General features: G+C 58.2%; 63 protein-coding genes (1 of these 63 only partly in view). 52 read left to right on the top strand and 11 right to left on the bottom strand.

Annotation, left to right across the window (positions count from 1 at the left end; translation table 11 throughout):
• Positions 1-13 precede the first annotated feature (13 nt).
• Genes MWU49_RS16455 through MWU49_RS16410 form a run of 10 tightly spaced genes read left to right on the top strand, consistent with a single transcriptional unit; the run spans position 14 to position 12,313 of the window.
• Positions 14-1,327 carry a UDP-glucose/GDP-mannose dehydrogenase family protein gene (locus tag MWU49_RS16455; RefSeq protein ID WP_246974405.1) on the top strand — a complete coding sequence of 438 codons (1,314 nt, stop codon included), beginning with the start codon at positions 14-16 and terminating at the stop codon, positions 1,325-1,327.
• Between the two features lie 6 nt (positions 1,328-1,333).
• Entirely contained in the window at positions 1,334-2,800 is a 1,467-nt protein-coding gene (locus tag MWU49_RS16450) for a glycosyltransferase (RefSeq protein ID WP_246974403.1), read from the top strand.
• 51 nt (positions 2,801-2,851) lie between these two features.
• Positions 2,852-3,988, top strand: a complete 1,137-nt coding sequence (locus MWU49_RS16445) for a PilZ domain-containing protein (protein WP_246974401.1) — start codon at positions 2,852-2,854, stop codon at positions 3,986-3,988.
• Positions 3,970-5,316 (top strand): sel1 repeat family protein, encoded by a 1,347-nt coding sequence (locus MWU49_RS16440; protein WP_246974399.1) that lies wholly within the window; start codon positions 3,970-3,972, stop codon positions 5,314-5,316. The genes MWU49_RS16445 and MWU49_RS16440 overlap by 19 nt, the downstream gene beginning before the upstream one ends.
• Positions 5,297-6,676 (top strand): alginate export family protein, encoded by a 1,380-nt coding sequence (locus tag MWU49_RS16435; protein ID WP_246974397.1) that lies wholly within the window; start codon positions 5,297-5,299, stop codon positions 6,674-6,676. Before MWU49_RS16440 ends, MWU49_RS16435 begins: the two co-directional genes overlap by 20 nt.
• A 2-nt stretch (positions 6,677-6,678) precedes the next feature.
• Entirely contained in the window at positions 6,679-8,097 is a 1,419-nt protein-coding gene (locus MWU49_RS16430) for an MBOAT family O-acyltransferase (protein ID WP_246974395.1), read from the top strand.
• A gap of 12 nt (positions 8,098-8,109) precedes the next feature.
• On the top strand, positions 8,110-9,249 hold the full coding sequence (locus MWU49_RS16425; RefSeq protein ID WP_246974393.1) for an alginate O-acetyltransferase: 1,140 nt from the start codon (positions 8,110-8,112) through the stop codon (positions 9,247-9,249).
• Positions 9,182-9,811, top strand: a complete 630-nt coding sequence (locus tag MWU49_RS16420; RefSeq protein ID WP_246974391.1) for an alginate O-acetyltransferase AlgF — start codon at positions 9,182-9,184, stop codon at positions 9,809-9,811. The genes MWU49_RS16425 and MWU49_RS16420 overlap by 68 nt, the downstream gene beginning before the upstream one ends.
• Positions 9,789-11,255: an alginate biosynthesis protein AlgX gene (locus MWU49_RS16415; protein WP_246974389.1), complete on the top strand. Its 1,467-nt coding sequence runs from the start codon at positions 9,789-9,791 to the stop codon at positions 11,253-11,255. The genes MWU49_RS16420 and MWU49_RS16415 overlap by 23 nt, the downstream gene beginning before the upstream one ends.
• Positions 11,243-12,313 (top strand): polysaccharide lyase, encoded by a 1,071-nt coding sequence (locus MWU49_RS16410; RefSeq protein WP_246974386.1) that lies wholly within the window; start codon positions 11,243-11,245, stop codon positions 12,311-12,313. Before MWU49_RS16415 ends, MWU49_RS16410 begins: the two co-directional genes overlap by 13 nt.
• On the opposite strand, the gene MWU49_RS16405 is transcribed toward MWU49_RS16410, so the two are convergent.
• The 3 genes from MWU49_RS16405 to MWU49_RS16395 are packed head-to-tail and all read right to left on the bottom strand — an operon-like array spanning position 12,270 to position 16,359.
• A complete protein-coding gene (locus MWU49_RS16405; RefSeq protein WP_246974383.1) occupies positions 12,270-13,565 on the bottom strand; it encodes a right-handed parallel beta-helix repeat-containing protein in 1,296 nt (431 codons plus the stop codon). The two genes, MWU49_RS16410 and MWU49_RS16405, sit on opposite strands and share 44 nt — an antisense overlap.
• A complete protein-coding gene (locus MWU49_RS16400) occupies positions 13,565-14,929 on the bottom strand; it encodes a phosphomannomutase CpsG (RefSeq protein WP_246974381.1) in 1,365 nt (454 codons plus the stop codon). Before MWU49_RS16400 ends, MWU49_RS16405 begins: the two co-directional genes overlap by 1 nt.
• Positions 14,926-16,359: a mannose-1-phosphate guanylyltransferase/mannose-6-phosphate isomerase gene (locus MWU49_RS16395; RefSeq protein ID WP_246974379.1), complete on the bottom strand. Its 1,434-nt coding sequence runs from the start codon at positions 16,357-16,359 to the stop codon at positions 14,926-14,928. The genes MWU49_RS16400 and MWU49_RS16395 overlap by 4 nt, the downstream gene beginning before the upstream one ends.
• A gap of 400 nt (positions 16,360-16,759) precedes the next feature.
• Here MWU49_RS16395 and rpsJ point away from each other — a divergent pair, with 400 nt between their 5' ends.
• The 29 genes from rpsJ to MWU49_RS16250 all read left to right on the top strand — a co-directional run bounded on the left by rpsJ (position 16,760) and on the right by MWU49_RS16250 (position 30,919).
• Positions 16,760-17,071, top strand: coding sequence for a 30S ribosomal protein S10 (rpsJ, locus tag MWU49_RS16390; RefSeq protein WP_022986497.1), 312 nt, complete (start codon positions 16,760-16,762; stop codon positions 17,069-17,071).
• A gap of 45 nt (positions 17,072-17,116) precedes the next feature.
• A complete protein-coding gene (rplC, locus tag MWU49_RS16385; protein WP_246974376.1) occupies positions 17,117-17,752 on the top strand; it encodes a 50S ribosomal protein L3 in 636 nt (211 codons plus the stop codon).
• A gap of 14 nt (positions 17,753-17,766) precedes the next feature.
• The gene (gene rplD, locus MWU49_RS16380; protein WP_035234251.1) at positions 17,767-18,369 is read left to right on the top strand and encodes a 50S ribosomal protein L4; all 603 of its coding nucleotides are present in this window, start codon (positions 17,767-17,769) and stop codon (positions 18,367-18,369) included.
• Positions 18,366-18,662 (top strand): 50S ribosomal protein L23, encoded by a 297-nt coding sequence (gene rplW / locus MWU49_RS16375; protein ID WP_246974375.1) that lies wholly within the window; start codon positions 18,366-18,368, stop codon positions 18,660-18,662. The genes rplD and rplW overlap by 4 nt, the downstream gene beginning before the upstream one ends.
• 18 nt (positions 18,663-18,680) lie before the next feature.
• Entirely contained in the window at positions 18,681-19,505 is an 825-nt protein-coding gene (gene rplB, locus MWU49_RS16370; protein WP_246974373.1) for a 50S ribosomal protein L2, read from the top strand.
• A 22-nt stretch (positions 19,506-19,527) separates the two neighbouring features.
• Positions 19,528-19,803 carry a 30S ribosomal protein S19 gene (gene rpsS, locus MWU49_RS16365; protein WP_246974371.1) on the top strand — a complete coding sequence of 92 codons (276 nt, stop codon included), beginning with the start codon at positions 19,528-19,530 and terminating at the stop codon, positions 19,801-19,803.
• Positions 19,804-19,813: 10 nt separating this feature from the next.
• A complete protein-coding gene (rplV, locus tag MWU49_RS16360; protein WP_153502326.1) occupies positions 19,814-20,158 on the top strand; it encodes a 50S ribosomal protein L22 in 345 nt (114 codons plus the stop codon).
• A gap of 4 nt (positions 20,159-20,162) precedes the next feature.
• On the top strand, positions 20,163-20,861 hold the full coding sequence (gene rpsC / locus MWU49_RS16355; protein WP_246974369.1) for a 30S ribosomal protein S3: 699 nt from the start codon (positions 20,163-20,165) through the stop codon (positions 20,859-20,861).
• A gap of 13 nt (positions 20,862-20,874) precedes the next feature.
• Positions 20,875-21,288: a 50S ribosomal protein L16 gene (gene rplP, locus MWU49_RS16350; RefSeq protein WP_035234261.1), complete on the top strand. Its 414-nt coding sequence runs from the start codon at positions 20,875-20,877 to the stop codon at positions 21,286-21,288.
• A gap of 3 nt (positions 21,289-21,291) precedes the next feature.
• Positions 21,292-21,483, top strand: coding sequence for a 50S ribosomal protein L29 (rpmC, locus tag MWU49_RS16345; protein WP_035234262.1), 192 nt, complete (start codon positions 21,292-21,294; stop codon positions 21,481-21,483).
• A 2-nt stretch (positions 21,484-21,485) separates the two neighbouring features.
• Positions 21,486-21,749, top strand: coding sequence for a 30S ribosomal protein S17 (rpsQ, locus tag MWU49_RS16340; RefSeq protein WP_035234264.1), 264 nt, complete (start codon positions 21,486-21,488; stop codon positions 21,747-21,749).
• A 50-nt stretch (positions 21,750-21,799) separates the two neighbouring features.
• Positions 21,800-22,168: a 50S ribosomal protein L14 gene (gene rplN, locus MWU49_RS16335; protein ID WP_022986486.1), complete on the top strand. Its 369-nt coding sequence runs from the start codon at positions 21,800-21,802 to the stop codon at positions 22,166-22,168.
• Positions 22,169-22,183: 15 nt separating this feature from the next.
• Positions 22,184-22,492, top strand: coding sequence for a 50S ribosomal protein L24 (rplX, locus tag MWU49_RS16330; protein ID WP_153502330.1), 309 nt, complete (start codon positions 22,184-22,186; stop codon positions 22,490-22,492).
• A gap of 12 nt (positions 22,493-22,504) precedes the next feature.
• Entirely contained in the window at positions 22,505-23,044 is a 540-nt protein-coding gene (gene rplE / locus MWU49_RS16325; RefSeq protein ID WP_246974367.1) for a 50S ribosomal protein L5, read from the top strand.
• 11 nt (positions 23,045-23,055) lie between these two features.
• Positions 23,056-23,361, top strand: coding sequence for a 30S ribosomal protein S14 (gene rpsN / locus MWU49_RS16320; RefSeq protein ID WP_035234271.1), 306 nt, complete (start codon positions 23,056-23,058; stop codon positions 23,359-23,361).
• Positions 23,362-23,392: 31 nt separating this feature from the next.
• On the top strand, positions 23,393-23,785 hold the full coding sequence (gene rpsH / locus MWU49_RS16315) for a 30S ribosomal protein S8 (RefSeq protein WP_246974364.1): 393 nt from the start codon (positions 23,393-23,395) through the stop codon (positions 23,783-23,785).
• A gap of 31 nt (positions 23,786-23,816) precedes the next feature.
• Positions 23,817-24,350: a 50S ribosomal protein L6 gene (gene rplF, locus MWU49_RS16310; RefSeq protein ID WP_035234274.1), complete on the top strand. Its 534-nt coding sequence runs from the start codon at positions 23,817-23,819 to the stop codon at positions 24,348-24,350.
• Positions 24,351-24,367: 17 nt separating this feature from the next.
• The gene (rplR, locus tag MWU49_RS16305) at positions 24,368-24,718 is read left to right on the top strand and encodes a 50S ribosomal protein L18 (protein WP_035234276.1); all 351 of its coding nucleotides are present in this window, start codon (positions 24,368-24,370) and stop codon (positions 24,716-24,718) included.
• A 12-nt stretch (positions 24,719-24,730) separates the two neighbouring features.
• Positions 24,731-25,228, top strand: coding sequence for a 30S ribosomal protein S5 (gene rpsE, locus MWU49_RS16300; protein WP_035234278.1), 498 nt, complete (start codon positions 24,731-24,733; stop codon positions 25,226-25,228).
• Positions 25,229-25,251: 23 nt separating this feature from the next.
• Entirely contained in the window at positions 25,252-25,434 is a 183-nt protein-coding gene (gene rpmD / locus MWU49_RS16295) for a 50S ribosomal protein L30 (RefSeq protein ID WP_246974362.1), read from the top strand.
• 3 nt (positions 25,435-25,437) lie between these two features.
• On the top strand, positions 25,438-25,872 hold the full coding sequence (gene rplO / locus MWU49_RS16290) for a 50S ribosomal protein L15 (RefSeq protein ID WP_246974415.1): 435 nt from the start codon (positions 25,438-25,440) through the stop codon (positions 25,870-25,872).
• An 11-nt stretch (positions 25,873-25,883) separates the two neighbouring features.
• Complete coding sequence (gene secY / locus MWU49_RS16285) at positions 25,884-27,266, top strand: preprotein translocase subunit SecY (protein WP_246974360.1); 1,383 nt, start codon at positions 25,884-25,886, stop codon at positions 27,264-27,266.
• Positions 27,267-27,283: 17 nt separating this feature from the next.
• Positions 27,284-27,400: a 50S ribosomal protein L36 gene (rpmJ, locus tag MWU49_RS16280; RefSeq protein WP_008928865.1), complete on the top strand. Its 117-nt coding sequence runs from the start codon at positions 27,284-27,286 to the stop codon at positions 27,398-27,400.
• Between the two features lie 115 nt (positions 27,401-27,515).
• Positions 27,516-27,872, top strand: coding sequence for a 30S ribosomal protein S13 (rpsM, locus tag MWU49_RS16275; RefSeq protein WP_246974358.1), 357 nt, complete (start codon positions 27,516-27,518; stop codon positions 27,870-27,872).
• Between the two features lie 35 nt (positions 27,873-27,907).
• Entirely contained in the window at positions 27,908-28,306 is a 399-nt protein-coding gene (gene rpsK, locus MWU49_RS16270; protein WP_161316869.1) for a 30S ribosomal protein S11, read from the top strand.
• A gap of 16 nt (positions 28,307-28,322) precedes the next feature.
• Entirely contained in the window at positions 28,323-28,949 is a 627-nt protein-coding gene (rpsD, locus tag MWU49_RS16265; RefSeq protein WP_246974355.1) for a 30S ribosomal protein S4, read from the top strand.
• 20 nt (positions 28,950-28,969) lie between these two features.
• A complete protein-coding gene (gene rpoA, locus MWU49_RS16260) occupies positions 28,970-29,977 on the top strand; it encodes a DNA-directed RNA polymerase subunit alpha (protein WP_246974353.1) in 1,008 nt (335 codons plus the stop codon).
• 50 nt (positions 29,978-30,027) lie between these two features.
• Positions 30,028-30,411 carry a 50S ribosomal protein L17 gene (rplQ, locus tag MWU49_RS16255; protein ID WP_246974352.1) on the top strand — a complete coding sequence of 128 codons (384 nt, stop codon included), beginning with the start codon at positions 30,028-30,030 and terminating at the stop codon, positions 30,409-30,411.
• Positions 30,412-30,583: 172 nt separating this feature from the next.
• Positions 30,584-30,919 carry a DOPA 4,5-dioxygenase family protein gene (locus tag MWU49_RS16250; RefSeq protein WP_246974350.1) on the top strand — a complete coding sequence of 112 codons (336 nt, stop codon included), beginning with the start codon at positions 30,584-30,586 and terminating at the stop codon, positions 30,917-30,919.
• A 64-nt stretch (positions 30,920-30,983) separates the two neighbouring features.
• On the opposite strand, the gene MWU49_RS16245 is transcribed toward MWU49_RS16250, so the two are convergent.
• From MWU49_RS16245 to MWU49_RS16225, 5 genes are all read right to left on the bottom strand, one after another.
• The gene (locus MWU49_RS16245) at positions 30,984-31,364 is read right to left on the bottom strand and encodes a hypothetical protein (RefSeq protein WP_246974348.1); all 381 of its coding nucleotides are present in this window, start codon (positions 31,362-31,364) and stop codon (positions 30,984-30,986) included.
• A 139-nt stretch (positions 31,365-31,503) separates the two neighbouring features.
• Positions 31,504-32,787, bottom strand: coding sequence for a glycerophosphodiester phosphodiesterase family protein (locus tag MWU49_RS16240; protein WP_246974346.1), 1,284 nt, complete (start codon positions 32,785-32,787; stop codon positions 31,504-31,506).
• A 128-nt stretch (positions 32,788-32,915) separates the two neighbouring features.
• On the bottom strand, positions 32,916-33,725 hold the full coding sequence (locus MWU49_RS16235) for a hypothetical protein (RefSeq protein ID WP_246974344.1): 810 nt from the start codon (positions 33,723-33,725) through the stop codon (positions 32,916-32,918).
• Positions 33,722-36,544, bottom strand: coding sequence for an excinuclease ABC subunit UvrA (uvrA, locus tag MWU49_RS16230; protein WP_246974341.1), 2,823 nt, complete (start codon positions 36,542-36,544; stop codon positions 33,722-33,724). Before uvrA ends, MWU49_RS16235 begins: the two co-directional genes overlap by 4 nt.
• Positions 36,545-36,663: 119 nt before the next feature.
• Positions 36,664-37,314, bottom strand: a complete 651-nt coding sequence (locus MWU49_RS16225; protein ID WP_246974337.1) for a response regulator transcription factor — start codon at positions 37,312-37,314, stop codon at positions 36,664-36,666.
• A gap of 339 nt (positions 37,315-37,653) precedes the next feature.
• Between MWU49_RS16225 and MWU49_RS16220 the strand changes: the two genes are divergently transcribed.
• The 5 genes from MWU49_RS16220 (at position 37,654) to gspD (ending at position 43,429) form a co-directional block, all read left to right on the top strand.
• A complete protein-coding gene (locus tag MWU49_RS16220) occupies positions 37,654-39,021 on the top strand; it encodes an MFS transporter (RefSeq protein ID WP_246974335.1) in 1,368 nt (455 codons plus the stop codon).
• A gap of 92 nt (positions 39,022-39,113) precedes the next feature.
• The gene (ssb, locus tag MWU49_RS16215) at positions 39,114-39,629 is read left to right on the top strand and encodes a single-stranded DNA-binding protein (protein WP_246974332.1); all 516 of its coding nucleotides are present in this window, start codon (positions 39,114-39,116) and stop codon (positions 39,627-39,629) included.
• Between the two features lie 9 nt (positions 39,630-39,638).
• Entirely contained in the window at positions 39,639-40,370 is a 732-nt protein-coding gene (gene gspN / locus MWU49_RS16210) for a type II secretion system protein N (protein ID WP_246974329.1), read from the top strand.
• Between the two features lie 134 nt (positions 40,371-40,504).
• Complete coding sequence (locus tag MWU49_RS16205) at positions 40,505-41,356, top strand: type II secretion system protein N (RefSeq protein ID WP_246974326.1); 852 nt, start codon at positions 40,505-40,507, stop codon at positions 41,354-41,356.
• 12 nt (positions 41,357-41,368) lie between these two features.
• Complete coding sequence (gene gspD, locus MWU49_RS16200) at positions 41,369-43,429, top strand: type II secretion system secretin GspD (protein ID WP_246974324.1); 2,061 nt, start codon at positions 41,369-41,371, stop codon at positions 43,427-43,429.
• 352 nt (positions 43,430-43,781) lie between these two features.
• Here the strand turns inward: gspD and MWU49_RS16195 are convergent, their stop codons facing one another.
• Entirely contained in the window at positions 43,782-44,798 is a 1,017-nt protein-coding gene (locus tag MWU49_RS16195) for a hypothetical protein (protein ID WP_246974321.1), read from the bottom strand.
• On the bottom strand, positions 44,782-46,275 hold the full coding sequence (locus MWU49_RS16190) for an adenylate/guanylate cyclase domain-containing protein (RefSeq protein ID WP_246974319.1): 1,494 nt from the start codon (positions 46,273-46,275) through the stop codon (positions 44,782-44,784). Before MWU49_RS16190 ends, MWU49_RS16195 begins: the two co-directional genes overlap by 17 nt.
• Before the next feature lie 173 nt (positions 46,276-46,448).
• Between MWU49_RS16190 and MWU49_RS16185 the strand changes: the two genes are divergently transcribed.
• Together MWU49_RS16185 and MWU49_RS16180 are read left to right on the top strand one after the other, a co-directional pair.
• The gene (locus MWU49_RS16185) at positions 46,449-47,414 is read left to right on the top strand and encodes an alpha/beta hydrolase (RefSeq protein ID WP_246974317.1); all 966 of its coding nucleotides are present in this window, start codon (positions 46,449-46,451) and stop codon (positions 47,412-47,414) included.
• On the top strand, positions 47,401-47,895 hold the full coding sequence (locus MWU49_RS16180) for a nucleoside triphosphate pyrophosphohydrolase family protein (RefSeq protein ID WP_246974315.1): 495 nt from the start codon (positions 47,401-47,403) through the stop codon (positions 47,893-47,895). Before MWU49_RS16185 ends, MWU49_RS16180 begins: the two co-directional genes overlap by 14 nt.
• Before the next feature lie 334 nt (positions 47,896-48,229).
• Here MWU49_RS16180 and MWU49_RS16175 read toward each other — a convergent pair whose 3' ends face one another.
• Entirely contained in the window at positions 48,230-50,236 is a 2,007-nt protein-coding gene (locus MWU49_RS16175; protein ID WP_246974313.1) for an SDR family oxidoreductase, read from the bottom strand.
• A gap of 260 nt (positions 50,237-50,496) precedes the next feature.
• Here MWU49_RS16175 and MWU49_RS16170 point away from each other — a divergent pair, with 260 nt between their 5' ends.
• The 6 genes from MWU49_RS16170 to MWU49_RS16145 all read left to right on the top strand — a co-directional run.
• Positions 50,497-51,129, top strand: coding sequence for a TetR family transcriptional regulator (locus MWU49_RS16170; protein ID WP_246974311.1), 633 nt, complete (start codon positions 50,497-50,499; stop codon positions 51,127-51,129).
• Between the two features lie 115 nt (positions 51,130-51,244).
• Entirely contained in the window at positions 51,245-51,562 is a 318-nt protein-coding gene (locus tag MWU49_RS16165; RefSeq protein ID WP_246974308.1) for a hypothetical protein, read from the top strand.
• Between the two features lie 124 nt (positions 51,563-51,686).
• The gene (locus MWU49_RS16160) at positions 51,687-52,364 is read left to right on the top strand and encodes a nitroreductase (protein WP_246974307.1); all 678 of its coding nucleotides are present in this window, start codon (positions 51,687-51,689) and stop codon (positions 52,362-52,364) included.
• Positions 52,365-52,438: 74 nt separating this feature from the next.
• Positions 52,439-52,807: a putative quinol monooxygenase gene (locus tag MWU49_RS16155; protein ID WP_246974306.1), complete on the top strand. Its 369-nt coding sequence runs from the start codon at positions 52,439-52,441 to the stop codon at positions 52,805-52,807.
• 172 nt (positions 52,808-52,979) lie between these two features.
• The gene (locus MWU49_RS16150) at positions 52,980-53,909 is read left to right on the top strand and encodes a MoxR family ATPase (RefSeq protein ID WP_246974305.1); all 930 of its coding nucleotides are present in this window, start codon (positions 52,980-52,982) and stop codon (positions 53,907-53,909) included.
• On the top strand, positions 53,909-54,366 hold the 5' end (the start) of the coding sequence (locus tag MWU49_RS16145) for a VWA domain-containing protein (protein WP_246974304.1). It continues 937 nt past the right edge of the window; only the first 458 of its 1,395 coding nucleotides appear in the window; the start codon lies at positions 53,909-53,911; its stop codon lies beyond the right edge, outside the window. The genes MWU49_RS16150 and MWU49_RS16145 overlap by 1 nt, the downstream gene beginning before the upstream one ends.

Here is a 54,366-nt window from a genome sequence, read left to right as displayed (position 1 = left end):
ATGGGGAAAGGGAATGTCCACTATCTCAATTTTTGGACTGGGCTATGTTGGCGCAGTCTGCACCGCCTGCTTCGCGAAAAAGGGTCATACCGTCATTGGTATGGATGTCAGTGAGGGCAAGGTCGCCCAGGTCCAGCGTGGCGAATCGCCAATCGTGGAAGACCAGCTTGGCGAGCTGTTATCGGAAGGAGTCCAGGCTGGTCGTATTACTGCCACCACCGATGCAAAACAGGCAGTGGCTGACAGTGATGTCTCGTTTGTCTGTGTTGGTACGCCCAGTGATGAAAGCGGATTCCTTAATACCCGTTATCTGAAAGCGGTATGCGAAGACATCGGCCAGGCACTGCGCAACAAGGATGATGTGCATCTGGTAGTAATCCGCAGCACGGTGCTACCGGGGCTGGTCCGCGGAGAGCTGCTGCCGATTCTCGAACAGGCTTCCGGCAAAACTGCCGGGGTCGATTTCCTGCTGGCGGTAAATCCGGAGTTTCTCCGGGAGTCCACCGCGATCTACGATTTTTTCAACCCGCCGATGACTGTGGTGGGCGGTATGAATGAAGATGCGTCGGATGCTCTGGCCGCCCTTTACGAAGGGTTGGATGCGCCGCTGGTAAAAATGGCGCTGGAAGAAGCAGAGCTGGTCAAATACGCCTGTAACTCCTGGCATGCCACCAAGGTGTCGTTTGCCAATGAGATCGGCAATATTGCCAAGCAGGCGGGCGTAGACGGGCGCCGGGTGATGGAAGTGGTCTGCATGGACAACAAGCTGAACCTGTCCAGCTACTACATGAAACCGGGCTTTGCCTACGGTGGCTCATGTTTGCCCAAGGATGTACGCGCGCTGAACGCCTGGTGTGCCAAAGTGTCTCTGCCGTCACCGCTGCTGGCGTCCCTGTCCAGCAGTAACGATAACCAGGTCGAGCGTGCCATGACCATGATCCGTGAATCGGGCATGAAAAAAATCGGCATGCTGGGACTCAGCTTCAAGCCCGGCACGGATGACCTGCGCGAAAGTCCGCTGGTAAGCCTGGCTGCCCGTCTGGTAGCTGAGGGTTATCAGCTGGCCATTTACGACACCAATGTGAGCTATGCCAGCAATCACAGCCCGGTGGCCGAGCAGCTATGGAGCAGCTACGGCGAACTGTTCAAGTGCCTGGTGGACGACATGGATCAGCTGGTGGATGACAGCGAAGTCGTGGTGGTCGGTCATGCCATCCCGACATTCAAAGCGGTTGCCGATACCGTCAACAGTGGTCGTTTGCTGATTGATCTGTGTGGCTATCTGCCCGGTGTTTCCAGCGAAGATCGTCAGGGCATCTGCTGGTAAGCGGCCATGAAAAACCTCGGGGAATGGCTGTTGTGGCTATCCGTGGTGATGGGGTTGGCACTACTGATCGATCCCGCCTATCTGGATAGCGATGACCGCAAATTCATCTTGCTGATTGGCGCGATCGGGCTGTGGCGCTACTCCATTGGCGGCATGCACCTGTTGCGAGGCATCTGGTTTATGCGGGTGCGGTTTCCTGCCATGCGCAGGATCATCGCCCGCAACCCGGAAGCCTATGCGCCGAGTCATGTCTATCTTGTGGTTACCAGCTTCCGCATTCCGGCGGATACCACCTGGAATGTGTATGCCAGTGTGTTTCGTGAAGCGGTGAATTGCGGGACGCCGGCCACGGTGGTGGTGTCCATCGTAGAACGAGCAGATGAAAACCTGATCCGCCAGTGTCATCGGGAGTTCGATCCACAAGGGTGCGTCAAGCTGATCATCTGCCGTGCCCGGGGCACCGGCAAACGCGATGGGTTGGCTCTGGCCTTCCGGGCGGTGAGCCGCACCATGCCAGACCGCAATGCGGTGGTCGGGGTGGTTGATGGCGATACCATGCTGGCGCCGGATTGTGTCCGTGATTCGGTGTGTTTCTTCGGGTTGCTTCCCAATCTGGGCGGGCTGACTACGAATGAGCAGTGCGTGGTACGCGGCAGTCGCATCATGCGCGACTGGCACACCATGCGTTTTGCCCAACGCCACCTGAACATGTGTTCCATGGCGCTGTCGCACAGAGTGCTGACCATGACCGGGCGCATGTCATTTTTCCGTGCCGCGGTACTGACCGCGCCGGAGTTTATTGCCGACGTGGAATCGGATCACCTGGAGCACTGGCGACTGGGCAAATTTCGCTTTCTCACCGGGGATGACAAGTCCAGCTGGAACTCACTGATGACGTTGGGCTGGGATACATTTTACGTGCCCGATGCCCACACCCTGACCGTGGAGCATCCGCCCCATCACCGTTTTGTGCCCGCCACCTTACAGTTGATGTTCCGCTGGTACGGTAATTCACTGCGCCAGAATCTGCGCGCCACGCGCCTGGGTTGGCGGCGTCTGGGGCTGTTCACCACTTTCGTGCTGTATGACCAGCGCATCAGCATGTGGACTTGCCTGATTGGCCTGACCGCGGCGTTGATGATGGCGTCGATGCAGAACTGGCAACTGTTTGTGGTGTACCTGTTCTGGATTTCGCTATCGCGCACCTTTGTCGCGATGCTGCTCAGAGTCACCTGCCATCCAGTAGGTCCCCTGTATCCGGTACTGCTGTATTACAACCAGGTAGTGGGTTCACTGGTGAAGATCTTTGCCCTGTTCCATCTCGACCGGCAAAGCTGGACACGCCAGAAAACCAAGTTGTCCGTTCAGAATGCAGGCTTTGATGCGGCCTTCAATCGCATCAGCTCAAAAACCATGTTGTTTTCGGCTGGGAGCCTGTTTGTGTGTTTGATGATGCTGCTTACCGGCGGCTAAACGCAGTGTCCGACTGATTGGGGAACGGACGCTGCCATGGAGGGAAGGATCATGGAAGAGAAAAAGGTTCGTCAGGTGCATGAGTCTCAGGAAGAGCGCCAACATGTACGAGTGAAGCTGCAGGGGAATCTGCGGCTGAGAATGCAGAGCCCGGTGAAGGGAATCTTTTCCCTGGAGGATGTCTCGCTGGGCGGTCTGTCTTTTATTGCCGGTCAGGTCAACCTGACCCCGGGCACCCTCTGCCACGGGGAAATTGTGTTTCGTCTCGGGCGCGCCAACCTGTCCATGCCGGTGAGCTTCAAGGTCATCTACTTGCAGGACGGAAGTCAGCGTGTGGGCGGTCAGTACACCGTGATTGATCAGCAGAACACCGATCTGCTGCGCTTGTTGATCAGTAACTATCTGGCCGGGGAGCTCACCGAGCTGGATGACGTGATTGATAACATGAAGCGCGAAAACTACGTAGCGACGCGCAAGAACAAGCAGCAGCCGGCGGCGCGCACCCTGTGGGATCGTACCCGTGCCATGTTCGGTAGTGTGTTGTTCTTTATTGCCGGTCTGCTGGCGTTTCTGGTGGTGGCCTGGAAGCTCTACCAGCATGCCTTCATGACCCACGCCGATGATGCCTGGGTTTCGCTGCCGGGCAAGACCGTACTGATGCCGGAAAACGGCTATGTGCAACTATTGCTGCCGGAAGGCACCACTCGGGTAGAGCAGGGTCAGCCGCTGTTGACGGTGTCTTCGCGGCTGGTGACCCGCCTCAACAACGGTGTCCTGCTGGATGATCTGGATCCGGACAAGGTCCGTGCCCTGGTGGATGCGGCGGTGTTCGACGTGACGCTGAACAGTCCTTGTGATTGTGAGATTGCCGAGCTACTGGTCAGGGACGGCGAGTTTGTGCACAAGGAAAGCGTGTTGATGAAGCTGGTGGATCCGCGTGGATCGGCCACCATCACCGCGTTGTTTGATGGCAGGGCCGATGCGCTGGATGCAGCCGTTGGTGATGAGGTGACGGTGCGCTATCTGGATGGGGAGACCGATGCCAGTGCCACCATTACCCAGCTGGTCAGGGATGAAGAAAGTGGTTTGCTGCGTATGCAGATCAGCGGCCAGCGTGAGCTGCCGTCCTCAGCCCAGAACCAGCCTGTCAGTGTTACGGTGCATCCCGCATGGCTTCCCGTCCTCTGATCTTCTGCCTGACTGTCGCGTTGTCAGCATGCCAGATGCCCGCGGATACCAGCACCGCGCGCTATCTGCTTGCCCAGGGCAACACCTCGCAGGCCCGTGAGCAGCTACGGGAACTGGCGGAAGCGGGGGATGCGGCGGCCCAGGTGGAATACGGCAAACTGCTGGCAGGGGATCAGGGCGCAGACCCGGCCGAGGCTCTGCAGTGGTATCAGCGTGCCTGGCGGCAGCATGACTATCGTGCCGGTCCGGCCAGCTTACGCCTCTTCAAGCGCTATCAGGGCAGTCTGGCATTCGGTGAAACCCGGGCCCGTGAACTGTTGGCGCCGCTGCGTCCGCGGGAGAGTCAGGAAGATCTGCAGCTGGCCCTGGATGTTGTCGTGCTGTATCCCGGCGCTGCTTCGGACGAACAGTGGCAGCGCTGGCTGCGACTATATCGCCGCAGTTGTGTGGTGGACTGCTACTTCGATACTTACGCAGGACGTTATGCCCAGCATCGTGGCGCGTTCGGCCAGGCCGAAATGCTCTATGGCAAGGCGCTGCATCGTGATCCACGAGCGGTGGAGTATCTGCAGGACATGCTCTGGAATAACGGCCAGCCGGAGCGCTTTGTCGAGCTGATGCAGAACCTGGAGGGAGATGTGTCGCTGGATGGCGCCTTCTGCCTGAGAGTGGCCACGCTGATCAAGGCCAATGCCACCAGCGCGGAACATGATCCCTCGGTAATGCGCTGGCTGCAACGCGCGGCGGACAATGGTGAGCCCGTCGCCCTGTCCGAGCAGCTTCGCTACATGCTGTCCTGGCCTGACTTTTATTCCCATCAGGAATTTACCGCCAAGCTGGCGGAACTGATGCCCAGGGATCCTGCGGTTGCCAGGTACTACCGGGCCCAGGGGGATCTGCAGTCGTTGTGGTATGCGCTCCGTCCGGAACGTGCCAGGGATGATCTCGAAACGCTGGTTGAACAGGGAATGTCCCAGGCGTTGATGCCGTTGGGGACGCTTTACGAGAGCGGTTTTCTGGGGGAGGCCGATATGGAAAAGGCGGTGATGTACTACACCCGCGCGGCAGAAGCCGGTATTGCCCGGGGGGACGAGGCGTTGTCGAGCCTTTATCTGAGCGGGCGTGGCGTGATGCGTAACCCGATAAAGGCTTACGCCCACAAGGAGGCCAGCAAGGTGCTGTTGCCCAGGACCGCCCGGGAAGAGAGCGATGAACGCCTGGCCCTGCCTGATACTCTCTTGCCTGCCGGCGAACAGGCGGCCCGCAAACTGGTTGAGCAGCGTCGTCGCTGGTTGGAGGAGCAGTTCCATGTCGCGATTACTCACTAGGATTGCGGGGCTGTTACTGGTGGCGCAGTGCCTGCCGGGCATAGCGGCTACGTTGCCCATCCACACCTATGATCAGCGGTTGTACTTCAGTGCCGGCGAGTCACCGGATTACCAGAAGCTGTATCTCGATGACCAGACTGAGCCGAATGGCCTGCTGCGTTACGAGCCACGCTATTACTGGCGCAGTGGCGACACCGAGTGGCACCGCTGGGATGCACAGCTGCGTGCCAAGATGCTGGTGGCAGTGGGTCGCCCCAGCAGCTTACAGGCCGACGAGAATGGTCAGATTCGTGAGGATGAGCATTACGCTGAATTACGCGATGCCTGGATTCGCCGGCGCATGTTGTTCGGCTCGCCATCGTTATCACTGGCCCTTGGCCGGCAGTCCTTCAAGGATGAAGAAGGGGTGATCTGGGACCTGCCTCTGGAAAGTATCAATCTGGATTACCGCTCCAGTCTGTGGCGCGCCCACTTGGTCGCGGGCCAGCAATTCGCCACGTTTCGTTCAGATGGTTCCGAACTGGATCCGCGCGATGAAGATATCTTCCGGGTGCTGGCCGGGGTGGGAAAGCAGTGGATGCCGGGGCACTGGTGGGATCTGCAGCTGCACTATCAGGATGACTACTCTGGCAGACAGGTGGAGACCCTGGAGGATTTGCTGGATGTAAGGGATTTTACCGGGTACTGGGCGGGGGCGAGATTGCATGGCGAAGGGGGCCATGCGCCGGCTCTGGGCTACACCGTCAACGGCCTGTTTCAGGAAGGGGATCTGACCCGCTACGTCATTGATGAGGTCGAAGGCCTGGTCACCAGCGAAGACAAGGTGCAGGGCTATTTCCTCCAGGGGGAGGTATACGGTCGTGTCGACAGCTGGGGCTGGCGCCCCGCGCTGGGGCTCCGTGCCGCCACCACGGATGAGCCTGATTACCTGGTCAATGATGGTTATTTCCAGACCAGGGTGCAGAGTAATCGCCGTCCCGGGGTAGCGGACCTGTCTACGGGCGTGCTGGGTGACCTGCTCGATTTCGAAATGAAAAATCTGGCTTATGCGGCGGCCTGGTATCGGCAGCAGCTTTGGCCTCGTGCGGATCTGGAAGTGCTTGCTGGATCCGTGCAGCGGCTCAATACCTCGGTACGGGTGAACAGCCTGATCAGCAATCCGCAGGTAGAGGGTGAGGCGCATTTGGGGGATGTGGTGAATGTGGCGCTGGGCTGGCGTTCATTCCCGCTTGCCGTGTCCGAGCGACGGCAGATGCAGTTGTCTGCCCGGCTCAGCTTTTCGGTGTTTGACATGGGGGATGCCTATCAAAGGCCGGAACAGATTCATCAGATCCTGTTTGTTATCGCAGGGAGGTGGTAACGATGGTCTTTTCATCCAATTTGTTCGTCTTTCTTTTCCTGCCGTTATTTCTGGCGGCATATTATCTGACGCCGGGACGCTGGCGGAACTGGACTATTCTGCTGGGCAGCTATCTGTTCTATGCGTGGTGGCGGCCTGACTTTCTGTTGTTGTTTGTGGCGATCACGCTGTGGAACTACGTTTTTGCCCTGGCGATACAGAAATATCGTGAGCATCCACGTTGCTTCTACTGGTTGGTGGTCGGGGTGGCAGGGGATCTGGCTGCACTTGGCTATTTCAAGTACACCAACTTCGGCGTGGACAGTATCAGTGCCCTGATGGTGTCTGTGGGGCTCAATCCCTTCTATCTGGAAACCATCATCCTGCCGTTGGGGATCTCCTTCTATACCTTCCAGGCGCTGGCCTACCTGGTGGATGTGTATCGGGGCGATGCCAAGCCCACGCGCAGCTTTATCAACTTTGCCGCGTTCATTTCCTTTTTCCCGCAGTTGATCGCCGGTCCGATTCTGCGTTACCGGAATCTGGAGAGACAGTTCGAGAAACGTACCCATTCCATGGAGCTGTTCTCGCTGGGTGCCAGCCGTTTCCTGCTGGGCTTTATCAAGAAGGTATTGATCGCCGACAGCATTGCTCCGGTGGCCGCCTACCTGATGGCTGCACCGGAGCCGGGCTTTGTGGACAGTGTCTTCGCCGTGGTGCTGTCTACCCTGCAACTGTATTTCGATTTCTCCGGCTACTCTGACATGGCCATTGGGCTGGGCATGATGATGGGCTTCAAGTTCCAGGAGAACTTCAACCAGCCTTTTGTCTGCCAGAGTGTCACCGAGTTCTGGCAGCGCTGGCATATCACCCTGTCCCAGTGGCTGCGTGACTATCTGTACCGTCCTCTGAAGAAAACCCTGAACTGGCCCATGGCCGCGGCCACCTTTTCCACCCTGACCCTGGCCGGGCTCTGGCACGGTGCGGATCTGGCCTTCGTGCTATGGGGGGCTGCCATTGGCGGGATGATGGTGCTGGAGCGGCGGCTTGGCTGGGTAACCACCATGTCCACGCCGTATTCCCTGTTCCGCAACTACCGGGCCCAGGCGTTCCTGTGGTTTATCTGGCCTTTGTTCCTGGCCGGCAATATTCCCGATGCATGGCGAATGATGTCCGGGCTACTGGGGCTCAATGGCCTTGGCAGTCTGAATAATCTTGCTCTCTATGTGTCGCCGATGACGCTGTTCTTTTGCCTGGTGGCATTTGTCTGGGAGCGCTCTGCGGCTTTTTACAACAAGCGATTTTATCTGGGGCTCGACGAAAGCAATGTGTTCCAGGATGTCAGCAGCTGGCGGGTACCGATTTTGTGGTGCGGTTTTGCGCTGGCGGTGACTCGTTTGTCTGCCGAGTCGTTCTCTCCCTTTTTGTATTTCCAGTTCTGACAGGAGGTCGCCATGATTGCCATGAAAAAAGCGTCCCTGATCAATGGCTGGCTGTTTCTGGTCGCCATTTTCTCCGGGCTGTTATCGTTGCTTTATCCGGTCGGGCACTTCTTTGTCACCGAGCCGGCTGCCTGGGAGCAATTCCGCAAGGGGGAGTTGGTTCGCAAGCTGGAAAGGCATGTGGATGAGGAATTCGTGCTCCGTGAGCCCTCCATCTCCCTGTGGGCGGATGCCAGCTTCCTGTTGTTCCATGCCGGTCGCCCGGGCGTGCTGGTTGGAGAGGAGGACTGGCTGTTCACTCGCGAGGAGTATTATTTCGACCGCAACAGCGAGCAGCGTCTGGCCAGCAATCTGAATCAGCTGGTGATGACCGTCTGTGCGCTTGAGGAGCTGGGCAAGCAGGTGCTGCTGGTGCCGGTTCCGGCCAAGCGTCGTCTCTATTCCCAGTGGAGTCAGCGGCCTGTGTCCACAGCCATGGACTCGCTGTACCAGCAAATTACAGCGTCCTTGAGTGCAGCCCGCATTCCCTGGCTGGATACTCTGCCGCTAATGCAGCGTGCCGCCAATGAGGATGCGGTGTTCATGCGTACTGATACGCACTGGAGTCCCCGCGGGGCTGAGGTGGTGGCGCAGGGGGTGGCCTCGACTCTGGCGATCCCTGCTACACATCAATACCAGACCCGGGAAGTGGCGGTGGAGTCCTGGGAAGGGGATCTGTTGCGTTACCTGCCAACCAGTGACGGCATAGGCCCTGAGCGTCATGAGCCCTTGCCCCGCTACGAGACGGCGGCCATTGACCAGGCCCAGGATGCTGCCGCCCTGCTGGGCGATGACATGCCGCCGGTGGCATTGGTGGGAACCAGCTACAGCGCCATGGATGAGTGGCATTTCCCCGGTTTTCTGCGTCAGCAGCTGGGCGAGGACGTCCTGGTCTACGCACTGGAAGCCGAGGGACCTTTTGCAGCCATGCGAGAGTTTATCAACGGGCCCGCCGCCAGGGATGAGCGGGTGAAATATGTGCTCTGGGAAGTGCCGGAGCGGGCACTGATTCAATCAATGGATCCGATTGTGGAAGGGGAACATCATGCGTGTATGGCTCATGCTTCTCACCATGCTGGCGAGTTTGCCGGTGTGGGCAGCGCAGGACGGTAACGAAGGCCTCTATGAAATGGCGGCACCGCCGGACTCGGCTTTTGTCCGGGTGGTGAACGTCACCGAAGGTCAGGCGGCCATTGCCATGGATGACTGGCGTCAGTCGCTGTCACCGGGGCAGGCGGGCGATTATCTTTATCGCCCGGCGGGCGCGGTTCAGTTGCAGGTCAATGGCAAGCCGTTCAGCTTCGATTTTGGCAAGCGCTCGGTGCAGACCCTGGTGTTTGACGGCACATCACTGGTGCCCCATCAGGACACCTATTTCAACAGTCGCCTCAAGGCCTTGCTGGTGATGTATAACCTGAGTGCCCAGCCTGCCACCCTGCAGACCAGTAATGGTGCGGTGAATGTGATTGGGCCGTTGCTGGCGGGAAGTAGCAGCGAGCGCGAAATCAACGGCGTCAAGGTGTCCCTGCGTGTGGCACTGGACAGTGGCGCCGAGCTTCCCCTGGAGGAAGTCGTGCTGCAGCGCGGACGGGTCTACACCGTGCTGGTGACCCCGGGCAACGGCGGGATAGAGGCCCGCCTGGAGGAAACCCATGTGGCTACGACGACTCCCTGACATTGCCCGCTGGGCGCTGCTATGCCTGTGTCTTTGCTGGCAGGGCAGTGCCTGGGCTGCACAAGCGGAACCGCGGCAGAATGACGCGGGAGGAGACGCGACTCAACAACGTGACATCATGCGCGGAGCCTTCCTGCAGCCGCCATTTACCTGTGAGGCGCTGTCCGATCCGGCGACTTATGCCGAAGGCACCATGAAAACCATGAGTCAGCTGATCGCCGGCGAGCCCTACTGGTTCTTTCGAAGCGATGTGGATCTGCAGCAGTCGTTTCCCCTCGATGCGGCAAGCCAGAAAGCCTTTGCCGAATTGGTGGACCGGCTGGCCCAGCGTGGAGTCAAGCTGGTGGTGATGCTGCAGCCCACCCGCGGCCTGATGCATGCGGATGCGCTGGTATCTCCCTGGAAAGAGCAATATTCACTGGCGGCGGCGCGACAGTCGTTCCTGGAAAAGGCACAGACACTGCGTGCGTTGGGCGCCGTGGTGGCCGATATGGAGCCGGTGCTCACCGCTGATCATGAGCAGGAATATTTCTTCCGCCGTGATCACCACTGGACGCCCTATGGTGCAGATGTCAGCGCCCGGCAGGTGGCCGAAGCGATGCAGGCGGAACCTGGTATCAACGACTTGCCTGAAGTCGCCTTTGAAACCCGGCCGGATATTCTGCTGCGCAAGATGGGAACCATGAATGTGGCGGTGGGAATCGTCTGTGGCAATACCTACAGTTTTCAGTGGGTGCGAAGCAGTCTCACTGTGCCGAAGGATGACACGGCCAGCGCCGACGCCCTGTTTGGAGATGTAGCCGCACCCGCCATTGCCCTGGTTGGGACCAGTAACTCCGACAACCGGGAAGACCGCTACAAGAACTACAATTTCCAGGGCTTTCTGCAGCAGTACCTGAGCCGGGACGTGGTCAACTTCGCCATGACCGGTGGCGGTGCCACCGGTTCACTGGAGGATCTGTTGCTGTCCGATGCTTACCAGAGTGGTCAGTTCCGTTATCTGATCTGGGAGCTGCCGGTGAGTTATGCGCTGGAAGAGCAGGAAGTGTGGCGGCAGTTGCTGCCGGAGGCCTCTGGCGGCTGTACCGACCAGTCCCTGCTGGCCAGTGCCAAGGTCACCGTGCCCATCTCTAAAGTGGATGAGCGTGTCGAGGTGTTGGCCAACGCAGGACAATACCGAAGGCTGACGGCGGGGCGTCAACATCTGTTGCTGGACATGAACTTTTCGGATAGCAACTTCAAGGAATTCTATGTGCTGGCTTATTACGATGACGGCCAGCGCGAGAAGGTGCGAATTCGACGTCCTGCCCGACTGGATAACGGTCGCTTTATGCTGCGGCTGGATCCGCCAGGGCGGCAAAGCAATCTGCTGTCAGTGCTGCTGGAGTTTGAACAGCCGGTGCCAGCGGCCATGGAAGTGGAGACCTCCCTGTGCGACTACTGACGGGTGTGATGTTGGGAATCATCAGCGGCTGCTCACAGGCATCGCTGGTGCCACTGTTTGATAGTCAGCACTTGGCTGAGGCCAGCCCGGATTCCCGGGCGCTGGCGCGCTGCGAGGCAGAGGCCAGGGGATATCCGCCCTATGCGGGGCCCCTGAAGATGGGTAGCAAATATGACCAGAGTCGGTCCAGCAAGGATACGTTGGACAGGCAGGCCGCCCGTGAGTATCAGCAGCAGGTGGAAGAGATATACGGCTATCTGAGTTTTCTCGGACAAATCACCGAATACATGCGCAAGCCCAGTCCGGCGATCCGGGCGGCTGCGCAGCAGTGTTTTGATCTGGCACTGGAGCCCTGGGCGAAGGCGCAGGCTCTCGGCCAGCGGCAGGCCAGCAAACAGGGTGAAGCGGTACGTAAGTGGTTCCTGTCCTCACTGGCTATCAGCATGATGAAGGCTGAGGCGTTGACAGACTGGCAGCCCAGTGCCGCCCAGCGTGATTGGCTGACGGTGCTGGCGGAGCGGGTTCAGATCCATGCCTCGCCGCGTCGTCAGCGCATGGATCTGTACAACAATCATGATTACTGGTCGTCCTGGGCAGTGATGGCCGCAGCCCTGGTGCTGGATGATCCGCAACGGTTGGCGTGGGCAGAAAAAGGGTATTGGCTGGCGATCCAGCAGATTACGCCGCGCCAGGGGGGTGTGGTGCTGCCGCTGGAGGCGGCCCGGGGTAAACGGGCTGCAGAGTACCATGCCTTCGCCATTACCCCGTTGATTCTGATGGCTGAGGCGGGAACCCGTAACGGGCTGCCTTTATATGAAGGTCAGGGCAAACGGCTGCATGCCCTGGCGAAAGAGGTGGTTCACTTCTGGGCGGAGGACGGAGAGGGTGTTCAGTTTGCCCAGAAGCAAGTGGCCATCGATGATCACAAGATGGCCTGGTGGCCGGTATATGCCCATCGTTTTCCGGATCGCCTGCCGCTGCCGGCAGGCAAGGGGGAGCGCTTTGGCTCCCGCTTTACCGGAGGCTCGCTAGCGGGATTGTGGCAGGCGTCTCGGTAAACGAGATCGCCACTTCCTGATCTCGCAACAGCTTCGGCAACAGGTCGGCTTCCTCGTCGGCCAGGTTGCCAGCCAGATACTTGCCGCGATTACTGCCGTGTCGCAGGCTGATTCCCTTCAGGGCCAGATTCCCCTCGCCACCGGTGTGCAATGCTGCCAGGCGGTTCAGGTGCAGCTCCAGGTTGCTCATGGCGCCGGTGATTTCTTGTCCCTGCGCCGCCTGTACTGAAATGGCATAGCGTTGGTTGTGACTGATGTCGGCATCCTTCACCGTAATCGTCATGCTGCCATCCAGGCGCAAGCCGTCGCTGCCATTGCTGTTCAGGCGCATTGCTTCAAGCAGGGTGGGCGTCTGCTGACGCTGGCTCTTGATCTGGGCACCGTATTCCCGGTTGTTGTGGCTGTTGATTCGGGTCAGGTGGATTGCGCCGCTATGCTCTTCCAGCAGGATGCCGCTGCCGTTGTTGTCCTCCAGTTCGCTGTCCGTCAGGGTGAAGCTGCCGTAGCCGCCCACTCGCAGGCCATGCCCTGCTGAGCGGCTGACCTGAAGTCGTTCGATGCTGGCGGGACTGTTCTGCAGTACCAGGCCCTGCTCGCGGCTGTTATTCACAGTCAGCCCGGAGATGGTGATGCGGCTGCCGGCTTCTGCATCCACGGCGCGATAGAGATTGCTGAACTGGGAGTCGACAATCTGCAGCTGTGCCGGTGCGCCGCGCCCCTGATAGCGGTGGCGGGCCACGCTGACACCGTTGGCGCGATAGTCGGCTCGGCCCAGATCCATTAGTGCGCTGTTGACAATACGGGTAGTCGATCCGCCCCAGCCATGAATAAAACCGCTGTTCTGATTACCATTACTGGAAATGGTGCTGTGCTCGATGACCAGCTCTCCCCGGTTGATCAGGCAGCCGCCGTGAAGGCCTTCAATGAACAGGGTGTTACCGGACAGGGTGAGCCGGGCGCCGGGGCCGATGACCAGCGGGTAATGCAGGGTCCAGCCGGATTCCGTTCGGCTCAGGACTCGTGAACCCAGTTGGCTGGCCAGTTCGGTCAGGGTGTAGGCGCCGCTATTGATGACGATGGCCTGCGGGTGCCCCTGCTGGTAGCGGGCGATCTGCCGGAACAGGCCGTTGGCCGCAAAGGTCTCCAGCGGCCAGTTGCTGGCTTCGTTAGCGTAGATGGGGCTGTGGCGGACGGCCGCCAGAGCGGGCTGCAGCGTCAGGGTCAATAACAGGGTAACCAACAGTATTTTCATCATGCACTCCGCAACAGGGAGCTCAGCTCCCGGGTCTTGCTGGCCAGCAGTTCCGGGTTGGAGCGGGTTTCCACATTGAGCCGTACCAGGGGTTCGGTATTGGAGGCGCGCACATTGAAGCGCCAGTCACTGAACTCCAGGCTGACGCCGTCGGTATTGTCCTGGTTGAGAGCAATGTGGCCGTACTGATCCAGGATCTTGCGCAGGGCTTGAGCGCTGTCCGGTACGGAAAAATTGATCTCTCCGGACACCGGGTAGCGGTTGGCCCGATCTCGCACCAGTGCCGACAGCGTCTGGCCCGAATCGGCCAGCAGCCTGGAGAGGTGCAGCCAGGGCAGGATGCCGGAATCACAATAGTGGAAGTCGCGGAAGTAATGGTGGCCGCTCATTTCGCCGCCATACAGGGCATTATCCTTGCGCATGCGTTCCTTGATGAAGGCATGCCCGGTCTTGCTTTGCATGGGTTGGCCGCCGGCTTCCAGCACCGTATCGATGGTGCTCCAGGTCAGGCGCGGATCGTGAATGATGGTGCTGCCGGGCTGACGGGAGAGCAGGGCATTGGCCAGCAGGCCAATAATGTAATAGCTCTCGACAAAGTCGCCGTGTTCATCAAAGAAAAAGCAGCGGTCAAAGTCGCCATCGAATGCGACTCCGAGTTGCGCACCGTGGTTGATGACTGCCTGGCTGGTCTCAGCCCGGTTTTCCGGTAGCAGCGGGTTGGGTACTCCATTGGGAAAGGTGCCGTCGGGAGTGTCGTGATAGCGGTGCAGTAACGGCTGAATACCTCGTCCCGCCAGGGTATCCATCAGGACATCAAGAGCAGGGCCGATGGCGCCATTGCCGGCATTGCTTACCATGCAGAAGCCATCCAGAGGCTGACAATCCACCAGGTGCAGAAGGTGTTCGATATAAGGCCGTTTGTCGGTTCGGCGCAGGCGGCTGCCGCGCACGCCCAGATCAGGGAAACGGTTCTCGAGCACCCGGTCACGGATTTCGAACAGCCCGGTGTCGCCACTGATGGGGCTGGCTCCACGGCGTACCAGTTTCATGCCGTTGTAGTCAGCCGGGTTGTGGCTGGCAGTAATTTGCACGCCGCCATCAGCTTGATGGTAAACGGTGCCGAAATAGACTTCTTCGGTGCCGCTCAGGCCGATATCCACCACATCGGCGCCTGTGCTCATGATGCCCTCGCAGAGGGCATTGCTCAGGGCGGGAGAGCTGAGGCGCATGTCAGCACCCACTACGATGCGGCTGGCCTTGAGCCAGTCAGCCATGGCCCGGCCGATACGCCAGGCCATGTCTTCATCGAGTTCGTCGCCGATTCTGCCGCGGATGTCGTAGGCCTTGAAGCAGGCCGCGCTCATGGCAGTTGCGCCACTTTTTCGGTGGCGTCCTCACGGTGATAGCGATCGCTGATGCGAATGATGTCGTCCTCACCCAGATAGGTGCCCGACTGGACTTCAATCAGCTCCAGTGGAATACGTCCGGGGTTCTCCAGGGAGTGGACTTCACCAATGGGAATAAAGGTGGACTGGTTTTCGGCTACCAGGAAAGTGCTCTGTCCACAGGTCACCTTGGCGGTACCGGACACCACGATCCAGTGCTCGGCGCGGTGATGGTGCATCTGCACGGACAGCTGCTCCCCGGGTTTCACGGTAATATGCTTGACCTGATAGCGGTTGCCCTTGTCCACCGAGTCGTACTTGCCCCAGGGGCGGTGTACCAGCCGGTGATCCTCGGTTTCGGGACGCTTGCGGGCCTTCAGCGTATCGGTGATGCGCTTGACCTCCTGAGCCTGGCTCTTGTGGGCCACCAGAATGGCATCCGGAGTGTCGACCACCACCAGGTCTTCCACGCCGAGCAGGGCTACCAGACGCTCGTCGCTCATGGCCAGATTATTACTGCTGCCATGGGCGATGATGTCACCACGCAGGTGGTTGCCGTCGCCGTCCTTGTCCAGGTGGTCCCAGAGGGATTGCCAGGAACCAAGATCGTTCCAGAACAGTTCTACCGGTACCACAGCACCGTCACGGGTGTGTTCCATGATGGCGTAATCGATTGACAGGTCCTCGCAGCGGGCAAAGCTGGCTTCATCCAGGCGAACGAAGTCCAGATCGGCCTTGCCCTGTAGCAGGGAGTGGGTGCAGTGAGCGAGCATCTGCGGGTGATGTTCACGCAGTTCCTGCAGGTAGCGCTCGGCGCGGAACAGGAACATACCGCTGTTCCAGAGATAGCCCCCGTCATCCAGGAACTGTTGGGCGGTGGCGGCATCGGGTTTTTCCACAAAGCGCTCAATCAGATGGTGGTCTTCACGGGCTTCACCCATACATATATAGCCATAACCGGTTTCGGCGCGGTCGGGCTGGATGCCGAAGGTGACAAGGAGGCCTTTCTCGGCCGCCTGATAGGCTGCATTGATGGCTGTTTCAAGCGCTTCCGGATTGCGGATGGCGTGATCCGCCGGGCAGACAAAAATTTTGGCATTGGTGTCGCGCTGGCGGGCTTGCAGGGCAGCCAGTGCCACCGCTGGAGCCGTGTTGCGTCCGCAGGGCTCTAGCAGGATATCGGCTTCGATGCCGATGTCATTCAATTGCTCGGCCACCAGGAAGCGGTGCTCCTGGTTGCAAACCACGATGGGGCGGACAGCGCGAAGGTCAGCGGGCATGCGTATTAATGTCGCCTGCAGCATGCTGTACTCACCATTCAGGCGCAGCAATTGTTTCGGGTAGTGCGAACGAGACAGCGGCCAAAGGCGCGAGCCATTGCCGCCAGCAATAATGACTGGAATCAGCATCAGAAATCCCTTCCTTCCTTTTCCAATGAGCCCACAAGCCGGTGAGCGCGGTATACAAGCGTTCCTCACGATCAAACATGCGCTGTGGCTGGCGATTCAGGGAAGGGCAAAGGGGCAGGTTTTACGAAATTCCGCTCCGATGGGTAGTTTGGTAACAACACGAAAGGAGTAATTTTGCGCTATACTCGCCCCTCGCGCGGCTAATTTGCAGTTTGATTGAAATTACCCCTTGCAAAGAGTGGGTGGGCTGTCTATTATTCGCGCCCTGCCTTCGGGCAGTAACCAACCGGGGCATTGTTCCCGGGCTTGTTTTGACACCACGTACCTATCCATGGAGATCAGGTGGGTGGGCTTTTTGCCATATAAATTATGGTTCGAAACAGTCTGGAGTTTGTTAGCTATGGCTAACCAAAGAATCCGCATCCGACTCAAGGCATTTGATCATCGTCTGATCGATCAGTCTGCTCAAGAGATCGTGGATACGGCCAAACGGACAGGCGCGCAGGTAACGGGTCCGATCCCGCTGCCCACGCGTAAAGAGCGTTTTACTGTGCTGATCTCTCCGCACGTAAACAAAGATGCGCGAGATCAGTATGAGATCCGCACTCACAAGCGACTGGTCGACATTGTCGAGCCGACGGATAAAACCGTGGATGCTCTGATGAAGCTTGATCTGGCTGCTGGTGTGGATGTGCAGATCAGCCTGGGTTAACAACGGGCGGGTTAATAACCGCGACAGGTTGTGAAGAGGTAAACAATGGCGATTGGTGTGATCGGTCGAAAATGTGGCATGACTCGCGTGTTCACTGAAGAAGGTGTCAGTGTTCCTGTGACCGTCATCGAGGTGACCCCGAACCGGGTTGCTCAGGTTAAGACCGAAGAATCAGATGGCTATCAGGCCGTGCAGGTAACGGTGGGTGAGCGCCGTGCCAGCCGTGTGACCAAGGCTCAGGCCGGTCACTTTTCCAAGGCTGGTGTCGAAGCAGGTCGTGGCGTTTGGGAATTCCGTGCTGAAGCCGGTGAGCTGCAGGCGGGTTCCGAAGTAACCGTTGAAGGTTTTGAAGCGGGTCAGATGGTTGACGTGACCGGCACCTCCAAGGGTAAGGGTTTTGCTGGCGGCGTTAAGCGCTGGAACTTCAGCACCCAGGACATGACCCACGGTAACTCCTTGTCTCACCGTGCTCCGGGTTCCATTGGTCAGAACCAGACCCCGGGCCGTGTATTCAAAGGCAAGAAGATGGCTGGCCACATGGGTGCTGAGCGCGTGACTACCCAGAATCTGGAAGTGGTGCGTGTGGACGCTGAGAAGAATCTGTTGCTGGTTAAAGGTGCGGTCCCCGGTGCTACCGGTGGTGATGTGATCGTGCGTCTGGCAGTGAAGGCGAAGGCCTGAAAGAGGAATAGAGGATGAATCTCAATACTGCCTCTGGAGGTACCGTTAGCGTTTCCGAAGTCGCCTTCGGCAAGGACTTTAACGAGCCTCTGGTTCATCAGGTTGTAACTGCGTTTCTGGCTGGCGCCCGTCAGGGTTCCAAGGCCCAGAAAAACCGTTCCGATGTGAGTGGTGGTGGTCGCAAGCCGTGGCGTCAGAAGGGCACCGGTCGTGCTCGTGCTGGCACCATCCGCAGCCCGATCTGGCGTGGCGGCGGCAAGACTTTTGCTGCGACCAACCGTGACTTCTCTCAGAAGGTGAACCGCAAGATGTATCGTGGCGCGCTGCAGTGCATCGTGTCCGAGCTGGTTCGCCAGGAGCGTCTGGTTGTTGTTGACGAGTTCACCGTTGACGCGCCCAAGACCAAAGCCGTTGCGGCCAAGCTGAAAGATCTGCAGCTGAGCAATGTGCTGATCGTGACTGATAACGTGGATGAGAACCTGTTCTTGGGTTCCCGCAATCTGCCGAAGGTAGATGTGCGCGACGCTCAAGGCGTTGATCCGGTCAGCCTGATCGCTTTTGAAAAGGTGCTGATCACCGTGCCGGCTCTGAAGAAACTTGAGGAGGCACTGGCATGAATCAAGAGCGTATCCTGACTGTGCTGCGTGCTCCGCACGTTTCTGAAAAAGCGACAGTTAATGCTGACGAAAACGGCACCTTCGTATTCAAGGTTGCCAAAGATGCGAACAAGCTGGAAATCAAGAAGGCTGTCGAAGCCCTTTTTGAAGTGAAGGTTAAGTCTGTTCGTACCGCCAATGTGAAAGGCAAGTCCAAGTTCTTTGGTCGCGTTGCTGGCAAGCGCGCTGACTGGAAGAAGGCCTATGTTTCCCTTGAGGAAGGCCAGGACATTGACTTCCTGGGCGCAGAGTAAGGAAGGGAGTAAGGAATAATGGCGATTGTAAAGTGCAAGCCGACTTCTCCGGGCCGCCGCTTTGTAGTCAAGGTGGTCAACGAAGATCTGCACAAAGGTGCTCCCTACGCGCCTCTGGTAGAAGCCAAGAGCAAGAACGGCGGTCGTAACAACAATGGTCGTATCACTACCCGTCACAAGGGTGGTGGTCACAAGCAGAAGTACCGTGTTATCGACTTCCGTCGTAACAAGGACGGTATCGTAGGCGTGATTGAGCGTCTGGAATATGATCCGAACCGTTCTGCGCACATTGCCCTGGTCAAGTACCTGGATGGTGAGCGTCGCTACATTCTGGCCCCCAAGGGCCTGAAGGCAGAAGACCGTATCCAGTCCGGCGAAGATGCGCCGATCAAGACTGGTAACGCGCTGCCGCTGCGTAACATTCCGCTGGGTTCCACGGTTCATAACGTGGAAATGAAGCCTGGCAAGGGTGGTCAGATCGCACGTTCCGCCGGCACGTCCGCGCAGGTTCTGGCGAAAGATGGTCAGTATGTAACCCTGCGTCTTCGCTCTGGCGAGATGCGCAAGGTTCACACCGACTGCAAGGCGACCCTGGGTGAAGTATCCAACAGTGAGCACAGCTTGCGCTCACTGGGTAAAGCGGGCGCCACGCGCTGGCGGGGTGTTCGTCCCACCGTGCGTGGTGTGGCGATGAACCCGGTAGACCATCCGCATGGTGGTGGTGAAGGGCGTACTTCTGGTGGTCGTCATCCGGTTACCCCCTGGGGTGTACCGACCAAGGGCCACAAGACCCGTACAAACAAGCGCACCTCCAAGATGATTGTGCGCGACCGTCGTAAGTAAGGGATAAAGAGAGGTTCAGGCTGTGCCACGTTCACTCAAAAAAGGTCCTTTTGTGGATCACCACCTGCTGAGCAAGGTGGAAGATGCGGTGGAAGCCGGCTCCCGTAAGCCGATTAAAACCTGGTCCCGTCGCTCCATGATTATTCCGGAGATGGTGGGTCTGACTATTGCTGTTCACAATGGCAAACAGCATGTGCCGGTTATGGTTTCCGAGCACATGGTGGGCCACAAGCTGGGCGAATTCGCCCTGACCCGCACTTACCGCGGGCATGTCGTGGACAAAAAGGCTAAGCGATAAGGTGACAGCCATGGCTACTGAAGTTGCAGCCCGTCTGCGCGGTGCAAGAATTTCGGCTCAGAAAGCACGCCTCGTAGCGGACCAGGTCCGAGGCCTGGAAGTCGAGAAGGCGCTGAATCTTCTGGAATTCAGCCCGAAGAAGGCGGCAAAAATCGTTAAGAAAGTGCTGGAGTCCGCAATTGCAAACGCGGAAAACAACGACGGCGCTGACGTTGACGAGCTGAAGGTATCCACAATCTTTGTGGACGAAGGCATGAGCATGAAGCGTATCCGTCCGCGCGCCAAAGGCCGCGCAGACCGGATCATCAAGCGTACTTGCCACATTACTGTGAAAGTCTCGGAAGGTCAGGAGTAACCAGATGGGTCAGAAAGTTCATCCGGTCGGTATTCGCCTTGGCATCGTTAAAGAGCATAACTCGCTCTGGTATGCCGGACCGAAGTCTTATTCAGACTGCCTGGTTACCGACCTGCAGGTACGTGAGTTCCTGTTCAAGCGTCTGAAGAATGCCTCTGTGAGCCGTATCAAGATCGAGCGTCCGTCCGAAAACGTACGCATCACGATCGCTACCGCTCGCCCGGGCATCGTAATCGGCAAGAAAGGCGAAGATGTCGAGCGCCTGCGTCGCGATGTGGCAGCCAAGATGGGTGTGCCGGTTCATATCAACATCGAGGAAGTGCGCAAGCCCGACCTGGATGCGCGTCTGGTAGGCGACAACGTTGCCGGTCAGCTGGAGCGTCGTGTGATGTTCCGTCGTGCCATGAAGCGTGCCGTGCAGAACGCCATGAAGTCTGGCGCTGAAGGTATCAAGATTCAGCTGTCCGGTCGTCTGGGTGGTGCAGAGATTGCGCGTACCGAATGGTACCGCGAAGGCCGAGTGCCGCTGCACACCTTGCGTGCTGACATCGACTACGCAAGCGTACGTGCTGAGACCACTTACGGCACCATCGGTATCAAGGTGTGGATCTTCCGTGGCGAAGTGCTTGGTGGCATGGAGCAGGTTCAGCAGGAAGAGCAGCAGAAGCAGTCCAAGGGCGCGAAGAAGCGCGGCCGCGGTTAAAGGGTAACGAACGATGTTGCAGCCGAAGCGTACCAAATTCCGGAAAGTTCATAAGGGCCGCAACCGTGGCCTGGCAGAGCGGGGCAGCAAGGTGTCTTTCGGCACCATTGGCCTGCAGGCAACTGGTCGCGGTCGTATCACCGCACGCCAGATCGAAGCCGCCCGTCGTGCCATGACTCGTCACATCAAGCGTGGCGGGAAGATTTGGATCCGGGTATTCCCGGACAAGCCGATCACCCAGAAGCCGCTGGAAGTGCGGATGGGTAAAGGTAAAGGTTCTGTAGAGTATTGGGTTGCCCAGATTCAGCCGGGCAAGATGCTTTACGAAATGGAAGGTGTTTCTGAAGACGTGGCGCGTGAAGCGTTCCGTCTGGCCGCTGCCAAGCTGCCGGTAAGCACCCGTGTCGTAACTCGGACGGTGATGTAAGCCATGAAAGCGAGCGAGCTGAGAGAGAAAAGCGTTGAAGAGCTGCAACAGGAGCAAATCAACCTGCTTGAGCAACAGTTCAAGCTGCGTATGAAGTCTGCTTCCGGCCAGCTTTCTAAAACCCACGAGCTTGGGACGGTCCGCCGTAACATTGCGCGCGTTAAAACCATTCTGAGACAGAAGCAGGGTAACTAGTCATGGCAGAGGCAAAAATGCGCCGGACCGCTACCGGCAAAGTGATCTCTAACAAGGGTGATAAAAGCATCACCGTATTGGTAGAGCGCCGTGTTCAGCACCCGATCTACGGCAAGATCATCAAGCGTTCCACCAAGTTGATGGCGCACGATGAGCAGAACCAGTGCCAAGAAGGCGACCTGGTTACCGTGGAAGAGTGCCGTCCGTTGTCCAAGCGCAAGACCTGGACACTGGTAAATGTTGTCGAACAGGCCAACAAGGCTTAACGGACCGTTGCTGTGGCTGCCTGTAGAGGCAGAGTTGGAGAGATTTAGCGATGATTCAGACTGAAAGCATGCTCGAAGTCGCCGATAATAGCGGCGCCCGTCGAGTACAGTGCATCAAGGTACTGGGTGGTTCTCACCGCCGCTATGCAGGCATTGGTGACATCATCAAGGTCACAGTGAAGGAAGCAATTCCGCGCGGCCGTGTAAAGAAAGGTGATGTAATGACCGCCGTGGTGGTGCGTACCCGTAAAGGTGTGCGTCGCCCCGATGGTTCTTTGATTCGTTTCGACGAAAATGCCGCGGTGTTGTTGAACAACAACAAAGCACCGATCGGTACCCGGATCTTCGGCCCGGTAACGCGCGAGCTGCGCACCGAGCAGTTTATGAAGATCATCTCCCTGGCACCTGAAGTTCTGTAAAGGCGGGTGAAGGTAATGCTTAAGATCAAGCGTGATGACGAAGTCATCGTAATCGCGGGCAAGGACAAAGGTAAGCGTGGCACTGTTCAGCAGGTTCTGGACAACGGTCGCGTCATCGTTGGCGGCGTTAACATGGTGAAAAAGCATGTTAAGGCCAATCCTAACCGCGGTACTCAAGGCGGCATCGTAGAACAGGAAGCGGCTCTGCATGCTTCTAACGTTGCCATCTGGAACCCCAAGTCGCAGAAAGCGGATCGTGTGGGCTTCCGTTTTGAAGACGGCAAAAAAGTGCGTTTCTTCAAGTCCAACGGCGAAACGCTGTAGGTTAGGTGACCCATGAGTGATCTGAAAAAGATTTATCAAGACGAAATCGTGCCCAAGCTGAAAGAAGAGCTGGGTCTCGGTAACATCATGGAAGTGCCGAAGATCACCAAGATCACCCTGAACATGGGTGTTGGTGAAGCTTCTGCCGACCGTAAGGCAATGGACGGTGCTCTCGCCGACATGACTGCCATTTCCGGTCAGAAGCCCCTGGTAACCAAGGCTCGTAAGTCTGTTGCCGGCTTCAAGATCCGTGAAGGTTGGCCGATCGGCTGCAAGGTAACCCTGCGCAACGATCGTATGTACGAATTCCTGGAGCGCCTGGTTTCCATCGCGATTCCGCGTATTCGTGACTTCCGTGGTTTGAATGCGAAATCCTTCGATGGCCGTGGTAACTACTCCATGGGTCTTCGTGAGCAGATCGTGTTCCCGGAAATCGATTTCGACAAGGTCGACAAGCTGCGTGGTCTGGATATCACTATCACCACCAATGCTAAGACTGACGACCAGGCACGGGCGCTGCTGCGCGCCTTCAACTTCCCGCTGAAGGGCTAAGAGGATTTATCATGGCTAAAGAATCCATGAAAAACCGGGAAGCAAAACGCGCCAAACTGGCTAAACGTTTTGCCGCCAAGCGTGCAGCGCTTAAGGCGATCATCCAGGATCCGAATGCAGAACCTGAAGCGAAGTGGGATGCCCAGCTTCAGCTGCAAAAATTGCCGCGCGATTCTTCCCCGGTGCGTCAGCGTAACCGCTGTCGCCTGACCGGTCGTCCGCACGGTTACTACCGCAAGTTCGGCCTGAGCCGGATCATGCTGCGTGAAGCAGCTATGCGCGGTGATGTTCCCGGTCTGGTAAAAGCCAGCTGGTAAGCCAAGAGTTAGGTAGCGGAGCGATTGCGGCATGAGCATGCAAGATACCCTGGCGGATATGTTTACCCGTATCCGTAACGCCCAAATGGCCAAGAAAGTACAGGTCGAGATTCCTGCCTCCAAGGCAAAGGAAGCCATCGCCAAGGTACTTCTGTCTGAGGGTTACATTGCTGGTTACAAGATCAGCGAAGAAAAGAAACCGGTAATGACGGTTGATCTGAAGTATTTTGAAGGTAAGCCGGTGATCGAGAAGATCGCTCGCGTTAGCCGTCCTGGTTTGCGTGTTTACAAGAACGCAAACGAGATCCCGAAGGTGAAGGGCGGCCTGGGCGTGATGATCGTATCCACCAACCAGGGCATTATTTCTGACCGCGCAGCACGCAAAGCCAATGTTGGTGGCGAGCTGATCTGCGAAGTGTCCTAACAGAAGCGGCGTAGACGGGTTAGGTGCAGCAATGTCTAGAGTAGCAAAAAGTCCGGTAAATCTGCCGAAAGGCGTCGAAATCAAAGTCGACGGCCAGAAAGTTGCCCTGAAGGGCAGCAAAGGCAGCCTGGAGCACGAAGTACACGAGCTGGTTGCCGTGTCTGTAGAGGACGGTGTGGTTTCTGTGAAGCCGCACGAAGAATCTCAGAAAGCATGGGCCCTGGCCGGTACCACCCGTGCTCTGTTGAACAACATGGTGACTGGTGTTGCCGAAGGCTTCGAGCGCAAGCTCCAGCTTCTCGGTGTAGGTTACCGTGCACAGGCTCAGGGTAAGGTACTTAACCTGACTCTCGGTTTCTCCCACCCGGTAGCTTACGAGCTGCCTGAAGGGATCACTGCAGAAACCCCGAGCCAGACAGAGATCGTTATCAAGGGCATTGACAAGCAGCTGGTAGGTCAGGTTGCAGCCAATGTTCGGGCCTTCCGTCCGCCTGAGCCCTACAAGGGTAAAGGGGTGCGCTATGCTGATGAGCAAGTGCGCCGTAAGGAAGCCAAGAAGAAATAATCGTCGAGATTAATGCCATGAAAGACAAAAAAGTTGCACGTCTGCGCAGGGCAAAACGTACTCGCCTGAAGATCCGTGAACTGGGCGAAGTTCGTCTCTGCGTAAACCGTACTCCGCGTCATATCTATGCGCAGGTAATCTCTGCGAACGGTGGCCAGGTACTGGCTTCCGCTAGCACTGTAGAGAAAGATCTGCGTGCTGAAGCTACCGGTAACACTGACGCAGCGGCCAAGGTTGGTCAGCTGATCGCTCAGCGTGCCAAAGAAGCGGGCGTAGAGCGCGTTGCCTTTGACCGTTCCGGTTTTAAATATCACGGTCGCGTAAAGGCTCTGGCTGACGCTGCGCGTGAAAACGGGCTTGAATTCTAAGGGTGCTTGGTTATGTCGAAAGTTGATCCCAACGAAGGTCTCCAGGAAAAGCTGGTTCAGGTAAACCGGGTTGCTAAAGTTGTTAAAGGCGGCCGTATCTTCGGTTTCACCGCGCTGACTGTAGTGGGTGACGGCAAGGGCAAGGTTGGCTTCGGTCGTGGCAAGGCGCGTGAAGTGCCTGCCGCCATCCAGAAAGCCCTGGAAGCTGCCCGCCGCAACATGATTCAGGTGGAGCTGAACGGCACCACCATCCAGCACCCGATGAAGGCCCGTCACGGCGCCTCCAAGGTGTACATGCAGCCGGCCGATGAAGGTACCGGTGTGATTGCCGGCGGTGCGATGCGCGCCGTGCTGGAAGTCGCAGGCGTTCAGAACGTACTGGCCAAGTGCTATGGCTCCACCAACCCGGTTAACGTGGTTCGGGCTACTTTCAACGGCCTGAAGTCCATGGCTTCTCCGGAGTCTGTGGCTGCCAAGCGTGGCAAGTCTGTCGAAGACATTCTGAACTAAGCGCAGATAACGGAATCGTTACGATGGCTGATAAGATCAAGGTAAAGCTGGTTAAGAGCACCAACGGCCGGCTGGAAAAGCATAAGGCCTGTGTGCGTGGTCTCGGTCTGCGCCGCATTGGTCACACCGTAGAAGTTGAAGATACCCCATCTGTACGCGGCATGATCAACAAGGTCTCGTACATGGTGCAGGTAGAGGGAGAATAAGTGATGCGTCTGAATGATCTGCATCCTGCTGAAGGTTCCCGCCCGAGCGCCAAGCGCGTCGGTCGTGGTATCGGTTCCGGCCTGGGCAAGACTGGTGGCCGTGGCCACAAAGGTCAGAAGTCCCGTTCCGGCGGTACTGTGAAGCCTGGTTTCGAAGGTGGTCAAATGCCGCTGCAGCGTCGTGTGCCGAAGTTCGGCTTCACGTCCAAGCTGGCAATGGGCACTGCTGAAGTTCGCCTGGCTGAGCTGGCCAAGGTGGAAGGCGATGTGATCGACCTGGCTTCCCTCAAGGCAGCCAACGTGGTTCGTCGTGATATGAAGCGCGCCAAGATTGTTCTGCAGGGTGAAATCAACCGTGCTGTGACCATCCGTGGCGTGGGTATCACCAAAGGTGCCCGCGAAGCGGTTGAGAAGGCCGGCGGTAAAGTCGAAGAATAAGGCGACGCTTTATGGCGAAGAATCGCGCTCAGACATTGAATGGTGGCGCGCCGAAAGTAGACAGCAACGCGATGCGTGAGCTGTGGCGGCGAATCGGTTTTCTGTTGGGCGCCCTGGTGGTGTTCCGGATCGGGGCACACATCCCGGTCCCGGGCATGAACCCGGAAGCGTTGCAACAGATGTTCAACAACAACCGGGACACCATTCTTGGCCTGTTTAACATGTTCTCCGGGGGTTCCCTGGAGCGCATGAGTATTTTTGCGCTGGGCATCATGCCCTACATCACTGCCAGCATCATCATTCAGCTGATGACGGCAGTGGTACCGACCCTGGAGCAGCTCCGCAAGGAAGGTGAACAGGGCCGGCGCAAGATCACCCAGTACACCCGGTATCTGACCGTGGCGCTGGGTGCAGTTCAGTCCTTCGGTGTTTGCGCAGGTCTGAAGAGCCAGGGGATTACCCTGCTGCCCGAAGCGGCAACCTCCATGCAGGTGGCCAGTTTCTACTTCGTGGCGGTAACGAGCCTTCTGACCGGTACTGTATTCCTGATGTGGCTGGGCGAACAGATTACCGAGCGAGGCATCGGCAACGGTATTTCCATGCTGATCTTTGCTTCCATCGTGGCAGGCCTGCCTGGCGCCGTGGCCCAGACTTTCGAGTCTGCCCGTACCGGTGACCTGAGCCTGATCATGATGCTGTTTGTGTTCCTGGTGGCACTGGCCGTGATTTTCGGTGTGGTGTTTGTGGAACGCGGGCAACGCCGTATTACGGTGAACTATGCACGTCGTCAGCAAGGTCGTCGTGTGTATGCAGCGCAGCAGAGTCATCTGCCGCTGAAAGTGAACATGGCAGGTGTTATTCCGGCTATCTTCGCCAGCTCCATTCTGCTGTTTCCGGCTTCACTGACCCAGTGGTTCAGTGATTCCAATCCGGATTCCTGGTGGGGCCAGACGTTGCGTAGCGTGAGTGATGCACTGTTGCCGGGTACGCCGCTGTATGTACTGCTGTTTACCCTGTCTATCGTGTTCTTTTGCTACTTTTATACAGCGCTGGTGTTCAATCCGAAGGATGTCGCTGACAACCTGAAGAAATCCGGCGCTTATATACCGGGTATCCGCCCGGGCGAGCAGTCCGCTCGCTATATCGACACCGTGATGGGCCGTCTGACCCTGATCGGCGCGGTATACATGACGCTGGTGTGTCTGTTGCCACTGGGTCTGCAAGCTGTTGCCAACGTGCCCTTCTACCTGGGCGGCACCTCTCTGCTGATCGTTGTGGTAGTAGTCATGGACTTCTGGTCGCAGGTTAATTCGCACCTGACGTCCACCCAGTACGAGAAGTTGATGAAGAAAGCCAACCTGAAAGGGTATGGTGGCACCGGACTGGTGCGTTAACGAACGAGGCGAGTGCGATGAAAGTTCAGGCTTCTGTGAAGAAGATCTGCCGTAACTGCAAAGTGATCCGTCGTAAGGGTCGCGTCATGGTGATCTGCAGTGCCGAACCCCGGCACAAGCAGCGCCAGGGTTAAGGTTCAGTCTTCTTTTAAGTGTTTGGTTGAAATTCAGTCGGCGTAGCGCTAGACTCTGCCGCCTTTCGGCGCCATAGAGCCTGGCGCACCCGTTTTGTGAATCGGAGATATTCGGATGGCCCGTATTGCAGGCGTTAACATCCCGGAAAATAAGCACACGGTGATTTCTCTCACCTACATCTTCGGGATCGGTCGTACCCGTGCACAGGAAATCTGTGCCGCGGCCGGTATTGAGGAAACCGCCAAGGTTCGTGACCTGAGCGGTGAGCAGCTTGACGTCATTCGTGGCGAGGTTGCCAAATTCTCAACCGAGGGTGACCTGCGCCGGGAAATCAACATGAACATCAAGCGTCTGATGGACCTCGGTTGTTACCGTGGTATTCGCCATCGTCGCGGCCTGCCGCTTCGCGGTCAGCGCACCAAAACCAATGCTCGGACCCGTAAAGGTCCGCGTAAACCGATTCGCAAGTAAGCTGATACGTCAGCGGCTGGATTTGGATAGGCATTATGGCTAAGTCAAAGAAAGATAGTGGCGCACGTCGCAAGAAGGTAACGCGCAGCGTAGCGGACGGCATCGCTCACGTGCACGCTTCCTTCAACAACACCATCATCACCATTACCGACCGTCAGGGCAACGCACTGTCCTGGGCGACCTCCGGTGGTGCTGGTTTCCGTGGTTCCCGTAAGAGCACCCCGTTCGCTGCCCAGGTGGCTGCCGAGAACGCGGGCAACGCTGCCAAGGACTACGGTCTGAAGAATCTTGAAGTTCGCGTCAAGGGCCCCGGTCCTGGTCGTGAGTCCTCCATTCGTGCCCTGAATGGCTGTGGCTACAAGATTACCCATATTGAGGACGTTACGCCGATTCCGCACAACGGTTGCCGTCCGCCTAAAAAGCGTCGCGTGTAACGGGAGTTAGAGCAAGATGGCAAGATACATCGGTCCCAAGTGCAAGCTTTCCCGTCGTGAAGGCACTGATCTGTACCTGAAGAGCGGTATTCGTCCGCTGGATTCCAAGTGTAAGGCTGAGCAGGCGCCTGGTCAGGCTGCCGGCGGTCGTCGTCCGGGTCGTCTGTCCGACTACGGCGTACAGCTGCGCGAGAAGCAGAAAGTTCGTCGTACCTACGGTGTACTGGAAAAGCAGTTCCGTAGCTATTACAAGAAGGCAGCTTCCTCCAAGGGTGCAACTGGCGAAGTCCTGCTGCAGCTTCTGGAAGGTCGTCTGGATAACGTGGTATACCGCATGGGCTTCGGCTCTACCCGCTCTGAAGCGCGTCAGCTGGTATCCCACCGTGCCATCCTGGTTAACGGTCAGTCTGTTAACGTGGCCTCTTACCAGGTGAAGCCGGGTGACGTGATCAACGTTCGCGAGAAGTCCAAGAACCAGCTGCGCGTGAAAAACGCCATGGAACTGGCTCAGCAGCGTGGTTTCGTGCCGTGGGTCGAGGTGGACGAGAAGAAACTGGAAGGGACTTTCAAGTCCAAGCCAGAGCGTATCGACCTGCCTGCCGAGATCAACGAAAACCTGATCGTCGAGCTGTACTCCAAGTAAGGACTGCCTGAGGGATCTCTATGACCGCCGTGAACGAGTTTCTCACGCCCCGCTCGATCGCCGTAAACGCGATCAACCAGACCCACGCCAAAGTGGTTCTGGAGCCGCTGGAGCGTGGTTTTGGCCACACCCTGGGGACTGCGCTGCGTCGCATCCTGATCTCCAGCATGCCCGGCTGCGCGATCACCGAAGTGGAGATCGAGGGCGTACAACACGAATACTCTTCCATCGAGGGTGTTCAGGAAGATGTGATCAACATCCTGCTGAACCTGAAGGGCGTCGCCCTGAAGATGGAAGACCGCGAAGAAGCTACCCTGGAACTGGTCAAGAAAGGCCCCGGGGCAGTGACTGCGGATGACATTCAGCGTGATCACAGTGTTGAGATCGTCAACCCGGATCACCTGATCTGCACCATTACCGGCGACACTGAACTGCGTGTGAAGCTGAAAGTGCAGAAAGGTCGTGGCTACGAAGCTGCTGATTCCCGTCAGACTGATGAAGACGAGACTCGCGGTATTGGCCGTCTGCAGCTGGATGCCAGCTACAGCCCGGTTCGTCGCGTAGCTTACGTGGTGGAAGCTGCCCGTGTTGAGCAGCGCACCGACCTGGACAAGCTGGTTATCGATCTGGAAACCGACGGTACCATCGATCCGGAAGAAGCGATTCGTCGTGCTGCCACTATCCTGCAGCAGCAGATCGCGGTATTCGTGGATCTGGAACAGGACGCCAAGCCTGAGCCGAAGCAAGAGCGCGAAGAGATCGATCCGATCCTGCTGCGCCCGGTAGATGACCTGGAACTGACCGTTCGTTCTGCCAACTGTCTCAAGGCAGAGAACATCTACTACATCGGCGATCTGGTTCAGCGTACCGAGGTAGAGCTTCTCAAGACCCCGAACCTGGGCAAGAAGTCTCTCACCGAGATCAAGGACGTGCTGGCCTCCAAGGGCTTGTCGCTGGGTATGCGTCTGGAGAACTGGCCGCCGGTCAGCCTTCGTGACGACGACCGGCTGAACACCAAATTGCGCTAAGTTAGTTGTTGTGGACGCTGTGAAGCGCCCCTGAACATAGGAACAGAATCATGCGTCATCGCAAAAGCGGCAGAAAACTGAATCGGAACAGCTCTCATCGTCAGGCGATGTTCCGTAACATGGCCGTGTCTCTGCTGGAGCACGGGGCGATCAAGACCACTCTGCCCAAGGCTAAAGAGCTGCGTCGTGTGGCTGAGCCGCTGATCACCTTGGCCAAGGAAGATTCCGTAGCCAACCGTCGTCTGGCTTTCAACCGCACCCGTTCCAAGGAAGTGGTTGGCAAGCTGTTCAACGAGCTGGGTCCGCGCTACAAGAGCCGTCCTGGTGGTTACGTGCGTATCCTCAAAATGGGCTTCCGTGCTGGTGATAACGCACCGATGGCCTATGTTGAGCTGGTAGACCGTCCTGAGGTTACTGAAGCCGACGCCGAATAAGCGCCGAGTTGCAGTGATCAAAAAAACCGGGCCAAAGGCCCGGTTTTTTTATGTCTGTTGCATGCCGGCCAAGCTGTACTATGCTGATTGACAGGGTTTGACTGGCGCTTGCTCCTTCTAAAGGGGCTGGGTGCCGGTGACAGTTCAGGTATAGCGGTTACGGGTAGCAGCCATGGCGATCAAGGGATTTCACGCGCACGTCTATTACGATGAGACCACCTTCTCTCAGGCCGCGGCACTGTGTCAGGCGGCTCATGTGAATTTCGATTTGCCCATGGGGCAATTGCATCGCAAACCGGTAGGGCCTCATCTGAACTGGAGTTGCCAGCTAACGATTCCCCGCCGGCTGGCCGGTGAAGTGATTCCGTGGTTGATGGCAAGTCGTAACGGCTTGACCATCTTTGTGCATGGCCTCAGCGGAGATGAGCTGAGGGATCATACCGAACTGGTCATGTGGCTGGGCGAGAGTCAGCCATTGGACCTGAGTATGTTTCAGTATTCTGCGTAACCAGACGCAGGACTTGCCTGGTTGGTGTGGGCAGGTATTCAGGCGATACCTGCCCACTCTCCAGTCAATTTTGCGCGACTACCCGACCCCGGTACATCAGTGGCTTGCCGGCTTTGCTGGGTTCTTTCTTTTCATTCTTGCTGGCGCGATGTTCGGAAAGATCCACCGGTTGACCGCGATAGTAGCGGGTGGGTTGGACTTCTTCTGGTGTCACCAGCTCGTCAGGCCCTTCCAGTTCGATCAAGGCGAGCTGAATCTCACCATAAAGCCGTTGCATGCCCTGGGATCGGGTGCGTCCGGCAAAGTGTGCGAGCTTGTGCCGCAGTTCGGGATCGGTGAGCGACAGGTTGGCATCAAATTCCGCGCGGATAAGTCGGCGGCACTGATTGACCAGATTGACGATGTTGTACTGCATTAACCAGCGGTGATCGGTAACGTTGCTCATCACATACTCCCTCAGACCCAGTCTGTGTATTGCGAATAACAGGGTTAAAGCAGAAACCGTGCCAATACGAAAGTCGTCGTATTGTTTAGCCTGTGCCGCCCCGGCGGGTAGGGGGCGGCCAGTTTGGTGCGCCTATGCGTTATTTTGAGCCGCGTTCATGGCTGGAGCGAATGCGGTCGAGGCAGTTGGCGTAGAAGGTGGTGGTTGCGGGCCAGTCGGAGAAGACGCCGATAACGCCGATCTGTCGTGCAAGCACGTCCAGCAGGGTCAAGGTGTCGCCGTCATTGTTGATGGCCGGGGTGACGCTCTGGAAGTACCAGCCGCCACCATTTTGCAGAGGGCCGGAGCGTTCCAGTGACCAGGCGATCACGTCCATGCCCGCCTGCCGGGCAGCGATGGCGTAGGGGCTGGGTACGATGTGGTTATTCGCATCAGTCGTTACCAGCATCCACAGGGGTGGGGCGATGATGTTGACGCCATAGCCCGCCAGGGTGGCCATGTCGGGCTGCCAGGTTCCCGGGTTCTGAGGATTCAGCCCGGCGCTATCGCGACCGTCCAGAAAGACCGCTTGCTGGCCGTAGCGGCCTTCATGGTCTATCCAGTAGCGAACATCTTCCAGCAGGAAGGATTGTGGGAACACCCGCTCCGCGGGAACGCCAGCCTGACGGTATTCCTCGATCATCTGGTGAGCATAGTCCTGCTGGGTATAGATACCCTGCCAGGGCATGGAGACTGAAGGGGTTTTCAGTTCCGGTGTCATTTTGACACCCAGCTCCTGAAACAGGGCGATGCTCTCCTCATGGCTGAGCAGGGTGCCATTACTGCTGTACAGGTCGGTACGGAATCCCGGCGTGCCCTGCAGGTACTCCTGGACGGTGGTGGCACGAGGGTTGGCGCCGTCCATCTTTCCTTTCAGCGTCTTGAACTGCGCCAGGGTGATGTCGCTGGTGCAGCATTGGGCGCTGGCCGGGTTACTGCCGTCGAAGGGAGTGAAGGGCTGGCTGCACTGGCTGGCCAGCGCGGTGTCGAGAATATTGGTGGTAGTGTGCAGGTCACACTGGGAGTGACGACATACCAGCTCCTGATCCTTGGTGAAGGCGACATCGCACTCCAGGATGCCAGCGCCCATGCTGGCGGCGGCCCGATAGGACTCCTCGGTATGCTCGGGAAACTGCAGTGGCGCACCACGATGGCCAATGGAAAAGTCGCTTGCTTTCATGGGGCGGGGCTGGCTGGCGCATTCCTGCAGGGCCTGCTTTACCGGGCCGTCATCCATGTCGGCGAGCAGATAATAGGGGCGGGGCCCCAGTTCAATGTTGCGGTTGGGTGGGGGCTGGTGGCTGCCTGGTGTAGCGCAGGCCACGGTGGCGGCGGCCAGGGATGTGGCGACAAGGATGCCTCGTAAAGCCCAGATTCGTTTCATGATTAACCTCCACTGGTTTGCTGGAGGTTGAGTATTTGTTACGCCAATGAAGTAAATCTTGAGGAATCGAGACCGCAATATTACCAGGCGAAGAAATGCGAACTGATTCATTTTTCAACTCTTGCGAATTACATTTGGTTCGCAATTTTGGATTCATACACCTGCAGGTAATAATCTCGAGCAGTGGTGCGAAGTTGGCTGATGTGTCCGGTGCTAAGCATCCGCCCACTCCAAAGTATAGCTCCATCATCAATGCGGATTACCGCCATGTCACTAATGGCTTGCCCAAGAGTTATTGATGCTCCTACTCCGCCTGTTAGCGCTGCAAAGAAGGAGTTGACAGCGATTTTTGTGCCAACGGCTGAATTTGTGTGTTGCCAGCCACTAAGGCGGGTAACCAAAAGGCAGCATGTATTGTTCGGTGCTGCTTTGCTTATCTCGGCAGGGATTTCGACTGGCCCGTCCAGTGTAGGGTTGGAAAGCCTTGGCTTACCATATCTGTCTTTGCTACTTAGGATGGATTCAATTGTAGGGCTGTCGGCCCAAATAGTTTGCTCAAACTGAAGAACTAGTTGTGGATCTATTTCGTCTGTTTGTGCGGGAATATTGGTGACTTGATAAGAGTTGGAAAATGAATCCAATTGTTCGATCAGGGCTGTTTGGCCTTCATCATTAATATATAACTCTTGGTTGACTTCCCCGTTCAGGTCTCTTTCGTCCAGTGCAATGCTTGGCGGCAAAACTGCCAGGGAATCAAATCGCCAAAAGTCATCCTGGGGAATGATGTCTGATTGAAAGGTTTCGAGGCAGTGAGTTGTTGTGCAGGAATTTAGATTCAAAGGTACTCGGCCGGTGTTTTGGCAGCCGTGCAAAAATGCAAGGGAGAAGAAAGCAATTAATGGGAAATGAAAGTTTGTTTTCATTGTCTTCAAGTTCATAGCATTGGTTTCAGGAAGCGGCCGGTATGGCTGCCTTTCACCTTGGCCACCTCTTCCGGGGTGCCTTCGGCGATGATCTCGCCGCCACCGTCACCGCCCTCGGGGCCCAGATCCACGATCCAGTCCGCGGTCTTGATCACGTCCAGGTTGTGTTCGATCACGGCCACAGTATTGCCGTGGTCGGCGAGGCGATTGAGCACGTCCAGCAGCAGCTGAATATCGTGGAAGTGTAGGCCGGTGGTGGGTTCGTCGAGGATATAGAGGGTGTTGCCGGTATCACGGCGGGACAGTTCCTTGGCCAGCTTCACCCGCTGGGCTTCCCCGCCGGACAGGGTGGTGGCCGCCTGGCCCAGCTTGATGTAGCTGAGTCCCACATCCATCAGGGTCTGCAGTTTGCGCGCCAGTGCTGGCACTGCATCGAAGAATTCGCGGCCTTCCTCGATGGTCAGGTCCAGTACCTCGAAGATGTTCTTGCCCTTGTAGAGGATTTCCAGGGTTTCGCGGTTGTAGCGTTTGCCTTCGCACACTTCACAGGGCACGTAGATATCCGGCAGGAAGTGCATTTCCACCTTGATCACGCCGTCGCCCTGACAGGCCTCACAGCGGCCGCCCTTGACGTTGAAGCTGAAGCGGCCGGGCTTGTAGCCCCGGGCGCGGGCTTCCTGGGTGCCAGCAAACAATTCGCGTACCGGGGTGAAGATGCCGGTATAGGTGGCCGGGTTGGAGCGCGGGGTGCGGCCGATGGGGCTCTGGTCGATATCCACCACCTTGTCGAAATGTTCCAGCCCTTCGATGGCTTCGTGTTGCGCGGCCTTCAGGGTGGTGGCCTTGTTCAGTTTGGTGGCCGCCAGCGGGTAGAGGGTGCTGTTGATCAGGGTGGATTTACCGGATCCGGACACCCCGGTGATACAGGTCAGCAGGCCTACCGGGATATTTAGCGGATGTCCCTTGAGGTTGTTGCCGGTAGCACCCAGCAGGGTCAGCCACTTGTCGTCCTTGTTCTGGCGACGCTTTTTCGGCACGGCAATCTGCTTGCGGCCGGAAAGGTAGTCGCCAGTAAGGGAGTCCGGGTTGTCTGCCACTTCCTTTGCGCTACCCTGGGCGACGACGGTGCCACCATGAACCCCGGCGCCGGGACCAATATCGATCACGTGGTCGGCCAGCCGAATGGCGTCTTCGTCGTGCTCAACCACCAGCACGGTATTGCCGAGATCACGCAGGCGAGTGAGGGTGTTGAGCAGGCGCTCGTTGTCACGCTGGTGCAGGCCAATGGAGGGTTCGTCGAGCACGTACATGACGCCCACCAGCCCGGCACCGATCTGGCTGGCCAGACGAATCCTCTGGGCCTCACCGCCGGACAGGGTTTCTGCGCTGCGCTCCAGGGTCAGGTATTCCAGCCCCACATTGACCAGGAACTGCAGACGATCACGGATCTCCTTGAGGATCTTGTCGGCGATTTCGCCCTTGCTGCCGGGCAGGTTCAGCTCGCTGAAATAGTTGTGGGCCTTGCCCACCGCCAGACGCACCACGTCGGGCAGGGTGGTCTGCTCGATGAACACATGGCGGGCGGCTTCACGCAGACGGGAGCCGTTACAGCTGGGGCAGCTGGAGGTAGACATGTAGTTGAGCAGATCTTCGCGCACCGCATCGGATTCGGTTTCCCGGTAGCGGCGTTCCATGTTGGGGATGATCCCCTCGAAGGGATGGTTGCGCTTGATGATGTCGCCGCGATCATTCAGGTAGCGGAACTCGATGCTTTCCTTGCCGGTGCCGTAGAGGATCTTCTTGCGGGTGGCCTTGTCCAGTTCCTGGAATGCGATGTCCATGTCGAAGCCAATGCTCTGGGACAGGGAATTGAGCATCTGGAAATAATAGACGTTGCGGCGATCCCAGCCGCGGATGGCGCCCTCAGACAGGGACAGTTCTTCGGAATTGATCACCTTGTCTTCGTCGAAGAACTGCTTCATACCCAGGCCGTCGCAGCTGGGGCAGGCGCCGGCCGGGTTGTTGAAGGAAAACAGGCGCGGCTCCAGTTCCGGAATGGAATAGCCGCAGTGGGAGCAGGCGAATTTGGCGGAGAAGGTGGTTTCCTCCCCGTCTTCGCCTTCCATGGGTGCAATGATGGCAATGTCATCGGCCAGGTTGAGGGCGGTCTCGAAGGATTCCGCCAGCCGGTTCTGTAGATCGCCGCGGACCTTGAAGCGGTCCACCACCACTTCAATGGTGTGCTTCTTGTTCTTTTCCAGCGCCGGCGTGTCATCCATGTCGTAGATACGGCCATCGATACGCACGCGGATAAAGCCCTGGGCGCGCAGCTCTTCAAACAGGTGCAGGTGCTCGCCTTTCTTTTCGCGGATCACCGGCGCCAGCAGCATCAGCTTGCTGCCTTCTTCCATGGCCAGCACCTGATCCACCATCTGGCTGATGGTCTGGGCGGCCAGCGGGGCATCATGCTCCGGGCAGCGCGGTTCGCCGACGCGGGCAAACAGCAGGCGCAGGTAGTCGTAGATTTCGGTGATGGTGCCCACGGTGGAGCGCGGGTTATGGCTGGTGGACTTCTGCTCGATGGAGATGGCCGGACTGAGGCCTTCGATGTGATCCACATCGGGCTTTTCCATCATCGACAGGAACTGGCGGGCGTAGGTGGAGAGGGATTCCACGTAGCGGCGCTGGCCTTCGGCGTACAGGGTGTCGAAGGCGAGAGAGGATTTTCCGGAGCCGGACAGACCGGTGATCACCACCAGTTTGTCCCGGGGAATATCCAGGTCCACGTTCTTCAGGTTATGGGTGCGCGCCCCGCGAACCAGAATGGTATCCATCTACTGCCCCTGAGTACTGTCAAAATGAACAGGGCAGTATAAGGGACGCTGGACGCTTGACGCCAGATGCAGGACGCGAAAACCCCGCGTCTGGCCTCAGGCGTCGTGCATCAGGCGTTTTACAGGTTCTCTTGCGCCCAGTTCACCGCCTGCAGGCGGTTGGAGGCGTTGATCTTCTTGAAGATGTTGTAGATGTGGGTCTTGATGGTGTGCGGGCTCAGGTTGAGGCTGCTGGCGATTTCAGAGTTCTTGGCGCCGGTGGCCATGACCTTGAGTACTTCCACTTCCCGGTCGGTCAGATTGACCTCGCTACGGGAGAAGGTCTTGTTGAAGGTGCGGCTCTTCATCAGGTAGGTCTGCAGCACCGAACGAGGGAACCAGAGTTCACCGTCGAAAATCGCCTTGATGCCCTTGCTGAGCAGTGCCTGGGGGCAGTCGAACTGAAAGCCGCCATTGACCATGGGCAGGCCGGCCAGCTTGGACAGGGACTCTTCGTCATCCACATTGAACACGGCGATGAGTACATCATTTTCCACTTCCTGGTCTGCTTCCAGCAGGTGGGCGATGACTTCATTCACGTCCACACTGTGGTAATCCACCAGAAACAGGTTCTGCTCATTGCTGCGCAGGGTCTCCACCGTGATATCAACCACGGAGGGGATGGAATTCGTTGTGACGTCTTCCTTGACCAGGAACTCGGTGAGCAGTGCGTTCTGCAGTTGCTGGCCACCGACTACGTAGACCTGCTGGCTTTGTTGTTGGGTATTCATTGTCCTGTCCATGACTGCGTAGGCGCCAAAGGCTTGAGCCGACCCAAGTGCATTGGGAGCGGCGTGAGCCATTTTAGAGCGCCCTAGGCGTTAGCCTAAGAAAAAAAACTTATCAGCATGTGAATCTATCACCGCTTTGACGGGGGTTCAATTTGCCAAACGGCTGTTTTCGCGAAGTTTGACAATTTTCTTCTCCTGTTTGTGACCGGATGCCCGCTGTGCCGGTTTGAGAGGGCGCCTTCAGTAATGTCCCGCCTGAACGGGAATCTGCTACACTGCCCGCCCCCAAAGACGGCGACTGGCCCGATAGCCAGAACGGTGAGGAGCATCCAGGTTTCAATGACAGCACCATCTTCCAAAGCGCTGCAGCGTACCGAGCTGAAAACCACCGGTTACATGGCCACCATTTTTGCCCTGCGGATGTTTGGCCTGTTCATGATCCTGCCGATCTTTGCCGTCTACGGACAGGAATTGCAGGGGGCGTCTCCATTGCTGATTGGTACCGCCATTGGTGCCTATGGCCTGATGCAGGCAATCCTGCAGATCCCTTTCGGAATGATGTCCGATCGTTTCGGGCGGCGGCCGTTGTTGTTGATCGGCCTGCTGTTGTTTATTGCCGGTGGGGCGGTGGCGGCCATGAGTGACCACATCTATGGCGTCATCGCAGGGCGTGCCTTGCAGGGGGCGGGGGCCATCGCCAGTGTGATCATGGCGCTGATCGGTGATGTGGTCAGTGAAAAGAACCGTACCCGGGCCATGGCGCTGATCGGTATGTCGGTGGGGGGCTCCTTTATTCTGGCGCTGATCCTGGGGCCGCTGTTGGCGGCCTGGCTGGGCCTGTCCGGCCTGTTCTGGGCCACCTCGGTGCTCGGCGCTCTGGCACTGGTGGTGGCGTTTGTGGTGCCTTCGCCCAAGGCTCATCAGGGTGAACTGCTGCCTGCAGGACAGCGTTTCCGACGCGTGCTGAGCAACAAGACGCTGCTGCGTTTCGACGTGGGGATCTTCACCCTACACGTGATCATGACTGCATCCTTTGTGGTGGTTCCGGCCCTGTTGAGCGAACGTCTGGGCTTGAGTCTGCAGAGTCACAGTCTGTTGTATCTGGCGGTGTTGGTGGCCGGCTTTATTGCCATGGTGCCGCTGGTGATCCGTGCCGAACGACGCGGGGCGGTGCCGGTCAAACGGCTTGCCATTGTGCTGCTGGGCGTGTCCCAGTTGCTGTTGGCTCTGGCTGGTGCGGCGCTGTGGCACTTCGTGCTGGCGCTACTGGTGTTTTTTGCCGCCTTTAATCTGCTTGAGGCGCTGCTGCCTTCGTTAGTGGGGCGGGCAGCGCCGGCCGGTACCCGGGGTACCGCCATGGGGGTGTATTCCAGTTCCCAGTTCATGGGGGTGTTTGTCGGCGGTCAGCTGGGAGGGGCCCTGTATCAGTGGCTGGGTCCGGAAGCGGTATTTTACGGTTGTCTGGTGCTGGCGGCGGTCTGGTTGCTGGTATTGGCCGGGATGCAGGAATTGCCGCGACTGGAAAACCGCGTACTGCAATTGCAGCCCGGGCAGGACTGGCTGGCACTGAGTCGTCAGCTGCACCAGGTACCCGGGGTGGAAGAAGTGGTGGTGGTGGAAGAGCAGGCCATGGTACTGCTGAAAGTAGAAACCGGCTCTCTGGACGAGAGCCAGCTGCAGGGGCTCGCCGCCGTAGCGCAAAGCTGACACAATGGCGGACTTGCCCTGCTTCGATGAAGAAGCCGGGGCCCTGATGTGGGCCCCCTGAACACTGACCATGAGAGTCACGGAGAGAAACAATGGCGCGCGGCGTTAACAAGGTAATTCTGATTGGTAATCTGGGTGCGGATCCGGAAACCCGTTTCATGCCCAGCGGTGGTGCGGTCACCAATGTGCGTCTGGCCACCAGTGAATCCTGGAAGGATCGTCAGAGCGGCCAGATGCAGGAACGCACGGAATGGCACCGGGTGGTGTTCTTCAACAAGCTCGGTGAAATTGCCGGTGAGTATCTGAAGAAAGGTTCCAAGGTGTATATCGAAGGCTCTATCCGTACCCGCAAGTGGCAGGGGCAGGATGGCCAGGATCGTTACACCACCGAAATCGTTGCCAACGAGATGCAGATGCTGGATGGCCGCGGTGAAGGCGGTGGTCAGGGCGGTGGTTTTGCTCCCCAGGGAAATCAGGGTGGCGGTAACCAGGGCGGTTACGGCAACGATAACTTTGGCGGTGGCGGCAATGCGCCCCAGTCCAACCAGAATCAGGGTGGCGGTTTCAGCGGCCCGGCAGACGACTTCGACGACGATATCCCGTTCTAAGGCGGTCTGATGCCTCGCAAGTGGATTCTGGCCCTGTTGTTTGTGGTCAGCCTGATAGTGTTTCTGGTGGTGTTGATGCCGGCGGCGGTGCTGGTTGAGCGCGTTCCGGCATTGCGTCCCGGTGGGGCGCCGCTGGTGCTACAGTCAGCCCGTGGTCCCTGGTGGCAGGGACAGGTGGACTGGCGCTGGCAGCAGCTGCAGGGGGTGCTGGACTGGCAACTGGACTGGCATGGTCTGACGCCGGGCCTGAACATCAGTGCCCGTACCCGTAGTGGCGAGGATGCCCGCATCAGTGGATGGCTGGGTGGGACCGGTCAGCAGGACTGGTCCGTGGAGCAGCTGCGGGTGGCTTTGCCGGTGGCGCTGGTGGCAGCACGCATCCCCCAGGGCAATGCGGACGGTCGTGTGGATGCCACTATCATGTCGCTGGCAGTGTCATCCGGACAGATTGAAGACGCCCGGGCCACGCTGCAATACAGCGGTGGTACTGTGACCTGGGGCCGCAATGGCTCGTCCTCCGTACCGGTGCTGCAGGGCAAGGTTTCCATGGAGGGGGCGGTGCCCTCGCTGCTGGTAACCGACCCGCAAGGTCAGCCCCTGATGAATGCCAGCCTGGCAGAAGGACGCTTTCAGGTCGCTGTGTTGCGCGCCTGGCCGCAATTGTTGGGGGTCAGTCAGGGTGGCAGCGCTGATGATGTGGTGTTCCAGATGTCGCAGCCTTTTGCGCTGGGTGGCGGCTGAGCCAGTAAAGAAAAGCCTGCTATTGGTAACACGACAGAGCAATAAATTGCTTTTATGATCCGGTATCTTGTAAATCATCGGATCCTTGGGCGGCACCGCCCTCGATATAACGATAAAGGAAGAGCGGGACAGAGATGTCGCAGTTTGCTGAAATGGCCAAGTGGGGTAAACCGGTGCGCGGGCTGATCGCCGTGTTGCTGGTGGTGGCGCTGGCCTGGCTGCTGGCGCAGACTGTGTGGCTGATGATCTACGGCCCCAATCAGCCGATTCCCGAATCCGACCGTACCCGCCTGCAAGTGTCTGGCGCCAGCCAGAGCAAAACCCTTTCCCAGAACCAGGTCGATGGCTGGCAGCTGTTTGGTGAATACCAGGCTGTGGCCGCGCCCAGGGATGATACCCCCACGGATGCACCGGAAACCCGGTTGCGGCTTGAGTTGCTGGGGGTTTTCCAGAACCCGGTGCTGGAATTGTCCAGCGCCATCATTGCCGAGAAGGGTAAGGAGGGAGAGCTGTACCACATCGGTGACAGCATTCCCGGCAACGCCAGTCTTGAAGAAGTGTACCCGGACAGGGTGATCCTGCGCCGCGCAGGTCGCCTGGAGGCGCTGCGCTGGTCGGATACCGCTCTGGGTGGGGTCAGCGAAGTGAGCCGCCCCGCGCCGGCGCCGTCCCGACAGCAAGCGGTGACGCAGCCCGGTGGCCCGGATGATATGAACCAGCAGCGCCGTACCATTATCAGTCAGCTGGCCCTGCGGCCGGTGTCCCAGGGGACTAACCAGGGATACAAGCTGGGCAAGCGTGCCCCCAAGCAGCTGTTAAGCCAGGTGGGGCTGCAGGCCGATGATGTGATCCTTTCCGTGAACGGCCACGGTCTGGGCACCGAAGAAGGCGACATCGCTGCGCTGGAGTCCTACAAGCAGACCCAGCAGGCCAGTATCGTGGTGCAGCGTGGTGACCAGCAATTTACCGTGAATTATCCGCCCTAGATGGTGTTAATAATGTCCATTTTCAGAGCCTCAGTGCTTAAAATCCTGCTCGCGGCCTGTCTGTCAGTGACCGTGCTGTCAGCCCAGGCCCAGGTGAAGGCCAGCGATGATGGCAAGAGCTGGACGGTGAATATTCGCAATGCGGACATTCAGGCGTTCATCAGCCAGATTGCAGACATGACCGGCAAGAACTTCGTGGTCGATCCGCGGGTGCGGGCCAGGGATGTGACGGTTGTGTCCACCAAGGCGCTGTCTGCCGAGGAAGTCTACGAGTTGTTCCTGTCTGTGCTGCAGGTGCATGGCTATGCCGCAGTGCCAGCGGGCGACATTATCAAGATCGTTCCCAATACCACTGCAAAACAAAGCAATCTGCCGCTGGTAGAGAAGGGGCAGGGTACCGGTGAAGAACTGGTGACCCGGGTGATTGCGGTGGAAAACTCACCGGTGGAAGAATTGGTGCCGGTACTGCGTCCGCTGGTGCCGCAGTACGGTCACCTGGCGGCGGTGGGCTCGGCCAATGCGCTGATCATCAGTGACCATCTGGACAATATTCGCCGTATGGAAGCGATTATCGCCAACCTGGACAATGCCGAGTCTGAGGACGTGATGGTGATCAAGCTCGAGCATGCCTTCGCCGGTGACATGGTGAAAATGCTGGAATCCCTGACTCCACAAACCGCTTCCCGCCGCAGCAAGGCCAAGGAAGGGGCGGTGACCGTGGTTGCGGATGAGCGCACCAACCGTTTGATCATCAAGGGTGACCGCATCACCCGTGAGCGCATGGCACGCATGGTGCGTAGCCTGGATACCCCGGATAGCGCCAGCAGCGGGGTTAATGTGGTACGCCTGACCCATGGCGATGCCAAGACTCTGGCCGACATTCTGAAGAACTATGCGGACGGTGCCTCTGCCTCCAAGCCCGGCGGCGAAGCCAAGACGGCGGCGTCCTCCTCATCCAGCAAGGTCTCCATTCAGGCGGATGAATCTCTTAATGCGCTGGTGATCCGGGCGGAGCCTGGCATGATGAAAGAGCTGCAGTCGATTATCAGCCAGCTCGATGTGCGCCGCGCCCAGATCCTTATCGAAGCTGCTATCGTGGAAGTGACCGGTGAGAATGCCAAGTCGCTGGGCTTCCAGTATGTAGGTGGCAGTGATGAATCCGGTGTCGGCGCGGTGAATTTCAATAACGCTGGACTGAGTGTCAATTCCATCCTGCAGGCGCTGGCGACGGATGATCCCTCCGGCCTGTCGCTGGGAGATGGGCTGGCGTTTGGTGTCGGTGAAACCGATGCCGACGGTGACCTGAAGTGGGGCGCGTTGATGCAGGCGCTGGCTTCATCTACCGACGTGAATCTGCTCTCTACCCCCAGCATTCTGACCCTGGATAACGAAGAAGCGTCGATCATCGTCGGTGAGAATGTGCCGTTCGTGACCGGTCAGAGCACCAGTACCGGTTCGGGGGTGTCCAACCCGTTTACTACCATCCAGCGTGAAGATGTGGGTCTGACCCTGAAAGTCACTCCCCACGTGGCCGGCTTGTCTACCATCCGCCTGGAATTGGAGCAGGAAAATTCCGCGGTGAAGGAGTCTTCCGGGGAGGCGGTGGATATCGTCACCACTACGCGCAAGTTGCAGAGCACGGTGTTGGCGGACGATGGTGAAACCATCGCACTGGGGGGGCTGATCAAGGATGATATCCGCAAGGTGGTGCGCAAGGTGCCCCTACTGGGTGACATCCCGCTGTTGGGCTTCCTGTTCCGCTCTACCTCCAACTCCCGTCAGAAGAGCAACCTGATGGTATTCCTGCGGCCCACCATTCTGGCGGATAACGATCGCCTGGTGCAGATGAGTCGCGAGAAGTACATGGGCATTACCGCATTGCAGTTCGAAGTGAATGGCGATGGTGAGCTTGAACAGGTGGTCAAGCATCCGCTGCCGACCCAGGTGGAGAAAGTTTTCGAAGGCCGCATGCCGGTCAGTCAGGAGTTCCGGGATGCCTACGATGCAGACCAGAATGGCGATGACGCTGAGCAAGCAGAAGAGGCTGTGGAAGAGGCGGAAAGCGAAGAGTAGGCAGCCGCCCACCCATCAAAAAACGCGCCCTTGTGGCGCGTTTTTTGATGGGGCTGAGCTACGAGCTACGCTTGATTCCCGGCTTTCTACGGAGCCGCTGCAGGAAAGTAGCGAAGCGGAGTAACGCACGCAGTGCGGCCCGAAGGGTGAGCGTAGCGAATAACGGTCGTTCTACCGCGATCCGAGCGGCAGCGAGGTAAGGATTCCAGAAGCGAGTTACAAGTTCCGAGTTTCGAAAATCAAGAAGCAACAACCAAGCGCGAGGTTTGAGGTTTTGCCTTTCGAAACTCGGTACTCGCAACTCGAATCTTTTTGCGTCAGGCGTGCAGCATGATGCGTGAAGCGTCTCTCCTTAAGACTGCTGCAGGCTCTTCAAATTGGAAAGCACCCGACGGCTTCGCTCCAGTTTCTTGTTGAGCTCTTCGTCGTTGGGGTAGAGCGGCGCCAGTTGTTTCCAGATCCGGTAGGCTTCCTTGTACTGGCCCCGGGCGTAGAGTGCTTCGCCGGTATTCATCTCTTCGTTGAAGCGACGGCGGGACCACTGTTCGAGGCGCTCGCGATGTTTGTCCAGCACGTTGTTGTTGCTGTGCCTATTGAGGAAGCGGCGGGCGGCCAGCAGGGAGTCCATGCTGCCATCACGCTGGTAACGTGCCATCAGTTGCTCGGCTTCGGCCTGGAGTCCCTGATTGCGTTTGGCGCGGGCTCGCTGGTCGGCGTTGTTCAGCACCTGCTGGGCTTTGGCCAGTTGCGGAGAGGGATCCTGATCCGGTGCCAGCTGATGGGCATAGCGCAGCAGATCCCTGGCCTGCATCCATTTTTGCTGCTCAGCGAAATATTCACCCAGCCGTTTCAGATCGGCCACCAGAAGCTCGCGTTCTTCGTCCAGTCGCTGCTTTTCGGCCACCGCGCGGCTGTCACGGAACTTGGCCAGGGTTTCGGAAAGCTGGGTGCTTTCCAGCATGGCTTCGGCCTGTTCAGCACGGCGTTCGGCCAACAGCTCATTGAGCTGGCGGCCTTCCAGAATGGCCAGGGTCGCGGTCAGTTCATCAATGGCGTAGGGCGCGACCACCTTGTCACGGTTGCTCTCCAGCAGTTCGAAGGCGCTGGCCCATTCCTGATGGCGACCATAGGCTTCCGCCTCCTGAACCAGGTGCTGGCGATACTCGTCGCTGGCCTGAAGGATGCCGGCATACTGTTCCTGCAGCAATGCGTACTGCTTGTGCGACTCCGGTGTGTCGTCGATGACTTCGATGGCGCGGGCGTAATTCTGATCTTCCAGGGCCGCAATGACTTTCTGTTCCGGGTTGCCGAGGCTGGCACAGCCGCCAAGGACGGAGGCGGCCAGCAGCAGGCTACTCGCCTTGTGCACGTTGTTGCTCCGTATTCAGATTGGCCAGGAACTGGGCGATACGCTGTTCCATCAGGGTTTCGGACAGTGCATGCACACCATCAATTCGGAAAGTGCCCACCGGTTCGGACTTGCCGCGGATGCGCATGGCGCCGTATTCCGTGGCGCGAACCCGGGAGCCAATATTGGGATTGCCGAGCAGGGGGGCTGCGGCAATGATTTCGTTGCCGGCGGCCATGTTGGAAAGCCGTGAGGCCAGGTTAACGGCATCGCCCACCACGGTGTATTGCATGCGATCCCGTGACCCCAGGTTACCGGCCAGCATGGCGCCGGAGTTGATGCCGATGCGGAACTCCACGGTGGTCTGGTTATGGGCGCGGCGGTATTCGTTAAGCCGTTCCACCAGGCGCTGGATCATCACCGCGCAGCACAGGCCATGGAACAGGTGCTCGTCGTCCTTCTCCGGGACGCCAAACACGATCATGGCGCAGTCACCCATGTATTTGTCGATGGTGCCGCGATAGAAGCTGGTAGCGGTGGTAATGGCATCGAAATAGACATTGAGCATGTCAGCGATGGCTTCGGGCTCCAGGGTCTCCGACAGTCGTGTGAAGCCGACGATATCGGCAAACACCACCGTGGCCTGAACATCGCGGCCCCCCAGCTGCACCTGATCCAGGTCGGCCATCATGTTGCGGGCCACGGAGGGGCTGACAAAACGCTGCAACACCTTTTCCACCTGATCCTTTTCGAGCATGCCATGGGCCATGGTGTTGTAGGCCTCGATCAGGCCGCCGATTTCATCGTTGCGGCGGTCCTGGATGCGATAGTTGAGATCCCCCCTGCGCATGGCGCTGGTGGCGGCGAGCAGATCCTGGATTGGCTGGGCCAGACGACGGCTGATCAGGAAGGCGACAATGATGGCGATCACGCTCATGATCAGCGTTGCGGTGATCATGGTTTCCTGAACCGCTTCCCGGGCGGCCATGATGGGGCGGTCTGACAGGGAAATGGCGGCATAACCGGCGGCAGATTCGCCTACCTTGATAGTGGAATAGTAGGTGGTAACGGGCTCGCTTTGCAGTTCCCAGCGCTTGACCTGCTCGTTCAGCGGGCTGGCTGCCACCGGCAGGATGCCAGCCTTGTCGATAAGGTTGCCTTCACGGTCGAACAGGGCGGCACCGCGCACACTTTCACTGCGGGTCAGATTGTTGAGCTGTACCTTGAGCAGGAAGGTGTCATCCGCCAGCATGGGTTCGCGGGCGGTGTTGGACAGTTGCTGGGCAATGGCCACGCCAAAGGTATCGGCCTGGTCGCGCATGCGGCTAAGCTGATTATTGAGCAACAGGGTGCCCAGTACTGTCATGCCACAGAGGATCAGCAGGGAAATCGACAGGCCCAACTTCCATGCTACCGGGAAGTAATCCGGAACATAGGGAGCCAGCCACTCGCCGAGGCGGGTGCGGGCAGGTTGCTTTGGTTCGGCCGGGTCAGTCACGGTCCATCCCTGTTCTTGCCGTAACGTGATTGACGCAGACTTGCCTGTGGCAGGCCTTGCTGTCAAATTCATGTTAATTAAGTCATGTTTCGTATCCTAACAATAGCATTTTCGTCGTGCAGGGTAAGTAGCCGTAAATTGGTTTTTACTCCTGCCCAAACCGGGAAATGAGTATGGCGTTTATAAGAGAACGCAAGGTAACCGCCAATGGACTGGAAATGTTCGTTGCAGAGGCCGGAGAGTCGGGGAAACCGCTGGTTTTGTGTCTGCACGGGTTCCCGGAATGCTGGGCCTCCTGGCGCTACCAGTTGCCCATGCTGGCGCAGTCCGGTTATTACGCTGTGGCTCCCGACCTGCGGGGTTTTGGGCAGACGGGCGGTCCAGAGGCGGTGGACGCATACCGGATGTCGATGCTGGTGGAGGATGTGCGATCGCTGGTTGAGGCGCTGGGTTACCAGAAGGTGATTCTGGTCGGCCATGACTGGGGCTGTGCGTTGGCCTGGCAAGTGGCACGGCAATACCCTCAGACTGTCGCGGCCGTGGTTGGCATGTCTATTCCCTATGGTGGCCCCGCCCCGGAGGCGCCCACCGAGGCCATGAAACGCCTGTTCGGTGAGCATTTCTTCTACATGCTGTACTTCCAGCAGCCGGGCGTGCCCGAGCAGGAGCTTGAACAGGATGTGCGTGGTTCCCTGAGCCGAATCTTCCACAGCCTGTCTGCCGATGGCATCGCTGAATACCGGGTGGGTGAGAATGACACCGGTCTGCTGGATTCCATGAGCGCCCCGGAACAGCCGCCGCGCTGGATGCGTGACGAAGATCTGGATTATTACACCGAGCGCTATGCAGCGAGCGGTTTCACCGGGCCGGTCAACTGGTACCGGGCCATGGATTTGTCCTGGCAAGAGAGCCGGGATGACGACAACTGGCAGCTGACCATGCCGGTACTGTTTATCGGCGGGTTGCAGGACCCGGTGCTGATGTTCAACCAGAAAGCCCTGCAGCGGATGCCGGATTATGTGCCGGATCTGCGCACTGTGCTGCTTGATCAGTGCGGTCACTGGATCCAGATGGAGCAGGCATCGGAGGTGAATCGTGAAATTGTGGCGTTTCTGGAGGAAGTGAATGGCCCGGTCTGAACGCAGTAATTTTCAACGTGTTGGCGAGTTTCATCGCGCTTTTTCCCTGCCAGTAGAGCCGTTGCCGTTAGTGCCGGACGATCGCACGGTGCGGTTGCGTCTGGCTCTGTTGCTGGAGGAGTTTCATGAGCTGGCGGAAGCCACCTGCCAGTCTCCGGATGTGGATCAGCAGGCTTTTCTCGACACGCTGGTCCTGGCCCGGCAGCAGCTGGAGGGGCTCAAGGGGTTTGACGTGGATCTGGTGGAAGTGGCCGATGCGCTGACCGATATCAACTATGTGACCTACGGTGCTGGCCATACCTTCGGCATTGATCTGGATGCCACCTGTGAGGAAGTGCACCGCAGTAACATGAGCAAGTTGGGGGCGGACGGCAAACCTGTTAAGGATGAGCGTGGCAAGGTACTCAAGGGGCCGGACTATTCTCCGCCGTCGCTGGAGGGCGTGTTGGCAGCGCAGGGCAGCAAGAGCCGTTGCGAGTGAAGAGTTACGAAAGGCAAAACCGTTGCAGTGTTCGAAGCCTGTTTTTGGATCCTCGAAACTCGTTCCTGCACCAGTCATTTCATCCCCGCAGGAAACAGGCCGGCAAGTCTCTCGACGGTGAATGGACAAAAAACTGATATGTATCAAGGCGGGGGAGTGGTGGTCGCGAGACTATAGCTGCGGGACATGGTCCCGCTGCGTATGCTTCCGGTAGTCTCCGGAACATTTTAAGGCCCCGCTTGCGGGGCCTTTTCTTTTGGCTGCTCCGCAGCAGCAACACGCAACACGCGCGTGTTGCGTGTTGCGTGTTGCATGATGCGTGCAGCGTTTCTTCTTACCAATGAATCCCCTTGAACAGCCGGGAGAAGGCAGCCTGTTCGCGGCTGATCTTCTTCGGGGTGTTTTCCTTGCCGCCCAGGGCTGCGGCGGAATCCGAGAACAGTTTGTAACCCGTGTTCATGATGGTTTCCGTGACCTTGGGGGTGAGGAAGTGCATTACCTGGCCCATGATCCCCAGGTTGGTGGCGATGCGCTTGGGCTGGCGCACGATGGCATCGCAGATCATGTCCGCCGCCTGAGTGGGGCTGATGGTCGGCACATGGTTGTACATCTTGGTGGGCGCGATCATCGGGGTGCGCACCAGCGGCATATTGATGGTGGTGAAGCGAATCCCTTCGTGGGCCAGCTCACTGGCGGCGCAACGGGTGAATGCATCCAGTGCCGCCTTGGAAGCCACATAGGCAGAGAAGCGCGGCGCATTGGTGAGTACCCCGATGCTGGAGATGTTGATCACGTGGCCACCGCCGCGCTCGATCATGCCAGGCATCAGCTGCATGATCAGTCGCAGGGCACCGAAGTAGTTCAGCTGCATGGTGCGCTCGTAATCGTGGAAGCGGTCGAAGGAATGCACCACGGAACGGCGAATGGAGCGACCGGCATTGTTGACCAGCACATCCACGTGGCCGTGATCGGCGATAACCTTCTGAACCAGTTGATCCACGCTGTTGAGATCGGAGACGTCACAACTGTAGGCCTGGGCGGTTCCGCCCAGCTGGTCGATCTCGTGCAGGGTTTCGTCGAGTTTCTCCGCGGTTCTTGCCACTACCAGTACGGTGGCGCCGGCTCGGGCCAGCTTGAGAGCGGTGGCCTTGCCGATGCCGGAGGTGGCGCCGGTGACCATGACGACCTTGCCTTCTACTCGCTCGGGAAGAGTAGGCAGGGGCTGCAGTTCATCCTTGCGCTCGCCGCGGTCCGGGTCCAGATGGTTTTCCCAGAAGTCCCACAGTTGCTGGATGTAGCCTTGCAGTTCCGGTGCCTCGATACCGCTGTCTGACAGTGCTGCCCTGGCGCGACGATTGTCGTATTCGGTGGGGAACGTCAGGAACTGCATGGCAGAAGGCGGAATATCCAGGTTTTCCAGCGCGGCATTGAGCACCATCTTCGGGGTCATGGCGCTGACGCCTTTCTTGACGATGCCGGGCACGGAATTGAACAGGCTGTTATCCAGCTTCACCGGCCAGCGCGGCGCCTGGGCGGCCCCGGCAATCACGTCCATCATCTCGCCCAGACTGTATGAGCGGTCGGCGGTGAGATGGAAGCACTGGCCATTGCCTTCTTCCTGATGGGCGATGTGATCCAGGGCATCGGCCACGAAGTCCACCGGCACGATGTTGAACTTGCCACCTTCCACGCCCACCAGCGGCATCCAGTTGGGCAGCACATCTTTCAGTTTCTGGATGAACTTGAACAGGTAGTAAGGGCCGTCCACCTTGTCCATTTCGCCGGTTTCGGAGTGGCCCACCACCATGGATGGGCGGTAGATGCGCCACGGAATGCTGCTTTCCTGGCGTACCAGTGCTTCGGATTCATGCTTGGTGAGCAGGTAGGGGTCATCCAGACCGGTGGCCTCATCGAACATGTCTTCGCTGAATACGCCGTCATATAGGCCGGCGGCGGCAATGGAGGAAACGTGGTGGAAGCAGCCTGCCTGGAGTTTCTCGGCCAGCTTCAGGGTTTCCCGGGTGCCTTCGATATTGGTGTAACGCTGGCTGTTCTCGTCAGCGGTCAGGTCATAGATGGCTGCCAGATGGAAAAAGTGATCGATCTGGCCGGTCAGATCATCCAGATCCCGCTTGCTGACACCCAGTACCTTCTCATTGATGTCGCCATGAATGGCCACCAGCTGATCTGCATCCACCCCCAGACGGCGGCGCAGCGCATCCAGTTTGTATTCCGAGCCGGCGCGCACCAACGCAAAAACGCGGGCATCCTCACGCTTGAGGAGACGAGCAACCAGAAAACGGCCGATGAAACCTGTGGCACCGGTAACGAAGTAATTCATGTTAAGCCCCTTGTAGCTTCCCTGCTGCCAGCTTGATCCGGCAGTCATGTGTTGTAGCGCCTCGAGGAGTCACTCATAGGCTCCTCAGATAATGCGCCGCCAATGCTGCGGGTGACAAATTATCCCGCCTTACATTTGTTAGGCGAATTCTCGTTCAGCTAACACTTGTTTGTCAAAGGTTGTTTTGTAACCGGCTTGTAGTTGCCATATGAACCTATTTCATGGGATTATTAAACCTAACAGTTGTTAGTGGTACGGTTATGGCAGAGACAGTGCGGCAACGCCAGAAGCGGCAAACCCGGGAGCGAATCCTGGCGGCGGCGCGCACCCTGATGGAGGGTGGGCGCGGCCTGGACAGCCTGGGCCTGAGGGAAGTGGCGCGGGAATGCGGGCTGGCGGCCACTTCCATTTATAACCACTTCCCTGACATGGATGCACTGGGTCTGGCATTGATTGACTCGTGCTGTTTCCGGCTTCGTTCGGCCATGGAGTACGAGCGTCGCAGCATGATCGAAATCGGCCCCGCCCAGGCGGTGGATGAACTCGTGTCTCGCTTTGTGCGCTACCTCAATGAGCATGGCAACGACTTTCGTCTATTGGTGCAGCAGCGTCTGGGCAGCCATGATCGTTATCGGTTGCGTATCCAGCGTGAGTTGCAGCTGCTGGTGGATGAGCTGGCCGAGGATGTGCGTCAGGCGGTAGCGGCCCGGGGCGGTGTCGGGGTGCCGGCAGAGCAGGAAGCAGAGGCGGCCATTGCGATCATGTTTGGTTCCGGGATTTCCATGCTCGACAGCAGTGCCGCTGCCCGCAGGGTGCTGGCGGAGCATGCTCGGCTGCAGCTTCAGATGCTGGTATTGGGTGGCCGGGCCATGGCTTCAGGCGAACGGCTATAAGCTGCTATAGTGTGACTGGAGTCACGGGTTTTGCCCCGTGAATGCCCTATAAGAGGGCAGTCTAAAGAGTGCGCCCTCGCATGGAAGAAGGCGAGCCACAAGTCAGGAGGTGGCAATGGCATTCGATTCAAGGGATCCCTACGACGCTGCGGCGTTGTACGACATGTGGCTCAATTGCAGCCGCTGCCCCACCACGTTCGATTTTGAGCCGGGCGGGCAGATTAACCTCGATTATTACCACCGGATCGGCCAGCGTGCCCGCCAGGAGCAGTGGGCGGTGTTGCCGGCACCCAGCCAGGGTGGTGAACTGGTGTTTACCATTCTCTGTCCGGATTGTGCCACCCGCCTGGGGGTGCAGGGCTTTGAGGGGCGTCTGGATGGTGCCGAGCCGATCATCGACCAGATCTGTGAGGCCATGCTCAAGGCTTCCTGAGCGGTTTTTCCAAAGTCCATGGGGGTGAGCGTTCCTGTCATCGCCCGGTGGCTCCTGTCTCGCTAGACTGCAGCACTGGCATGATTTGCCAGTCCGTTCGTTGCCATGCAGTCAGGAGCCTTTCATGAACGCCGATTCCATTACCCTTGCCGATGCCCTCAAGCAGCGCCGTTCAGTGCGCGGTTTTCTCGACAAGCCCGTGCCGCAGGCTGTACTGGAAGAGGTGTTTTCCCTGGCGCAACATGCGCCCTCCAATTGCAATATCCAGCCCTGGCAGGTGTGGGTAGCCAGCGGTCAGTCCCGTGACGTCCTGCGCGAGCGCATGGTGGATAAGGTCAGCCGTGGGGTGCCCTTCGAGCCTGACTATGACAGCCTGCCGCGCTTTGAAGGCGTCTACCGGGATCGCCAGGTAGATTGCGCCATGGCGCTTTACGGCAGCATGGGCATCGCCCGGGAAGATCGCGAAGGGCGTCGCCGTGCCGAGCTGCGCAACTTCCAGCTGTTTGATGCCCCTCATGTGGCCTTTATTGGCATGGACAAGGCGTTCGGGGTGACTGTGGCCCTTGATGTGGGTATGTACATCCAGTCACTGCTGCTGACCATGAGTGCCTATGGCCTCGGAGCCTGCGCCCAGGGCAGCATGCGCTACTATCCTGCGGATGTGCGTGAGATTCTGGGTATTCCGGACAGTACCGCCATCGTGCTGGGGATCAGTTTCGGCTACGAGGATCCTGAAATCGAGGCCAACAACACCCGGGTGGGCCGGGCGCCACTGCAGGAGTCGGTACGCTTCTGCGACTGAGGCAGACCGTGGGGCCGGCAGGAGGATGAAAAATATGCTACAATGGTCGTTTTCCTGCAGCGGTTCCCCTTTTCATGTCCATGATCATTGTCAAAGGCTCGTTTCCCATCAAGGCAGACCAGCAGCCAGTTGCGCTGGATCTGGTGCAGGCGCTGGCCAGTGCCTCCCGCAAAGAGCCGGGCTGTCTGTCCTATGAGGTGTATGTGCAGGCAGACGAGCCGCGGGTGATCATGGTGTGGCAGCAGTGGAGCAGCCTGGATGCGCTGGAAGTCCACTTTGGCTCCGAACATGTGGATGCCTTCCTGGATGCCATTCCTGATCTGATTGACGGTGAAGTGCACTCTGCGCGCTATGATGTGAGCAGCGTGGATGGCGAGCCGGTACTGGAAGAGGTTCAGGATATTGCCCCGCTGGTGCTGGCGGACAATATCACTCTGCATTGATATTCTGCCCGGCGTCCTTCCCGCTGGCGTTTACATGCCCTTTCATTCCTTTTTTCATCTCTGGTCATTTCTTTTTATGTCCGGGCAGGTGCCGACATGCCGTTGTCGCTTCAGCCCGTGTCTGTCGGGCTGCGACTCAGGTAGTCTTTAAGGTTCCAGTGCAGGAGCCTTCATGAAGACTCGTATTGATTCCGTAGAAGACATTACCCGCAATTTTGCCGAGCAGGGTTATATCTGTAGTGACCAGATTGCCCTGGCGATCTATCTGGCGGCCCAGTTGCACAAGCCGGTGCTGGTGGAAGGGCCGCCCGGGGTCGGCAAGACCGAGTTGGCCAAGGCCGCGGCGGCCTTTCTGGAGGCGCCGCTGATTCGTCTGCAGTGCTACGAAGGGCTGGATGAAAGTCGCGCGCTGTATGAATGGAAATACGGCAAGCAGCTGCTCTATACCCAGCTGCTGCGAGACAAGTTAGGCGGCATGCTGGCGGATACCGATAGCCTTGAGGCCAGCATGTCCAGGCTGGGCGATCTGGGCGAGGCTTTCTACAGTGAGACCTTTCTGGAGCCGCGCCCGTTGCTGCAGGCCCTGCGCAGCGAGGAGCCCGCGGTATTGCTAATCGACGAAATCGACAAGGCGGATCAGGAGTTCGAGGCCTTCCTGCTCGAGCTGCTGTCCGATTTCCAGATTTCCATACCCGAGATGGGAACGGTCAAGGCTCGCCATCAACCCTTGGTGTTGCTTACCAGTAACGACCAGCGTGAGCTTTCTGATGCGCTCAAGCGGCGTTGTCTGCATCTCTATATCCCCTACCCGGAAGCGAGCCATGAGGCAGCAATTGTGGCGGCCCGGGTGCCGGAGCTTGAGGCCGAACTGCGTGAGCAGCTGGTGGCCTTTATCCAATACCTGCGCGAGCAGGAAATGAAAAAGCTGCCGGCGATTTCCGAGACCCTGGACTGGGCCCGGGCGCTGGTGTTGCTGCATGCGGACAGTCTTGATCAGGCCATGGTGGCGGACACGCTCAACCTGGTGTTGAAAACCGAGCAGGATGTGACCCTGGCCCGGGAGTTGTTGCCTGCCTGGTTGCGCAAGTTCGGGAAGCGCTGATGCTGTCCCGCCGACTGTCGGAATTTGTTCAGGCGCTGCGTGGGGCGGGATTGCGAGTTTCCCCGGATGAGGCGGCCATCGCCATGCAGGCGGTGGCGCTGGTGGGGTATGACTCACGGCAGCGGTTTCATGATGCGTTGGCGGTCAGCCTGGTCAAGGAAGAGCAGCACCGGGCCGCTTTTGAGACCACCTTTGAGCGTTATTTCGAGGGGCATCCTCAGGGGCAACAGGAGCAGGAGGGTGACGCTGCGGGAGCGGAGGCCGGGTCTTCAGGAATGCCCCCGGCACTGGATTCCGCTGATGGTGATGGCCTGGAGGGGAGCCCCGGTGAGCAGGAGGGCGCGGAACTCAATGCCTTGCTGTCTTCCAGTGCAGAGCAGTTGCAGCAGCGCATGGCCGAGGCGGCGGCGGGCATGGATTTCACCCGGATGGAGGTGATGACCCAGCAGGGGCTCTA

It is taken from the genome of Alcanivorax sp. S6407 (genome assembly GCF_023016115.1).
Classification (GTDB): Bacteria; Pseudomonadota; Gammaproteobacteria; order Pseudomonadales; family Alcanivoracaceae; genus Alcanivorax.
Note: the sequence above shows the minus strand (reverse complement) of the source record. Positions and strands in the feature narration are given on the sequence as shown.

What these genes read in the sequence shown, in the direction of transcription:
- rpsJ (WP_022986497.1), top strand. Translation starts at nt 16,760, where the DNA reads ATGGCTAACCAAAGAATCCGCATCCGACTCAAGGCATTTGATCATCGT.
- rplC (WP_246974376.1), top strand. Translation starts at nt 17,117, where the DNA reads ATGGCGATTGGTGTGATCGGTCGAAAATGTGGCATGACTCGCGTGTTC.
- rpsK (WP_161316869.1), top strand. Translation starts at nt 27,908, where the DNA reads ATGGCTAAGTCAAAGAAAGATAGTGGCGCACGTCGCAAGAAGGTAACG.
- rplW (WP_246974375.1), top strand. Translation starts at nt 18,366, where the DNA reads ATGAATCAAGAGCGTATCCTGACTGTGCTGCGTGCTCCGCACGTTTCT.
- rplE (WP_246974367.1), top strand. Translation starts at nt 22,505, where the DNA reads ATGAGTGATCTGAAAAAGATTTATCAAGACGAAATCGTGCCCAAGCTG.
- rplF (WP_035234274.1), top strand. Translation starts at nt 23,817, where the DNA reads ATGTCTAGAGTAGCAAAAAGTCCGGTAAATCTGCCGAAAGGCGTCGAA.
- MWU49_RS16425 (WP_246974393.1), top strand. Translation starts at nt 8,110, where the DNA reads ATGATTGCCATGAAAAAAGCGTCCCTGATCAATGGCTGGCTGTTTCTG.
- MWU49_RS16415 (WP_246974389.1), top strand. Translation starts at nt 9,789, where the DNA reads ATGTGGCTACGACGACTCCCTGACATTGCCCGCTGGGCGCTGCTATGC.
- rpsQ (WP_035234264.1), top strand. Translation starts at nt 21,486, where the DNA reads ATGGCAGAGGCAAAAATGCGCCGGACCGCTACCGGCAAAGTGATCTCT.
- MWU49_RS16455 (WP_246974405.1), top strand. Translation starts at nt 14, where the DNA reads ATGTCCACTATCTCAATTTTTGGACTGGGCTATGTTGGCGCAGTCTGC.
- rpmD (WP_246974362.1), top strand. Translation starts at nt 25,252, where the DNA reads ATGGCTGATAAGATCAAGGTAAAGCTGGTTAAGAGCACCAACGGCCGG.
- rpsH (WP_246974364.1), top strand. Translation starts at nt 23,393, where the DNA reads ATGAGCATGCAAGATACCCTGGCGGATATGTTTACCCGTATCCGTAAC.
- rplV (WP_153502326.1), top strand. Translation starts at nt 19,814, where the DNA reads ATGGCTACTGAAGTTGCAGCCCGTCTGCGCGGTGCAAGAATTTCGGCT.
- MWU49_RS16235 (WP_246974344.1), bottom strand. Translation starts at nt 33,725, where the DNA reads ATGAACTTGAAGACAATGAAAACAAACTTTCATTTCCCATTAATTGCT.
- rplO (WP_246974415.1), top strand. Translation starts at nt 25,438, where the DNA reads ATGCGTCTGAATGATCTGCATCCTGCTGAAGGTTCCCGCCCGAGCGCC.
- rpmC (WP_035234262.1), top strand. Translation starts at nt 21,292, where the DNA reads ATGAAAGCGAGCGAGCTGAGAGAGAAAAGCGTTGAAGAGCTGCAACAG.
- MWU49_RS16445 (WP_246974401.1), top strand. Translation starts at nt 2,852, where the DNA reads ATGGAAGAGAAAAAGGTTCGTCAGGTGCATGAGTCTCAGGAAGAGCGC.
- MWU49_RS16240 (WP_246974346.1), bottom strand. Translation starts at nt 32,787, where the DNA reads ATGAAACGAATCTGGGCTTTACGAGGCATCCTTGTCGCCACATCCCTG.
- MWU49_RS16180 (WP_246974315.1), top strand. Translation starts at nt 47,401, where the DNA reads ATGGCCCGGTCTGAACGCAGTAATTTTCAACGTGTTGGCGAGTTTCAT.
- rpmJ (WP_008928865.1), top strand. Translation starts at nt 27,284, where the DNA reads ATGAAAGTTCAGGCTTCTGTGAAGAAGATCTGCCGTAACTGCAAAGTG.
- MWU49_RS16150 (WP_246974305.1), top strand. Translation starts at nt 52,980, where the DNA reads ATGAAGACTCGTATTGATTCCGTAGAAGACATTACCCGCAATTTTGCC.
- rplX (WP_153502330.1), top strand. Translation starts at nt 22,184, where the DNA reads ATGCTTAAGATCAAGCGTGATGACGAAGTCATCGTAATCGCGGGCAAG.
- MWU49_RS16170 (WP_246974311.1), top strand. Translation starts at nt 50,497, where the DNA reads ATGGCAGAGACAGTGCGGCAACGCCAGAAGCGGCAAACCCGGGAGCGA.
- MWU49_RS16250 (WP_246974350.1), top strand. Translation starts at nt 30,584, where the DNA reads ATGGCGATCAAGGGATTTCACGCGCACGTCTATTACGATGAGACCACC.
- rplP (WP_035234261.1), top strand. Translation starts at nt 20,875, where the DNA reads ATGTTGCAGCCGAAGCGTACCAAATTCCGGAAAGTTCATAAGGGCCGC.
- gspN (WP_246974329.1), top strand. Translation starts at nt 39,639, where the DNA reads ATGCCTCGCAAGTGGATTCTGGCCCTGTTGTTTGTGGTCAGCCTGATA.
- rpsM (WP_246974358.1), top strand. Translation starts at nt 27,516, where the DNA reads ATGGCCCGTATTGCAGGCGTTAACATCCCGGAAAATAAGCACACGGTG.
- gspD (WP_246974324.1), top strand. Translation starts at nt 41,369, where the DNA reads ATGTCCATTTTCAGAGCCTCAGTGCTTAAAATCCTGCTCGCGGCCTGT.
- MWU49_RS16245 (WP_246974348.1), bottom strand. Translation starts at nt 31,364, where the DNA reads ATGAGCAACGTTACCGATCACCGCTGGTTAATGCAGTACAACATCGTC.
- MWU49_RS16165 (WP_246974308.1), top strand. Translation starts at nt 51,245, where the DNA reads ATGGCATTCGATTCAAGGGATCCCTACGACGCTGCGGCGTTGTACGAC.
- uvrA (WP_246974341.1), bottom strand. Translation starts at nt 36,544, where the DNA reads ATGGATACCATTCTGGTTCGCGGGGCGCGCACCCATAACCTGAAGAAC.
- MWU49_RS16205 (WP_246974326.1), top strand. Translation starts at nt 40,505, where the DNA reads ATGTCGCAGTTTGCTGAAATGGCCAAGTGGGGTAAACCGGTGCGCGGG.
- rpsE (WP_035234278.1), top strand. Translation starts at nt 24,731, where the DNA reads ATGTCGAAAGTTGATCCCAACGAAGGTCTCCAGGAAAAGCTGGTTCAG.
- MWU49_RS16225 (WP_246974337.1), bottom strand. Translation starts at nt 37,314, where the DNA reads ATGAATACCCAACAACAAAGCCAGCAGGTCTACGTAGTCGGTGGCCAG.
- ssb (WP_246974332.1), top strand. Translation starts at nt 39,114, where the DNA reads ATGGCGCGCGGCGTTAACAAGGTAATTCTGATTGGTAATCTGGGTGCG.
- MWU49_RS16175 (WP_246974313.1), bottom strand. Translation starts at nt 50,236, where the DNA reads ATGAATTACTTCGTTACCGGTGCCACAGGTTTCATCGGCCGTTTTCTG.
- rplN (WP_022986486.1), top strand. Translation starts at nt 21,800, where the DNA reads ATGATTCAGACTGAAAGCATGCTCGAAGTCGCCGATAATAGCGGCGCC.
- rplB (WP_246974373.1), top strand. Translation starts at nt 18,681, where the DNA reads ATGGCGATTGTAAAGTGCAAGCCGACTTCTCCGGGCCGCCGCTTTGTA.
- rpsC (WP_246974369.1), top strand. Translation starts at nt 20,163, where the DNA reads ATGGGTCAGAAAGTTCATCCGGTCGGTATTCGCCTTGGCATCGTTAAA.
- MWU49_RS16400 (WP_246974381.1), bottom strand. Translation starts at nt 14,929, where the DNA reads ATGAGCGCGGCCTGCTTCAAGGCCTACGACATCCGCGGCAGAATCGGC.
- MWU49_RS16405 (WP_246974383.1), bottom strand. Translation starts at nt 13,565, where the DNA reads ATGAAAATACTGTTGGTTACCCTGTTATTGACCCTGACGCTGCAGCCC.
- rplD (WP_035234251.1), top strand. Translation starts at nt 17,767, where the DNA reads ATGAATCTCAATACTGCCTCTGGAGGTACCGTTAGCGTTTCCGAAGTC.
- MWU49_RS16450 (WP_246974403.1), top strand. Translation starts at nt 1,334, where the DNA reads ATGAAAAACCTCGGGGAATGGCTGTTGTGGCTATCCGTGGTGATGGGG.
- rplQ (WP_246974352.1), top strand. Translation starts at nt 30,028, where the DNA reads ATGCGTCATCGCAAAAGCGGCAGAAAACTGAATCGGAACAGCTCTCAT.
- MWU49_RS16435 (WP_246974397.1), top strand. Translation starts at nt 5,297, where the DNA reads ATGTCGCGATTACTCACTAGGATTGCGGGGCTGTTACTGGTGGCGCAG.
- MWU49_RS16160 (WP_246974307.1), top strand. Translation starts at nt 51,687, where the DNA reads ATGAACGCCGATTCCATTACCCTTGCCGATGCCCTCAAGCAGCGCCGT.
- rpsN (WP_035234271.1), top strand. Translation starts at nt 23,056, where the DNA reads ATGGCTAAAGAATCCATGAAAAACCGGGAAGCAAAACGCGCCAAACTG.
- MWU49_RS16185 (WP_246974317.1), top strand. Translation starts at nt 46,449, where the DNA reads ATGGCGTTTATAAGAGAACGCAAGGTAACCGCCAATGGACTGGAAATG.
- secY (WP_246974360.1), top strand. Translation starts at nt 25,884, where the DNA reads ATGGCGAAGAATCGCGCTCAGACATTGAATGGTGGCGCGCCGAAAGTA.
- MWU49_RS16420 (WP_246974391.1), top strand. Translation starts at nt 9,182, where the DNA reads ATGCGTGTATGGCTCATGCTTCTCACCATGCTGGCGAGTTTGCCGGTG.
- MWU49_RS16395 (WP_246974379.1), bottom strand. Translation starts at nt 16,359, where the DNA reads ATGCTGATTCCAGTCATTATTGCTGGCGGCAATGGCTCGCGCCTTTGG.
- MWU49_RS16155 (WP_246974306.1), top strand. Translation starts at nt 52,439, where the DNA reads ATGTCCATGATCATTGTCAAAGGCTCGTTTCCCATCAAGGCAGACCAG.
- MWU49_RS16220 (WP_246974335.1), top strand. Translation starts at nt 37,654, where the DNA reads ATGACAGCACCATCTTCCAAAGCGCTGCAGCGTACCGAGCTGAAAACC.
- rpoA (WP_246974353.1), top strand. Translation starts at nt 28,970, where the DNA reads ATGACCGCCGTGAACGAGTTTCTCACGCCCCGCTCGATCGCCGTAAAC.
- rplR (WP_035234276.1), top strand. Translation starts at nt 24,368, where the DNA reads ATGAAAGACAAAAAAGTTGCACGTCTGCGCAGGGCAAAACGTACTCGC.
- rpsD (WP_246974355.1), top strand. Translation starts at nt 28,323, where the DNA reads ATGGCAAGATACATCGGTCCCAAGTGCAAGCTTTCCCGTCGTGAAGGC.
- MWU49_RS16430 (WP_246974395.1), top strand. Translation starts at nt 6,679, where the DNA reads ATGGTCTTTTCATCCAATTTGTTCGTCTTTCTTTTCCTGCCGTTATTT.
- MWU49_RS16440 (WP_246974399.1), top strand. Translation starts at nt 3,970, where the DNA reads ATGGCTTCCCGTCCTCTGATCTTCTGCCTGACTGTCGCGTTGTCAGCA.